The following is a 54,052-nucleotide window of genomic DNA, read 5'->3' as shown; positions in this document are numbered from 1 at the left end:
CAGCTGGTTCGGAGCGAAATGAGCGATCGCGGTATTCCGGGGCTCCAGTTGACGATCGTGCGGCAGAACAGGATTCTGCTCACCGGCGCATATGGCCAGGCCAATATCGAAACCTCCACGCCCGTCACGGAACGAACCACCTTCCCCATCAATTCGATCAGCAAGGCGGTTGCCGGTGTCGCGGCCATGCAACTCGTCGAGGCCGGAAAACTTGATCTCGATGCGCCGATAAAGGCCTATCTCGAAACCCTTCCGGAGGCATGGAGCGGCGTTACCGTTCGGCAGATTCTGACCCACATGTCGGGTCTGCCCGAAATTGCGGATGACAATGTCCGGCTGCTGGGCGGTGCCGAACCGGATGCCGCCTGGGCAAAGGTCCAGGAGCTCCCCCTCAAACTCCCGCCGGGGACGCGGTTCGATTACACCCAGACCAATTATGTCGTGATGGGGAAGATTATCGAGAAGATCACGGGGACATCCTACGCCGAGTTCGTCCACGATCGGCAGTTCGATGCCGCGGGGATGAAGCGAACGCGCTTCGCCGACGTCACGGGCGCCAAAGCCGAGCCTGATGCCGCGACGCTCTATACCTATCTGACGCTGCGCATCGAGGGGATGAAGACGGTCGGCGTCGAACGCAGCAACATTCCGTTCGCGCGCCATGAACCGTGGACAGAAATCGTGTTCCCGGCCGGTGGAGTCCGAACCACGTCGATCGATTTGGCAAAGTGGGTTATCGCGCTGCAAAAGCAGAAGTTTATAAAGGCGGACAGCCTGGAACAGCTCTGGAAACCGCAGCCGCAGCAAGACGGAACCTATCGCGGTTTCAGCTCCACCATAAATGGTTATGGACTGGGATGGCCATCGGCCCGGCGTATCGATCATCCTGCGATCACACCCGTCGGCGGCGCCCGCGCCGCTCTATTCATCTATCCCGGCGACGACCTCTCGATTGTCGTTCTGACGAACCTGATGGGCGCTTCGCCCGAGAAGTTCATCGACAAGATTGCGTCGCTATATATTCCCGGCTTCGCCGTCGAAAAGTGACGGCAGCATCTCGCAGCGAGGTTCGGTTCCATGCAGGCACCGACAGATATCAATCTGAACATGGAGAAGCGTTGATGTCCGCAAGGCCGCCGCTCCTGTCACGCCGCCAGGCCTTGATCGGCGGTTGCCTTTTGTCCGCCGCAAACACCTTCGCACAACCTGCGCGTGCGGCGGATGCGCTCGATAACCTCGTCATCGTGCAGATGGCGAAGTCCAGGGTTCCCGGCCTCGCCCTCGGCATCGCGCGGAACGGCAAGATACTGGGCACCCGAACCTATGGGTTTGCCGACACCGACAGCCGGCGCCGCGTAACCCGCGACAGCATGTTCCACATCGCATCCGTGACAAAGACGGTAACCGCGCTCGCCATCATGCGTCTCGTCGATCAGGGCCGCATCACGCTCGACGCTGCGGTTGCTCCTTACCTCGACTTCGCGATTCTCGGCGACGAAGCAGCTTCTATTACCTTCCGTCAGCTCTTGATGCATACCTCGGGTATCTCGGATGCGCGCTACTATGAAATCGACTTTCGCGAGCGCGGCCATGATGCCCGTCTTCCGATCGGCGAATTGCTCAAGTCGTATCTGGCGACAGACGGTCGCTATGTCGGCACGGGCAATTTCAACGCCCGACCGGGTACTGCGTGGGATTATTCCAACATCGGCTATGGACTGCTCGGCTATCTGGGTTCGCGCATCGCCGGACGCGATCTGCGCCTGCAGACCCGCGATGACATCTTTCGGCCGCTGGGGTTGCGTCATACCGCCTGGTCGATCGCAGAAACGCCGAGCCACCTGCGCGTCACACCCTACGATATCATGGATGGCAGGATCGCAGCCGTCGAACCAGTCGGCTTTCCTGATTGGTCCGCCGGTATGATGCGCGCGTCGATCTGTGACCTGACCCGGCTCGTCGCCATTGCCGCCAACAGCGGCATTGCCGAGGGGAAACGGATCGTCAGCGATGCCGCCGTGGCCGCGATGCTCGACATGCAGCGACCGGCGGGGCTGCCGTCGTGGCTCACCGGCCAGGGTTTGGCATGGCAGCAGTCGCCGCTGAACGGTGTCCCGCTCGCCAACCATTGGGGCGGCGACCCCGGCGTGTTCACGATGGCTTATGTCGATCCGGCGCGCCGAACGGGGATCGCGATATTGTGCAACCTTTCGGCAACGGCAGAGATCACCAGTGCGCTCAAAACCATAGCCACCGCAGCAATGCGCATCGGGGAATGACATTCGATCCCGAAGCAAAGGCACTGGCAGCCGTTGTTATTACCTCCATGGATACCCTGATCGAATTCCCCTGAAACTGCCTGTCAAACATGGAGAAGCCGAAGTGCGGCAGACGACACAATGCCGGGAATGAGGAAATTGCGCGATGCGAAATATCGGCCTTCGGCCCCAGTCTGCCGACCCGCGCTCCGGATCACCCGGCCGGAAACAGCTTCGTCCCGACCACCCCGATCACGATCAGCGCCATGAAGCCGACCTGCGCGACGCTCACTTTCTCGCCGAACAGGATAATCCCGCCGATGATCACCCCGACGGCGCCGAGGCCGGTCCAGATCGCATAGGCGGTGCCCGCCGAAATCTCGCGCATCGCCAGCGCGAGCAGCGCCATGTTGACGAAGCTCAGCGTGACGGGAACCGCCGAGGCCTGCCACGTCCCGAGCGTCGCCGCCCATTTGAGGCTGAGCGCCCAGCAGATTTCGGTAAAAACGGCGATAGCGAGGATGATCCATCCCACGGGCGAGTCCTTTCGGTCAGGCGGGCTCGTGGGGAAATGCATGCCGGAAACCCGAAAGAGGCACGCAAGGTGGCGCCCTTAAAGCATGATCGGTTGAAGTAAAGGATTGCTGCGCCCCTGCGAAGGCAGGGGGCCCATCTCCCGCCGGCTCAAGATGACACCGGCCGGAGATGGGCTCCCGCCTTCGCGGGAGCACGCAGCCCTTTCGCCAAAAGAAGATCAGCCCCCCAGCCACCCCGCGACATCGACCGCGACCTTGTTCGCGGCGCGGGTCAGCGCTTCGCCCACGGGCTTCGCCTCGATCGCGCCCGCGATCGGCTCGCGCACCTCGAACCGGCGCTGCGTAACGCTCTTGCCGCCGGCCGACACCAGCATCGCCTGATAGACGACGACCGCCTCGCTCGTCCGCGCATCGACGCCGAAATCCATGAGCTGCCCCGCGAGCTGCTCGCCCGGCGCGGTCAGGTACTGCCCCTCGTCGAGCACGACGCGCGAGGTGCGCGCCGCGACGGTTTCGGAGACGAGCCGCTGGAACAGCCGCTGCGGCGCCTCGACCCATTGCGCGTCCTTGACATAGGTCACGCTCGCCTCGTCCTGCTGCACCGGAATGCGCGTCGTGCGCAGCTTCTGCGGCGCGGTAGGGATCAGGATTGTCAAGGTCGCGGCATCGGCCGCAGTGCGCGCGGCCCCGGCCGCCGGCGCGGCATCGGCGTCGAGCGTCAGCAGGAAGGGCGGGGTCTTGCCGCCGAGCCCGATGCAGCCCGAGAGTGTCAGCGCCGCAGCCGCGACGAGCAGGGAAGGGCGGAGCGTTCGCATTGTCGGCATCCTCATTTCTTGTAATCGGGAAGCTTGCTGCCGCCCAGCACCGCTCCGGCGCCCTGCTGGTCGAGCTTGTCGGTCAGGCTGGACAGCGAGGCCGAGGTACGGCGCAGGTCGCGGATCAACGCATTGGCTTCGGGAACGGTGGTGTCGCTGAAGGTCTTGAGGCCCGGCCGCGCGTCGGCAATCGCCGATTCGAGCGTCTTCATCGACTCATTCGCGGATTGAAGCGTGTCGCGCAAATTCGCCATCGCCGGATCGACATTGCGGTCGATCGTGCCCTGTGCCGAGGCGGCGAGATTGCCGATCTGCTCGGCGGCGTTGCCGGTCTGCTGGATCGCGATGCGCGTGTCGGCGAGCGCCTTTTCGAGCGCGGGGCCGTTGCGGGCGAGGATCGCAGTCGATGCCTCGACATTGTTGAGGATGCCCTTCATGCTCGCCTGATTCTCGTCGTCGACCAGTTCGGCGAGCCGTTCCGACAAGGTCGACAGGCGCTGGAGCAGCTGCGGCGCGGTGTTCAGAAGCTCGCCGAGACCGCCGACGCGCGTCGGAATGACCGGCTTGCCCGCCGGCCCCTTGTCGGTGATCGCCGGCGCGCCCTTGACCGCGCCGTCCAGCGAGATTTGCGACACGCCGGTGAAACCGACGCCTTCCAGCGCCGCGGTCGTCCCCTGCAGGATCGGCACGCCCTCGTTCACCTCGATGCGGACGCGGACGAATTGCGGGTCGTCGGGCCACAGCGCGATCTCGCGCACCTGTCCGGCAGGGACGCCCGAGAATTGCACCTGCGCGCCCTTGTTGAGGCCGTCGACTGATTGCTTGAAGAAAATGTCATACTGGCGCTTCACGCCGCCGCTGTCGTTCGCCAGCCAGACGACGAAAAAGGCGAGCGCCGCGGTGAAGAAGAGGACAAAGGCCCCGACCAGGACATTGTTCGACCGAGTTTCCATCAGCTTTTCCTATCCCGCGGCTCGTGCGTCTGGTTGCCGTCCGCTGCCGCGCGCCCGCGCGGGCCGTTGAAATATTCCTGTATCCACGGATGCTCGGTGGCAAGCAGTTCCGGAATCGTGCCGACCGCAATCACCTTCTTTTCCGCGAGCACTGCGACGCGGTCGCAGGTCGCATACAGCGTGTCGAGGTCGTGGGTGATCAGAAAGACGGTCAGCCCCATCGTGTCGGCAAGCCCGCGGATCAGCTCGTCGAACTTCGCGGCGCCGATCGGGTCGAGGCCTGCCGTGGGCTCGTCGAGGAACAGCAAGGCCGGGTCGAGCGCCAGCGCGCGGGCCAGCCCGGCGCGCTTGACCATCCCCCCCGACAGTTCGGCAGGATATTTGGGGCCGGCGTCGGGCGGCAGGCCGACCATCGCGACCTTGTAGGCGGCGATCTCGTCGAGCAGTTGCTGGTCGAGCCGCGGATAATATTCGCGCAGGGGAACCTGGATATTCTCGGCGACGCTGAGGGTCGAGAAGAGCGCCCCGCCCTGGAACATCACCCCCCAACGGCGGCGGAGATCGCGCGATTCCTCCTCGTTGGTGATCGTGTCGAGCGTCTTGCCATAGACCTCGATCTCGCCCGCTTCGGGAATCTGCAGACCCACGATCGAGCGCAGCAGCACCGACTTGCCGGTGCCCGATCCCCCGACGACGCCCAAAATCTCGCCCGAGCGGACGTCGAGGTCGAGATGGTCGTGGATCACCGTGTCGCCGAAGCGGTTGACGAGTCCGCGGATGCGGATCGCATATTCGAAGCGTTCGGGCCGTACCGCGTCGGCGGCGGCCAGCTCCTCCCTGATCTCGATCTCGGTGTCCTCCGCCATCAGTTCCACCCCAGCGAGGAGAAGAAAACCGCGAAAAAGGCGTCGAGGACGATGACGAGGAAGATCGCCGCGACGACCGCCGAGGTCGTGCGCCGCCCGACTTCTTCGGCATTCTGGCGCACCTGCATCCCTTCATAGCAGCCGGTGACGCCGATCAGCAGCCCGAACACCGGCGCCTTGATCAGCATGATCCAGAAATCGTGCATCGGGATGATCTCGCGCAGCCGCTGCACATAGGTCAGCGGCGGAATCTCCAGCCCGACCCAGCAGAAGACGCCGCCGCCGACGATCGCGCAGATGCTGGCGTAGAAACCGAGCAGCGGCATGGTGATCGTCGATGCCGCGACTCGCGGCAGCACGATCGCCTCCATCGGCGACACGCCGATCGTGCGCATCGCATCGACCTCTTCGGTCAGCTTCATCGTCCCGATCTGCGCCGCGAAGGCCGATCCCGAGCGGCCGGCGACCATGATCGCGGTCATCAGCAACCCCAGTTCACGGATCGATGCGCGCCCGACGAGGTTGATCGTGAACACCTCGAGCCCGAATTGCTCGAGCTGGACCGATCCCTGCTGCGCGATGACGATGCCGATCAGGAAGCTCATCAGGCCGATGATGGGGAGGGCATCGACGCCGACCGCCTGAAAGCGCGTGACGACCGCATTCCAGCGCAGCCGGCGGCGCGCGCGGATCTGGATGAACAGCGCGATGATCATCGCGCCGAAGAAATCGACGATGCCGATCAGTTCGCGCCAGATCGCGATGCTCGCGTCGCCGATCTGTTCGAGCATCCGCTCGATCGCCGAGCGGCGGTCGCGGTGAACGCGATACTCGCTCTTGTCGTCCTTGAGCGCTTCCAGCAGCCGTTGCGCGTCTGGACTGGCGCCGGTGATCGTCGCGCCATGGTCGTTGGCGGTGCGGGTTACGATCCACGCCCCAACCGTATCGATCCGTTCGACCTCCGACAGGTCGAGCGATTCGATCGGGCCAAGCTCGCCAAGCCGTGCGGGAACGTCGCCGAGGCGGGCCAGCGTTAGCCGGCCAGTGAAGCGAACCGCGGCGCCATCGGTGCCGTCGCTAGTGTCGAAGTCCGCCTTGACCACCATCTCGCGGGGGACATTGTATTATTTACCGGGGCACGGCAAGCCATTCCGGTCCCCTTGGCGGCGACGGCGCGCGGCCTTATGAACGGCGGCATGGAAACGCCATCCGTCCCCCCGGCACCCGGCCACGCCCATCGCGTCGCGATGTACGACATGGACCGGACGATAACCCGATCAGGGACTTACAGCGGTTTCCTGATGCATGTTGCGAGGCGGCGCCAGCAATGGCGGCTGCTGCTGCTGCCGCTCGTCGGGCTCGCGGGTGCGGGCTATGCGCTGCGGCTGATCGACCGGTCGCGGCTGAAGGCGATCAACCTGCGGCTGCTCGTCGGCAAGCGCTTCCGCCGCAGCGAGATCGCGCCGCTTGCCGAAAGCTATGCCGACAAGGTCATCGCGCGCGGGCTGCACGCGGCGGCGCTCGATCAGATCGCGGCCGACCGCGCGGCGGGATACCGGCTGCTGCTCGCGACCGCTTCTTTCCACCTTTACGTCGATGCGATCGCGCGGCGGCTCGGCATCGACGACGTGCTCGCGACGCGGCTCGACGAGCCCGACGGCGCCGACCATATTCACGCCCGGCTGGCGGGCGACAATTGCTATGGCGAGGCCAAGTTCGCGCGCATTTCGGACTGGCTCGCGATCAATGAAATCACGCGGGATCAGGTGCATGTCCGCGCCTATTCGGACCATGTCTCCGATCATCCGATGCTGCATTTCGCCGACGAGGCGGTCGCGACGACGCCATCGCGGCGACTGAAGCGGCTCGCGCCGAAAATGGGCTGGCAGGTGGTCGATTGGCGGGGGAGGAAGTGAAAAGCCCCTCCCCTTCAGGGGAGGGGTTGGGGTGGAGGCCGAGGCGTTGCGCAAGGCTTCTGGCCCCCACCCGCTGCGACTAGGCAGCAAGCTGCCAAGTCTCGCTGCCCTCCCCTGAAGGGGAGGGTGTATTTTACACCGCGTCGAGCGCCTGCGCGAAGTCGGCGATCAGGTCGTCGGCATTTTCGATCCCGATCGACACGCGCACCAGATTGTCGGTGATGCCGAGCGCCTTCTTGCGCTCGTCGGGAACCGACAGGTGGGTCATCGCGGCGGGATGGCTCGCGAGCGTCTCGGTGCCGCCGAGGCTGACCGCGAGCTTCGCGATCTTGAGCGCGTCGAGGAAGCGGAAGCTTTCGGCCTCGCCGCCCTTGATGAACAGCGAGAAGGTCGACCCCGCACCGCTGCAATGGCGGTCGAAAATATCCTTCTGCCGCGGGTCGCTGATGAAGCCGAGATAGCCGAGACCCTCGACCTTCGGATGATCGCGCAGGAAGGTGCAGACCTTCAGCGCATTCTCGCCTGCGCGGCTCATGCGAAGCTCGAGCGTTTCGAGGCTGCGGAGCAGCATCCAGGCGGTGTTCGGGTCGCAGATCGTGCCGATCGTGTTGCGCATCGGGCGGATCGCGTTGATCAGCCGCTGGTCGCCCGAAACCCCGCCCGCGACGAGGTCCGAATGGCCGCCGGCATATTTGGTGAGGCTATAGACGACGAGTTCGGCGCCCTGCTTCAGCGGCTGCTGCCAGAGCGGGCCGAGGAAGGTGTTGTCGATCGCAATCGCGGGCTTCTGTTCGCCGGGAAAGGCAGCGTCGCGCGCGGCGCGCACCGCCTCGACATCGACGAGGGCGTTGGTCGGGTTGGCGGGGCTTTCGAGATAGACAAGCGCGACCTTGCCGCCCTTTTCGTCGGCGAGCGCCTGCGCGCGGGCCAGAATCGCATCGAGTTCGTCGCGCGACGCGCCGGCGGGGAAATCGACGAAACTGACGCCGAAGCGCGACAGGATGCGCGCGATCAGCGTTTCGGTTGCGGCATAGAGCGGGCCCGAATGGACGACGACGTCATTCTGGTTGACGAGCGCGAGGAGCATCGTCGCGATTGCCGACATGCCGCTCGAAAAGACGAGGCAGTCGTCGGCGCCGTCCCAGACCGCGAGGCGGTCCTCGACGATTTCCTGGTTCGGCCCGTTGAAGCGCGAATAGACAAGCCCGTCGGCAGGGCCTTCGCGCTTGCCGGTGATATGCTCGAAGAAACGCTTGCCTGCGGCCGCGCTTTCGAAAGCGAAGGTCGAGGTGAGGAAGATCGGCGGCTTCAGCGACCCTTCGGACAGCATCGGGTCGTAACCGAGCCCCATCATCAGCGTTGCGGGGCTCAGATCCTGGTCGCCGATCTTCTTGCTGTTCATCTTGGGGTTGCCGCGCACGGCCATGGGGATGCTCCTCGAAATGGTGGAGTCCCTCTTAGCAGCGCCGGTTTCGATTGTAACTAAATTGCGCGGTCAATCTTCGACGATCAGGCTGCGCTCTTTCGTTTCCGGCAGCAGCAGGGTCGCGATGCCCGCCAGTGCGATCACGGCGGCGACGTAGAAGTAGAAGAGCCATTCGACTCCCTGGCCCTTGAGCCAGAGCGCGACCATCTCGACCGTGCCGCCGAAGATCGCATTGCCGATCGCATAGGGCAGCGCGACGCCGAGCCCACGGATATGCGCGGGGAAGAGTTCGGCCTTCACCAGCGCGTTGTTGGCGGTATAGCCGCTTTGCAGCGTCAGGGGCACGAGGATGAGCAGGGTAGCCGCAACCGGCGAGGTCGTCCTTTCGAGCGCGAAGAGGGTCGGCGCGGCGACGATCGCGCCGCCGATGCCGAACAGCAGCAGCATCGGTTTTCGCCCGAAGCGGTCGGCGAGCGCCCCGAAAACGGGCTGCATCGCCGCGAACCAGAGCAGCGCGGCGGCGATGATCCACGTTGCGGTTTCCTTGTCAAACCCCGCGGTATTGAACAGGAATTTCTGCATATAGGTAATGTAGGTATAGGCGCCGAGCCCGCCGCCCGCGGACAGCATGCCGACAAGGATGCTCTCGCGCCGATGTTCCTTCCAAAGCAGACGGGCGGTCGACGCCGGGCGGTCGACGGCCTGATTGATGAAAGAAGGCGTTTCGGCGAGATTGCGGCGCAGCAGATAGACGCCGATCGCAAGCAATGCGCCAATCACGAACGGAATGCGCCAGCCCCAGGCGGTCAGTTCGGCCTCGGTCAGGAAAGCCTGCAGGATGAGCGCGACGAAGATCGCGCAAAGCTGGCCGCCGATCAGCGTCAGATATTGGAAGCTCGCCCAGAAGCCGCGATGCTCGCGCGGCGCCATTTCGGACAGATAGGTCGCGCTGGCGCCATATTCGCCGCCGAGCGACAGGCCTTGCAGCATCCGCGCAATCAGCAGCGTTGCGGGACCGAGCAGGCCCGCGGCGGCATAGGTCGGCGCGACCGCGATCAGCAGCGATCCGCCGAACATCAGCGCGACCGACAGCGTCAGCCCCGCCTTGCGCCCGCGCGCGTCGGCAAAGCGCCCCATGATCCACGCCCCGATAGGCCGCATGACGAAGCCGACGGCAAAGATCGTCGCGGTGCTGAGCAACTGCGCGGTCGGATCGGCCTTCGGAAAGAAGACCGGCGCGAAATAGATAGCGAAGGAGGCATAGGCGAACCAGTCATACCATTCGACGAGATTGCCCGCCGAGCCGCCGATGATCGAAATGAGGCGTTTGCGCGGTATGGAGAAAGCCTTCATTCGGTTTCCTGTCCCTCCGCTCACTTCGTCATACCGGGCCCGACCCGGCATCCCGCTTGCCTTCTTTCAGGAAGCGGGACCCCGGATCAAGTCCGGGGTGACGAAGAGTTTAGAATGTCCGTGCCAGGCCGATCACCGAAATCTGCCGTCCGTAGCTGTTTTCCTGCCGGTGGCAGGCGCGCCGATAGCTGAAATAATCCACTTCCTCGGCATAGGTGTCCTGTCCGCCGATGGCAATGCGCGTCACCCCCGCAGCGGCAAGGCGCGCGGCGACATAGGCGGCGATGTCGAACATCGCATGGCCGGGCTTGCCGGCGGCGAAGAAGCGCTCGTTCGCGGGATTATCGGCCACGAAACGGTCCACGAAAGCGGCATCGACTTCATAGGAGGCGCGGCCGATGCAGGGGCCGATGGCAGCGGCGATGTCGGCGCGGGTCGCACCGAGGCTTTCCATCGCGTCGAGCGTCGCATCGGTGACCCCGGCGATCGCACCCTTCCACCCCGCGTGCGCGGCGCCGACCACGCCTGCTTTCGCGTCGGCGAACAGGACGGGCACGCAGTCGGCGGTGAGGATACCGAGCAAAATCCGGGGAGTGCGCGTCGCGAGCGCATCGGCTTCGGGCCGCGCGGCGAGGTCGCTGTTTTCGTCGACGATCACACAGTGATTTCGATGCACCTGATAGAGGCCGGTCAGTGCCGCGCCCGGCAGCACCGCCTCGGCGGCGCGGCGGCGGTTCTCGGCGATCAGCGCGGGATCGTCGCCCGAGCCGAGACCGCAGTTGAGCGAGGCGAGGTCGCCGCTCGATACGCCGCCCTGGCGTCCGAAGAAGCCGTGCGGAACGTCGCCCAGCGTCGGTGCGGTGGTGAAGGATGCGGTCACAGATCGAGCCTCCAGATGCGGTCCTCGTCGATATGGTTGCCGACACGGAACGCATTGCGTCCGATATCGACGAAGCCATAGCGGCGGTAAAAGGCTTGCGCGCGGGGGTTTTCGGTGAAGACCGAAAGATAGAGGATCTTCGCGCGGTCCCGTGCCCAGGCGATCCCCCAGTCCATCAGCGCCGCCGCGACGCCGGTGCCCTTGGCTTCGGACGCGACGTAAAGCTGGTGGAGCTCGGTCGCATCGTCGGTCGGATGACCCTCGGGAATGTCGAAATCGATCGGGCCGAGCTTGGTGAAGCCCTGGATCGCACCGTCGCCGCCGCGGATCAGCGCGATCGTCCAGCCGGGATCGGCGATCTGCGCCGCGATGCGCGCGGGTGGATTCCAGCCGGCCAGAAAGGCGGCTAGATCGGCGGGGTCATAGATATGGCCGAAGGTGTGGGTGAAGGACGCCTCGGCAAAGCGCGACAACTCCTCCGCGTCGTCGGCGGTGGCGAGCTGGATGGCGGTCATGCGGCGTCTCCTGAAAAGCCCGCGGGCTCGGGCCACGTCGGGGCGGTGAGCGCGATCACCTTGAACAATTCGCCCATCGCATCGGCTTTTACGAGGCGGTCCCGCTGGCCTTCGAGTTCGCCCGCGCGCTCGGACGAAGCGGCCGCCAGCGCCTCCAGCCGCGCGTCGATGCCGAGCCGGCGCAGCCAGTCGCCCTGCGTCGCAAGACCGCTGACGGTCACGCCGGCGGGCCGCGACGCTTCGGCGAGCGCGGTGAAATCGACATGTGCGGTGAGGTCGGCCTCGCCCGGATCGGTGAAGACGTCGGCAAAGCGATGCGCGCGGATCGCCTGTAGCGTGTCGCCCGCCGCGGGGCCGGCATAGCCATAGTCGATCGCCAGCATCGCGCCGCCCTGCCGCGCGAGGCGGAAGGCGCAGCGCTGCATGATCGCTGCTGCGACCGGCGCGGTCTCGACGATCGTGCCCGAGGGCCCGGAACGCAGGGCAGGAGGGATGGCCTCGTCGGCGGGCAGGCCGCCGGCCTCAGGCGCGAGCAGGCCGTCGCGGCGCACGACCATCCGCTCGCGCCAGCCGTTGGCCGTGCGGACATATTGATGGATCGGCAGCGCGTCGAAAAACTCGTTCGCGACGATGATCAGCGGCATATCGCCGGGGAGAGCATCGACCTCGTCATGATGTTCGGCCTCCGGCAGTCGCGCTGCCTGCGCTGCGCGCAGCGTCGGGCTCGTCTCGACCAGATGAGTGCCGGCCGGGACGCAGCCGAAACGTGCCGCCACGCGCAGCGCATCGGCGGCGAGCGTCCCGCGGCCCGGCCCCAGCTCGACATAGCGGAAGGCGGGGCGGCCAGCGCGCGACCACAGGTCGGCAATCCAGATGCCGATAAGCTCGCCGAACATCTGGCTGATCTCGGGCGCGGTTGTGAAATCGCCCGCGGCGCCGAGCGGATCGCGCGTCGCATAATAATGCGCGTTCGCCGCCGCCATATAGTCGGCGACCGTCGTCGGCCGGGCGGCCGCGATATCCTTGATCAGCTGTCCGGGTGTCGGCGGGCCGTCACGCAACGCTGTCCGTCCCCGCGACCGGCTCGACACGCTGGCGGCGACCCTTCGCCGTCGCGACGAGCCAGACGCCGATCAGGACCATCGGCACCGTCAGCCACTGGCCCATCGACAGGCCGGTCGCATCGACGACCCACTGGCGCTGCACATCAGGCTCGCGGAAATATTCGACCGTGAAGCGGCTGAGGCCATAGACGATCGCCGCCATGCCGAACAGGAAGCCGGGCTTGTAGCGCGCGTCGGTGCGCCAGAAGAAGAAGGCGAGCACCGCCATCATCACGATCCCCTCGAGCCCCGCCTCGTAAAGCTGGCTCGGGTGGCGGGGCAGTTCGCCGGCGCGCGGAAAGACGATCGCCCATGGCACGGCCGTCACGCGGCCCCACAGCTCGCCGTTGACGAAATTGGCGAGGCGGCCGAGGAACAGCCCGATCGGGACGACGCAGGCGATATAGTCGCAGAAGCGGAAAAAGCTGAGCTTTTCCTTGCGGGTGACGTACCAGATCGCGATTAGCACCCCGATCACGCCGCCGTGCAGCGACATGCCGCCGTCCCACAGGCGGAAGATGTCGAGCGGCTTCCGGATATAGGATTCGAGGTTGTAGAAAAGGACGTAGCCGAGCCGCCCGCCGAGGATGATGCCGAGCATCGCGTAGAAGATCATATCGTCGGCATGGCGCCGCGCCATCGGGGCGCCGGGCTGCGCGATCAGCTTTAGGAGATACCAGTAGCCAAGGAAGATGCCCGCGAGATAGGCGAGCGCGTACCAGCGGATGGGGAGGCCGAAGATGCTGAACGCAATCTCGCTATGGTCTCCCATCAGCTCGTGGAAGTTAAGATATTGCGTCGCTTCGGCTAAGGTTGCAAAAGAAAACATAGTGTCGCGCTGTCCTTCCCCAGGAGAGGCCTTCCCCATAGGGGGTAAGGCAAGCGAGACCAAGAGGAGAGATGCCCCATGCCTTCCGCGCTCGATCTGCGCCTGGAAACCGCGTATAATCTGATCACCGGTCCGGGCGGCCCGATCCAGCTCGGGTCGGTCGAACGCTTCGGCCGGCAGCTTCCCTTCATCGCCAATGCGCCGACCAATCTCGCCGATTATGTCGCTTTCTTCGCGGCGCAGCACGGCGATGCGACCTTCCTCGTCGAGGGTGACGAACGGCTGAGCTTCAAGCAGGTCTATGCCGCGGCGCGCCGGGTCGCGGCGGCGCTGGTCGAGGGCCATGGCGTCCAGCGCGGCGACCGCGTCGGCCTCGCGATGCGCAACGCCAACGCCTGGTGCGTCGCCTATGTCGGCATTTTGCTCGCGGGCGGCTGCGCCACCTTGCTCAATGGCTGGTGGCAAGGCGGTGAGCTCGCCGCGGGGATCGAGGATGCCGAGGCGAAGCTCGTCATCGCCGACGTCCAGCGCGCGGCGCGGCTCGCCGAGCCCGGCGTCAGCCATGGCGCGAGGGTCATCGCGCTCGACATTGCGCAACCGATCGACCAGGCGCTCGCGCCGATCACCGGTGCGGGCGGCAGCGCCGACACGGTGCTTCCCACACTCACGGGACAGGACCTCGCAACCATCCTTTTCACCTCGGGCTCGACCGGCCAGTCGAAGGGCGCCTATTCGCGGCACGAGGCCGTCGTGCAGGCGATCTTCAACTATGTCACGCAGACCGCGAGCATCGTCCACCTGCTGACCGAGGACGGGCAGATGTCGGACCTGCAGCCCGCGACTTTGATCTGCACGCCGCTGTTCCATGTCACCGCTGAAATCCCGGTATTCCTGCAAAGCTTCGTGCTCGGCCGCAAGCTCGTCCTGATGCCCAAGTGGAGCGCCGACGAGGCGATGCGGCTGATCCAGGACGAGAAGGTCAATTATTTCGTCGGCGTGCCGCTGATGAGCTATGAGATTCTCGTCAGCCCGAACCGCAAGAATTACGACCTGTCGACGTGCAAGAGCTACGCCGGCGGTGGCGCGCCGCGTCCGCCCGAGCATGTCCGCCGCCTCGCGACCGAAATGGGCGAAGGCAAGCCCTTGCTCGGCTATGGCCTGACCGAGACCAATGCCGTCGGCTGCGGCAACCTCAACGAAAATTATCTCGCCAAGCCGCTGTCGACCGGCCCCGCGTCGAAGCCGCTGGTCGATCTCGCGATCCTCGACGACAATGGCGAGGAACTGCCACAGGGCGGCGTCGGCGAGGTGTGCATCCGCTCGGTCGCCAATTTCGAGGGTTATTGGAACAACCCCGAAGCGACGAAGGCGGCCTTCTTCGACAATGGCTACTTCCGCTCGGGCGACCTCGGCTATGTCGATGAGGACGGCTATCTGTTCATCGTCGACCGCAAGAAGGACATCATCATCCGCGGCGGCGAGAATATCAGCTGTCAGGAGGTCGAAGCCGCGATCTACGAGCACCCCGAAGCCAATGAATGCGCGGTCTTCGGCCTGCCCGACGAGCGGCTCGGCGAGGTCGTCGGCGCGGTGATCTGGATGAAGCCCGGCAGCAGCGTTACTGCCGAGGATATGCGCGCCTTCCTCGGCGAGCGCCTCGCACCTTATAAAGTGCCGCTGCGTATCTGGATGTCGAACGACGCGCTGCCGAAGCTCGGCAGCGAAAAGATCGACAAGGTTACGCTCCGCACCCGCTATCGCGAGGAATATAAGACGGAGGTGGCGGCGTAACCAAAGGCGGCGGAGGAGCGAAGGAGAGATATGGCCGCGCCCGCCTCTCCCGACAGTCCGCCGCCGGCGCCCGCATCGGCGGGCGGCGCGCGCATCTATCGCCACCGCCTGCCGACGCGCCTCTGGCACTGGGTCAACGCCGCCACCTTGCTCGTCATGCTGATGAGCGGGCTGATGATCTTCAACGCGCACCCCCGGCTCTATTGGGGGCAATATGGCGCGAACCCCGATCATGCATGGTTCGCGATCGGGGCGACTGCCGACAGCGGTTTCGTCCGCCTTGGCGATACGCGGATCGCGACCACGGGCGTGCTCGGGCGCTGGACCGACCGCGCGGGTGAGGAGCAGACGTGGGCCTTCCCCGGCTGGGCGACGATCCCGACCAGCTATGATCTCGCGGCGGGACGGCGCTGGCATCTCTTCTTCGCGTGGGTCCTGTCGGTCGGCCTGACGCTCTACATGGCGTGGAGCCTGATCGGCGGGCACATCAGGAAGGATCTGCATATCCGCCGCGCCGAATGGTCGCCGCGGCATATCTGGCACGACATCAAGGACCATGCCCGGCTGCGCTTCCCGCAGGGCGAGGCAGCGGCCCGCTATAATATCCTCCAGAAATTCAGTTACATCGGCGTGATCTTCCTCCTGCTGCCGCTGATGATCGCGACCGGGCTTACCATGTCGCCGGGAATGGATGCCGCCTGGCCGTGGCTCGTCGATCTGTTCGGCGGACGCCAGTCGGCGCGCTCGATCCATTTCATCATCGCTTGGCTGCTGGTCCTTTTCTTCCTCGTCCATATCGCGATGGTGCTGCTCGCGGGTCCGGTGAACGAGGTGCGGTCGATGATCACCGGCTGGTTCACCCTGCCGCGCGCGAAGGACGGCGACGCATGAGCGGGCTGATCGTACCGCGCCGCCAGCTGATCGCCCGCGCCGGCGGCCTCGTCGCGGCGGCGGGCGCGCTCCCGCTGCTGCCGGGCTGCGACGCGATCAGCGAAGCGCCGATGGTGCGGAAAATCCTGTCGATGGGCGAGGAGATGAACCGCGCGAGCCAGCGCGCGCTGATGAACCGCGACGCGCTCGCGCGCGAATTCACCCGCGCCGACCTGTCGCCGGTCTTCCGCTCGAACGGCACGAAGCTGCCCGAGGGACCCGACTATGCTGCCCATGCCGCGCGCGGTTTCGCCGACTGGCGCGTGACCGTCGGCGGCCTCGTCGCGCGGCCGTTGTCGCTGTCGATGGCGGACATAAGGGCAATGCCGCAACGCACCCAGATCACCCGCCACGACTGCGTCGAGGGCTGGAGCGCGATCGGCGGCTGGACCGGGCCGCAACTCCGCCGCATCCTCGCCGCCGCGGGCTTGAAGGACAGCGCGCGCTACATCGTCTTCCGCTGCGCCGACCGCATCGGCGACGCGCTCTATTATGAAAGCTGTGACAGGATCGATGCACTGCATCCCCAGACGATCCTCGCCTGGGCGCTCAACGGGGAAATCCTGCCGATCGCCAATGGTGCGCCGCTGCGCCTGCGGATCGAGCGCCAGCTCGGCTACAAGCACGCCAAATATCTGACCGGGATCGAGGCAGTGGCGAGTCTCGACGGTATCGGCGCGGGCAAGGGCGGCTTCTGGGAAGATCGCATTGATTATGAATGGTATGCGGGTATCTAGGAAAGGGCAGGGGGCCGAATGATGATAAAAATGAGGTCGCACCCATGTCGGTTCTTACCCCTTTCCTCTCGCGCGTCATTCGCCATGGCCGGCTGACCGTCGTCGATCCCGACGGCGCCGCCGAGCATTTCGGCGAGCCGGCGCCGGGCTTTCCGGAGGTGAGCGTCCGCTTCACGACCCGCCGCGCGATGCGGCGCGTGATCCTCGACCCGCGGCTCGGCGCCGCCGACGCCTTCATGGACGGCGAGATGGAACTGACCGACGGCGACATCATGGCGCTGATCGGCCTCATCCGGATGAACACGCCGTGGGACCGCGGCGCGAAGCTCAAGGACAAGACGTGGATCGGCCGGCGGGTCGAAGGCGTGAAGACGCGGCTCGGCTCGATCAACCGCCGCCGCCGGTCGCGCGCCAATGTCGCGCATCATTACGACATCGGCAACGATCTCTACCGCCTCTTCCTCGACGCCGACATGCAATACAGCTGCGCTTACTGGCCCCGCGAGGGCATGACCCTCGACGAGGCGCAGGCGGCAAAAAAGGCGCATATCGCGGCGAAGCTCGCACTGAAGCCGGGTCAGCGGGTGCTCGACATCGGCTGCGGCTGGGGCGGGATGGCGATCACGCTCGCGAAGCTCGAACAGGTCGAGGTGCTCGGCATCACCCTGTCGACCGAACAGCTCGACCTCGCGCGGCAGCGCGCCGAAGCGGCGGGGGTCGCGGGCCGCGTGCGCTTCGAACTGATCGACTATCGCGACCTCGCCGCGCGCGAGGCGGGGGGCTTCGACCGCATCGTGTCGGTCGGCATGTTCGAGCATGTCGGCGCGCCGAATTTCGATATCTTCTTCCGCGCCTGCGCGAACCTGCTGAAGGCCGACGGGGTGATGCTGCTCCACACGATCGGACGTTTCGGCAAGCCGGGCGCGACCGACGCCTTTACCCGCAAATATATTTTCCCCGGCGGCTATATCCCGGCGCTCAGTGAGACGCTGGCGGCGAGCGAGAAGAGCCGGCTGATCGTCACCGATGTCGAGACGCTGCGGCTGCATTATGCGCTGACGTTGCGCCAATGGTATGCGAACACGCTGGCGCGCGAGGATGAGATGGCCCAGATGATGGGCGCGCGCTTCTTCCGCATGTGGACCTTCTACCTCGCCGGCGCGACCGCGGCGTTCGAGAGCGGCGGGATGGGCAATTACCAGATCCAGTTCGCGCGCAGCCGTCACGCCCTGCCGCTGACGCGCGATTATATGGCGGAGGCGGAGGCGCGCTATACCGGATAGCGTTCGTTCATGACGTCCCAGCTCAGCGCGACAAGTTGTTCGAGCACATCCAGATCGACGTCGGCGAGCTTGTTCACATAAAGGCATGACTTGCCCGTCTTATATTTGCCCAGCTTCGCGAGCAGCGCGTCGGCCTCGGGCTGGCGGTCGAGGTAATGGCCGATCAGATAAAGCGTCATCGCGGCCTTGCGCGGGCTGAACCCCGCGCGGCACATCGTCCCCGAACGGCCGCTGTCATAGACATAATCATAGCTGCCATAGCCGATGATCGAGGGGCCCCACATTTTGGGTTCAAGTCCGGTCACGCGGCGGTGCATCGCATCGACCGCCGCCGCTTCTTCGCGCCGCCGCGCATCCGGGACGGCGGCGATGAAATCGGCGACGCCGGCCTCGGTTGCCCTGGTCTTGATTTCCGCCTTGCCCATGCTTCGTCTCCCGCGGCAGGATAGCCTGCCGAAAGCGCCGTGCCAACGGATCGGCGGCTGTCGGCGCGGCGGGCGGTTTCAGGTGGATACGGACCGTTCCCCGACGTCTGCACGCGGTCGAAACCCGTCACCGCGGCTGCCGAAACTCGATCAAATCCCATTTGTTGCCATAAAGATCGAGGAAGACCGCGACGGTGCCATAATCGGCCTCCATGGGCTCGCGCTCGATCCGCACGCCCTTGTCGAGCAGGCGTCGATAGTCGCGGTGGAAATCGTCGGTTGCAAGGAACAGGAAGACGCGGCCGCCGGACTGGTTGCCGATGAACTCCGCCTGTTCCGCATTCGCCGCGCGCGCGAGCAGGATCGTCGCGCCGCCCGGTGGATGGCCCGGCGGGGCGACGAGCACCCAGCGCTTGTCCTGTGCAGGCACATAATCGTCGGCGACGAGCGTGAAACCGAGCGTCCCGACATAGAAGTCGATCGCCTCGTCATAGTCGCGGACGACGAGCGCGACATGCGCGAGCGACTGGCGCGTCATTCGCGCAGCCCCCGCAGCGCCGCGCCCGCCGCAAATGGGCCGATCATCGTCAGGAGCAGGCTCGATGCCGCGAGCAGCTTGATCGCGCCGCGCCCCGAGGGGTCGAGCATCCCGGCACCGAAGATCAGCATCGGCACCGCGAGCGGCAGGACGAGCAGCCCGCCGATCGCGCTGCCGCCTTTCAGGTTCGCGGTCAGCGCGGCGCTCAATACCGCGAGCGAGGCGAGCGCGGGGATGGCGATGGCGAGCCCGGTCGCCAGCGACTGAACCCGTCCTGCGTCCTGCGCAAGCAGCGCGGCGGCGGGGAGCAGCGCGACGAGCAGCGGCAGGCCGAAACCGATCGCGTGCGCGGCGATCTTGATCGCGGCGATGATCTCGTCGGCGAAGCCGCGCACCGCGAGTTGATCGAGCACGCCCGCTTCGCGATCGGGACGGACCAGCCGGTCGATCGGCAACAGCGCGGCGAGCAGCGCCGCGACCCACATCATCCCGCCGCCGGTGCGCGCGAGCAGCGGCGCGTCGGGGCCGACCGCGAACGGAAAGGCGGTCGCGACGAGCAGGAAGAAGACGACCGGCAGCCACAGCGCGCCGCTCCCCCAGGCGCGGCGCAGGTCGCGCCAGAAGAGGGCGATGAGGGCGGTCATGCGAGTGCCCCCATGCCGAGCTCGGCGAGGTCCGGGATACCGAGTGCGAAATGCGACGCCAGCAGCACCGCGCCGCCGTTCGCGCGATGCTTTGCGATGGCGGAAACCAGCCGGGCCTGCGCCGCATCGTCCATGCCGTTCGCGGGTTCGTCGAGCAGCCAGATCGGCGCGCCGCTGGCGATCACGCGGACCATCGCGGCGCGCTTGCGCTGGCCGGTCGAGAGCATCGACACCGGCACTTCGGCAAGGTTGCCGAGCGCCATTTCGTCCATCGCGCGGTTCACCGCATGGCCGTCGACCGTATCGACCCGCGCCCAGAAATCGAGCGCGCGGCGCAAGGGGAGTTCGGCGTCGAGTGCCGCCGCCTCGTCGATCAGCGCGGTGCGCTCGCGGCGCTCCACCGTGCCCGCGGCCGGGCGCAGCAGCCCGGCGGCGAGGCGGATCAGGCTCGACTTGCCGGCGCCGTTGGGGCCGCGCAGCCACAGTGCGTCGCCGCGGCGCAGGGTCAGCGACAGCCCCTCGAACAGCAATCGGTCGCCGCGGATGCACGCCACCTGGTCGAGTTGCAACAACTCGCTCACGCCATATCCTCGAGCGCGTGCATATCGTCGTCGGAGAAACCGAAATGATGACCGATCTCGTGGATCAGCACATGGCGCACCAGCCAGTCGAGCCGCTCGCCGCCCTCGATCCATTCGACGAGAATCGGGATGCGATAGAGGGTCACGCGGTCGGGCATGCCGCCGCTCTGGTCGATGCTGCGCTCGGTGAGCGGGCGGCCTTCATAGAGACCGGTCAGGTCATAGGGATGCTCGATGTCGAGCGAGGCGAGCGTCTCGTCGTCGGCAAATTCCTCGATTCCGATCACGACGCCTTCGATATGCGGCCGGAAAACCGCGGGCAGCGTTTCGAGCGCCGTCTCGGCCATCGCGAACAGCGCGTCGGCATCGGGGGCGGCGCCGGCCCATCCGGCGGGAAGCGCTGAAAGTTTCGAGGTCTTGTCGCTCATCGCGCCCTTCCTTATGGCGGGCAGGCCAACTTGGCCAGCGGGAGAAAAGAGATGGTCCGGAAACTCGACGAGGCCGAGCGTGCCGCGCTCTTCGCCCGCTTTCCCGGCTGGACGCACGAACCGCAACGCGACGCCATGACGCGCCGGTTTCAGTTCGGCGATTTCGCGCAGGCCTTCGGCTTCATGACCAGCGTCGCGATCATCGCCGAAAAGATGGACCATCATCCCGAATGGTCGAACGTCTACAACCGCGTCGATATCCTGCTGACGACGCACGACGCCGATGGCTTGTCGGAACGCGACGCGAAGCTTGCCGAGGCGATCGACGCGCTGCTTTGACGGCAAGCGACGGCTGGATTGGACGGGCGCGCAATTTTTGCGCGGGTCTTGTTGTTATCTTGCGCTGACGCGTCACTCCCTTACAAGCGACGCAAAGCCAAATAGGGGAGCCACCGCATGAGCGATAGCCTGCTGCGCCGCAAGGCGATCGTTCCGGAACAGCCTGAAGGTCACGGCCTTGCGCGGACCTTGAGCTGGCCGCACCTCGTCGCGCTCGGCGTCGGCGCGATCGTCGGAACCGGCATTTTGACACTGATCGGCGTTGGCGCCGACAAGGCGGGACCGGCGGTGATCCTGTCCTTCGTTGTCGCGGGCGTGATCTGCGCCTGCGCGGCGCTCGCCTACGCCGAGATGGCGACGATGATTCCCGCATCGGGCAGTGCCTATACCTACAGCTATGTCGTGATCGGCGAGCTGATCGCGTGGGTCGTCGGGTGGAGCCTCATCCTCGAATATTCGCTGGTGGTCAGCGCGGTGGCGGTGGGCTGGTCGGGTTATGCCGCGCCCCTGCTGCACGCCTGGGCCGACGTACCGATGGCGCTGATGCAGGGGCCGGAACTGGGCGGCATCGTCAATCTGCCGGCGATCGCCATCATCGCCTTGGTCGCGGGCATGCTGCTGTTCGGCACCCGCGAGAGCGCGACGGTGAACGCGATCCTCGTGCTCGTGAAGATCGCGGCGCTGGTCGTCTTCGTCGCGGTCGCGCTCCCCGCGTTCAATGCCGCCAATCTCGAACCGTTCAGCCCCTATGGTTTTGCGAAGCATGTCGGATCCGACGGGGTCGAGCGCGGGGTGATGGCGGCGGCGGCGATCATCTTTTTCGCCTTCTATGGCTTCGATGCGATCGCGACGGCGGCCGAGGAAGCAAAGAATCCCGATCGCGATCTCAAGATCGGGATCGTCGGATCGATGATCGCCTGCGTCGCTATCTATGTCGCGGTGGCCATCGCGGCGGTCGGCGCAATCTCGTTCAGCCGCTTTGCGAACAGTCCCGAGCCGCTGGCGCTGATTCTGCGCGAACTTGGACAGCCGCGAGCGGCACAATATCTCGGCATTTCGGCGGTCATCGCGCTGCCGACGGTTATTCTTGCCTTCTTCTTCGGGCAGAGCCGCATCTTCTTCACCATGGCGCGCGACGGCTTGCTGCCGGCCAGCCTGGCAAAGGTGTCGTCGCGCGGCACGCCGGTGCGGATCACGATCTTCACCGCGATGATCGTCGCCATCCTCGCGGGCTTTATTCCGCTCGACGAACTGGCGGCGCTCGCCAACGCAGGGACGCTGGCAGCCTTCACGGCGGTTTCGGTCTGCATGCTGATCATGCGCCGGCGCGCGCCCGATGCTCCGCGCACCTTTCGCGTGCCGATGCCGTGGGCGATCGGCCCGATCGCCGTTCTCGGCTGCTTCTATCTCTTCCTGAGCCTGCCCGCGAAGACCCAGATCTGGTTCGGCGTCTGGAATGTCGCGGGGCTGGCCGTCTATTTCCTCTATGCCCGGCGGAATGCCGTGGCTGCGTGACGAGAAGCGCCCCGGCAAGGAAAAGCGGTTGCATCGGGCGGTTCCCCCATGCAGTCAGCGCGAAGGGCGAATGGAATAGACAGGGGATTGGGGCATGACCCGATGGGGGCGGTGGGTGCTGGCGGCGGCGATGCTGGTCGCACCGGAAGGGGCGGCGATGGCGGGCGAGCAGCCGCTGTATCAGCCCGCGCCCGCCTGGGTAACTCCCGCGAAACTCGCCGACCCGCAAAGCGTTACCGGCGGGATCGCGATCCTCGACATCCAGCAGCGCATCGACGGCGCGACGGTGTGGAACTATGCCGACACCGCAATGAAGCTCAGCACCCCCGAGGAGTTGTCGCAATATAGCAATATCACCGTCGCCTGGGCCCCCGACAAGGGCGACCTCATCATCCATCAGCTCGTGATCGTCCGTGACGGGGCGGAGATCGACGCGCTCGCCGGCGGGCAGAAATTCACGGTGCTGCGCCGCGAGCAGTCGCTCGAACAGCTTGAGCTCACCGGCATGTTGTCGGCGACGCTGCCCGTCGAGGGGCTGCGCGCGGGCGACATATTGCGGCTCCGCATGTCGACGACGGTCAAGGACGGCGCGCTCGGCGGGCGGGCACAGTCGCTCTCGCCGCTGGTCGTCGAACCGGCGCGCGTCGCGCAGGCGGGATACAGGCTGTCGTGGCGGACCGGCGAGGCGACGCAGTGGAAGATTTTCGCGAAGGGCGCCGAGCCCAAGGCGCGGCGCAGCGGCGACTTCATGGAACTGCCGGTCGCGATGCCGCTGCCGAAGCCCGCCGAACTGCCCGACGATGCCCCGGTCCGCTACCAGCGCCTGCCGATCATCGAGGCCTCGACCTTCGCCGACTGGGCCGATGTGTCGAAGGTGATGGCACCGCTCTATGCAACCGATGGTACGATCGCCGACGGCAGCCCGCTCGCGGGCGAGGTCAGGACGATCATGGCGGCGACCGACGATCCGCTGAAGCGCGCCGCGATGGCGTTGCAACTGGTGCAGGACAAGATCCGCTATCTCGCGGTCGGCATGGACGGCGGCAATTATGTGCCGCAGGCCCCGGCGAAAACCTGGGAACTGCGCTACGGCGACTGCAAGGCGAAGACGCTGCTGCTGCTCTCGATCCTCCGCGCGATGAACATCGATGCCGAGCCGGTGCTGGCGCATGCGCAGCTCGGCGACATGGTGCCCTTGCGCGTGCCGAGCGCGCTCGCGTTCAACCATGTGCTGGTGCGCGCGACGATCGGCGGGGAAAGCCTGTGGCTCGACGGCACGATGCTCGGCACGCGGCTCGCCGACATCCGCGACACGCCTGCGCTCGGCTATGTGCTGCCGGTTCGCGCCGATGGCGCCGCGCCGGTCAGGATTGACCTGCGCGCGCCGACGCGGCCGACTGTCGATCTTCAGGTCGATGCGGACGAAAGCACCAGCATCGACCTGCCGTCGGTCATCAATCTCGACATGGTGGTGCGCGGCCAGATCGCCAATCTTCTGACGCTCGCCGAATCGCGGCTCGGGCCCAAGGAAGTGCGCGACGTCTATGAGCAATTCCTCCAGTCCTATGTCGGCGAAGCGCAATATGATTCGGTGACGGCGACCACCGATGCCGCCGACGGCAGCGTGACGATCAAGGCACGCGGCGCTTTCGGGACGGGCTGGAAGCGCCAGGATTTGCGGACGGAGCGCTGGATGTCGCGAGTGCCCAATGTCATCGCGTTCGAGCCCGATCGCGCTCGCCCTGCGTGGGCCGATATCCCGGTCGCGACCGCGGCACCCGACCGCGCGCGCTACCGGCTGCGGATCAGGCTTCCCGATGGAGGGAAGGGGTACACGATCGATGGCGAGGCGCCGCTCGATGAGCGGTTCGCGGGCTTCGACGTTCATCGGTCGGCCGCCTTGGCCGACGGTATCGTCACGGTCGACGAGACGATCACGAGCGCCGGAGTCGAAATTCCGGCGTCGGCCGTCGCGGGAGAGCGCGATCGCGTCGCGACGATCCTGGCGCGGACGCCGCGCCTGATTGCGCCCGAGGCGGCGACGCGGCGCTGGAACCTCGCGCAGGCGGCGTCGCGCACGCAGATCGATGCGATCAACGCGATCTACAAGAAGCAGGCCGCCGAAGCCGATGAGGAAAATATCACCGCACTGACGAGCAGCGCCTCGTTCCAGATCGGGATCGGCGATTATAAGGGCGCGGCGGCGACGCTGACGCGGCAGATCGAGCTGCTGCCGTCGGCCGAGGCCTATCTCGACCGGGCGGGAGCGCGGCGCGAGATGGGTGACGTCGCGGGGGCGCTCACCGATGCCGAGGAAGCGCGCAAGCTCGACCCGTCGTCGGTCGCGGCAATCTCGACCGTCGCGAACCTGACTGCCGCGCGCGGCGACATCGCGAAAGCGACGACGATCTATGACGAGCGGATCGCGCTCGGCGGCAAGACGCGCGACGATTATCGCGTCGAAAAGGCCGCGATGGTCGGCGAGTTCGGCGATGCCGAAGCGGCGATCGGCGAACTCGATGCGCTGATCGCGACCAAGCCCGGCAACCCGGCGATGCTGAACCAGCGATGCTGGATCAAGGCGACGCGCAACGTCCATCTCGATACCGCGCTCAAGGATTGCACGTCGGCGATGGAGCTCAGCGACAGCACGGCGCAGATTCTCGACAGCCGCGCGCTCGTCTGGATGCGCATGGGCCGCGACGAGGACGCTTTGCGCGACCTCGACGCGGCGCTGCTGCAGGTGCCCGGCATGGGGTCGAGCCGTTTCCTGCGCGCGATCGTCTACAAGCGGGTCGGCCGTGCGGCCGACGCCGCCGCGGATCTGGCGATCGTGCGCCAGATGACGCCCTCGGTCGAACGCGACTATGCGCGCTTCGGTCTGAAGCCCTGAACGGGCTCAGGCTGCTTGCCAGTCGAACGCCAGCGGCGCTTCGCGAAAGGCGAAGCGGTCGAGGTGGCGCGCAACCACGCCCTGCATCGCTTCCAGATGCGCGTCGCTGCTCGCGTCGATGCGGACCGACAGGCTGTCGGGTCCGGCATCGAAGGTGACCAGCGCATCGGCCGCCCATTCGGCGCCGCGCGCATCCCTGGGGAAGATCACGGTGCCGTGCTCGGGGGTGAATTCGACCGCCAGATTATGCTGCCAATGCTTGCACAGCTGCTGCAGATATTTGCTCGCATGGCCCGTGGCCACCTTGGCGACCGCGCGGCTCATCCGAGCCGCTCGATCTTCTGCGCGGCCTCGTCGATCAGCGCGACGATGTCGTGCAGCGCCGCCTCGTCGAGGTCGCGGTCGCCGAGCCGGTTCATCAGCACCGCGCGCAGATTGCCCATCGCGCGGCGGACCGAGGCACTGTCGGTGCGCTGCCGTTCCTCCCCGACCGCGGTCAGGCGGGCGATCAGCTCATCGACGGCGCTTTCGTTCGCTTCGATTTCGGCGCGGCCCGCGTCGGTGATCGCGAACAGCTTTTTCGCGCCGTCGCGGTCGGCTGCCTCGATCAGGCCCATGTCGTCGAGCAGGGTGAGGGTGGGGTAGATGACCCCCGGGCTGGGCGCATAGGCGCCGCGGGTCCATTCCTCGATCTGGCGAATCAGGTCGTAGCCGTGGCGCGGCTCGTCGGCGATCAGCTTGAGCAGTACGAGCCTGAGCTCGCCGCTGTCGAACATGCGCCGGCGCCGGCCGCGGCCTTCGTCGTCATGGCCGTGGCGGCCGCCGGAACCTCTGCCTCCGAAACCATGGCCCCCGAAACCGCGCCCGCGTCCGCCGCGGTGCATCGCGTGGCGGTGGCCGCAGCCGCGTCCGCCCATATATCCATAAAACATCATCCAAAATTCCTTAGAGTGATTCGTGATAGCTCTAAGATATATCTTAAAGTCGAACACGCAAGAGGCAACGTCGATTTTTTTGCACCTCGCGAGCGTTCGGGCTTGGGGTCGGCCATTATGCAGAATGATTTCGCGCCGCGCAAAGCGGAGGCACGCGGAGATGCGCAGAGTGGAACGGCCACGGCGGAGCGGCGATCGGCCGCCAATTGCCATTCCCCGGCTTGACCCGGCGTCCGCCCTGTCTTCTAGACGGGCGATCCCGGCCGGAACCGGCGACACAGGAATGCGATCTCGATGCCCAACCCCGACGCCCCCTATCACGCCCATATCTATTATGATCCGGGCGAGCGCTCCGCCGCCGCGGGGTTGCGCGACGATTTCGGGCGCAATCCCGCGATCCTGTTCGTCGGCGCGATGACCGACGCCCCGGCAGGGCCACATCCTGTCGCGCAATATGAGGTGCATTTCCTTGCCCGTCATCGCGCTGCGGTCGTCGCGGCGATCGAGGCGACCGGCCTGCGCGCGCTCGTCCATCCGCTGACCGACGACGATCTTGCCGACCATACCAGCCTTGCGCACTGGATCGGCACGCCGGTCGAACTCGACGTGACCGTGCTCGACCCGCCCGGCGTCAATCAGGGCCTTCCGCGCTTCGGCCTTTCGGACTTTTAACGGCGAGCGACCGGCGGGTTCAGGGCAGGAACTCCTTGCGCTTGACCCGCCATGCATCGGCGCTTTGCGTCCAGGCATCGACCGGCGCGTCCTCGAAGGGGGCGGGCAGGCGGGTCGGCCTGCTGTTCGTCGCGCCCAACCGTTTCGCAAGCGCCTGCGAGCGGGTGTTGGCGGGGTCGATGCTGTGCATCAGTTCGGGCCATTTCAGAAATTCGACCGCGAAATCGCACGCCGCGACCGTGCCCTCGAAGGCATAGCCCTTGCCGGCGAATTTTGCGCGGACGCCATAGCCGATCTCGGGCGCGGGCCAGCCGTCGGGTTCCCACGGGCCGAGTCGCCCGACCCATTCGCCGCTTTCGCGCTCGATCACCGAAAACATCGAAAAGCCGCGGATATGCCATGCGCCCGCGAGGGTGCACCATTGGCGCCATGCCGCCGAACGCGGAGCGATGCCGCCGATGAAGCGCATCGTCTCTTCCTCGGCGCACATTTCGGCGAAGGCGTCGAAATCCTCGGCTGCGGGCGGCCGCAGGATAAGCCGTTCGGTGACGAGCAGGGGACCGTTCAGCATATTTCTCTCCCGCCGCGGTTTGGCCGACGCTTGTGGGCCACGCGAAGCGCTCGGGCAAGGGCGAAAAAAAAATTGAGGACGCCGGCGCGGGGCCGACGTCCTCTCCATCACGTGGTGCGGGCGGAGGGGTCTCGGACCCACACCCGCGACGGGTTAGTGTCGCTTAGCGGCAGCGATATTTATCCTTGTCGATCTCGCGGCCGAGCAGTGCGCCGCCCGCGGCGCCGAGGACGGTGCCGAGCAGCTTGTCGCCGTTGCCCGCGATCTCGTGACCCGCAAGGCCGCCGACCGCGCCGCCGATCAGCAGGCCGGTCGTGCCATTGTCCTTCTTGCAGCGATAACGGCCGTCATTGCCGCGCCAGATGCGGGTGTTGCCGTTGATCCGCTCGTCGCGCGAGGCGTAATAGTTGCGCTTGTGCTTGCGCCGGTAATAGTCCGCCGAAGCTTCGGCCTTGTGATAGCCGGGCGCGGGGACCGCCCCCAGGCTCGCATAGGCCGGGGCAGTGCCGACGACGCTCGCCGCGACGAAGATGCCCATCAGGCCCTTGGTGATACGCATGGTAAATCCTTTCCTGGTCTCGGCGCCTCGTTCCCGTCCGGAACCGGGCGCTTCGCAGAACAGAACGAGCCGTGTCCCGGCCCCGTTGCATGAACCTGCGGCAACAAGACGAAGCGAGTGTATCCATCGATGAACCGAAAGGGCCTTGAAGGGCCTTGAAGGTCGGCCACCGCCATGCGACATGAGGGGCATGCTGAACATCGCCTCGATCGTCATCGGCGTCATCGCGCTGATATTGGCCATTCCCGCCTTCATCCCGCTGCTTGGCTGGGCGAACTGGGTCGTGGTGCCGATCGCGGTCGTCGGGCTGGCGCTCGGCGCGATGTCGGACCGGACCAGCGGGCGCAATCTCAATATCGTCGTCATCGTCATCGGCGTCGTCCGCCTGATGCTCGGCGGCGGAATCATCTGATCGGGCGTCATGGCACAAACATCGGCCCCCGCGGGGAGCGAGCAGGGCGGCCTGCCCTATGCGCTGGCCGCCTATGGCATCTGGGGCTTCGTCCCGCTCTTCTTCAAACTGGTGTCGAGCGTGCCGCCGGTCGAGGTGCTCGCGCAGCGCATCATCTGGTCGCTGCCGCTTTGCTTCCTCATCATGGTTTTCCGGCGGCAGATCGGCGACTATCTCGCCGCGTTGCGCGATCCGCGCGTGCTTCGGATGCTGCTCGCGAGTTCCTTGCTGATCGCGGTCAACTGGCTCGTCTACATCTTTTCGATCTTCACCGACCATGTGCTCGCGGCGAGCCTCGGCTATTATCTCAATCCGCTGGTCAATGTGATGCTCGGGATGCTCTTCCTCGGCGAGCGGCTCAGCCGGCTGCAGTTCGTCGCGGTCGTCATCGCGGGGATCGGGGTCGCGATCCTGCTTGCCGGTGCGCTCGACACGCTGTGGATCAGCCTGACGCTCGCGCTCAGTTTCGGCCTTTACGGGTTGATCCGGAAAATCGTCCCCGTCGGCTCGCTTCCCGGTCTTGCGATCGAAACGACGCTGCTGCTGCCTTTGGCGCTGGCAGTGTCCATCTATTACCTCTGGATCGGCGACGGGCGGGGTTTCGGGTCGGACGGTTCGATCAGCCTGCTCTTGATGGCGGGCGGGATCGTGACCGCAGTGCCGCTGCTCCTCTTCGCGACCGCGGCGCGGCGGATGAGCTATGCCGCGCTCGGTTTCGTGCAATATCTGGCGCCGACGCTCCAGTTCCTGCTCAGCCTGCTCGTCTTTCACGAACCGCTGAAGCCGGTGCAGCTCGTCTGCTTCCTGCTGATCTGGGTCAGCATCGCGGTGTTCAGTTTCGACATGTGGCGCAAGATGCGCGCCGACCGGCTTGCCGTTTAGACCAGCCGCCAGCCGAGCGTTTCGCCGGCGTGGAAGGGCACAACCTCGCCGATCCGGTCGGGAACGGCCGTTGCGCCACGTTCGAGCGTGATCGTGCCGCCGTTGAGCGGCAAGCCGTAGAATTTGGGGCCGTGCTCGCTCGCAAACCCCTCAAATCTGTCGAGCGCGCCCTCCTCGTCGAACACCGTTACATAGGATTCCAGCGCATAAGGTGCATTGAAGATGCCCGCGCAGCCGCACGCGGCCTCTTTGGTATGGACCGCGTGCGGGGCGCTGTCGGTGCCGAGGAAGAATTTGGGCGAGCCCGACACCGCCGCCGCGCGCACCGCGAGCCGGTGCTGCTCGCGCTTGGCGACCGGCAGGCAATAAGCGTGCGGCCGGATGCCGCCGACGAGCATCGCGTTGCGGTTGATGTGGAGATGCTGCGGCGTGATCGTCGCGCCGATGGTTGCGGGCGCGTCCTTGACGAAATCGACCGCTTCGGCGGTCGTGATATGCTCGAACACGATCTTGAGCTGCGGCAGCGCCTTCACCAGCGGCGCGAGCGTGCGGTCGATGAACACCGCCTCGCGGTCGAAGATATCGACGTCATGGTCGGTCACCTCGCCATGGATCAGCAGCGGCATGCCGATCTCCGCCATGCGTTCGAGCACAGGCATGATGTTGGCAATGTCGGTGACGCCATGCGCGCTGCCCGTGGTCGCATGCGCCGGATAGAGCTTCGCCGCGGTGAACACGCCCTCGGCATGGCCGCGCGCCATTTCTCCGGCGTCGCTGTGATCGGTGAGATAGGCGACGATCAGCGGAGTGAAGTCGAGCTCCTTGGGCACTGCGGCGCGGATGCGGCCGCGATAGGCGGCGCCTTCCTTCGCGGTCGCCACCGGCGGCGACAGGTTCGGCATGATGATCGCGCGCGCGAACTGGCGTGCGGTATGGCGCGCGACCTGCTCGAGCATCGCGCCGTCGCGCAGATGGACGTGCCAGTCGTCGGGGCGGCGGATCGTCAGGCGGTCGGTCATCGAAATACTCGCTAGCGGGCTTGGCTTTGGCTGGGGCGTCCCTAGATTATCGCCATGCCCAATACCACCCTCAACGACCGCGCTCTCATCCGTCTCTCCGGCGAGGATGTGCGCGGCTTCCTGCAAGGCCTCGTCACCAACGACGTATCGGGTAATCTGCCCGTATGGGCGGCGCTGCTGACCCCGCAGGGAAAGGTCCTTTTCGATTTCCTGATCTGGGGCGACGCGGCGGACGTGCTGATCGACTGCGAGCGCGATGCCGCAGCCGAGCTGATGAAACGCCTGACGCTTTACCGCCTCCGCCGCGCAATCACGATCGCGCGCGAGGAGGGACTCGGCGTCCATTGGGCGACGGGGGGCGATCTCGGCGCCGTCGATCCGCGCCTGTCCGGCCTCGGCCAGCGCTGGCTCGCGCCCGCGGATGACGGGGAGGGCGCCGACGCCGCGTGGCGCGCGCACCGCCTGTCGCTCGGCGTCACCGAGGGGCGCGCCGAGCTTGGCGACGGCACGACGCTGTGGCTCGAATGCAACGCCGCCGAACTGAACGGCGTCAGCTTCACCAAGGGCTGCTACGTCGGGCAGGAGAATACGGCGCGGATGAACTGGCGGCAGAAGGTCAACCGCCGCCTTCTCGTCGTGCCGATCGCCGAGGCCGACGAAAAGCGGCAGGTCGTCGCCTGGGCCGAACTCGGCTGGTCGGTCGAGCACCGCCGGGTCGAAAATATCGACCCCGCCGCCGCGCCGGGATGGATGCGCGAAGCCCTCACCGCCGACCGCAGTTCCTGACTTATCCTCCCTCGTCACCCCGGATCGAGTCTGGGATGACGAAGAAAATTGCGCGCCTCCTTCTTCCAAAGGCGGTTCATGACAGGTGCAGGCGGGCGTGATAGATTTCCCGCCATGCGCGTCCTTCTGATCGTTTCGGCGCTCGCCGCCGTCTTCGCCGCAACATCCGCCGCGGCCGAACAGCCGCTGATCCCCGTCGAGCCCGAACCGGCCTCCGAACCCTCGGCGCTGGTGCCGCTCGCGCCCGATTCGCCGTGGACCGCGCGCTTCGCGGCGGCCGCCGACGAACTGCTCCCCGCCTTGCGCTCGCTCGACGAAAGCCGCTGGGCGCCGCTGCTCGGCGGCCAATGGCTCGCGGCGCCCGATCGTGCGCGCGTTGCGGCGCTGCTCGCCGACCGCGACGGCCCGTTCCGCCATGCGCTGTTCGCCGAGGGCTTCGCCCATCGCGTCATCCTGGGCTGGCAGCCGCCCGCGACGCTGACCGCCGAGGACCGGGCCGCGATCTCCGCGCGGTCCGAGGCCGAGGCGATCATATGCTGGGCGTCGGGGGGCACGGGCCATTCGTGGCCGCGCACCGCGGCCGAGGCCGACAATGCGCCCGGCCGGCCCTATGCCTGCGCGCGGATCGCTTACAGCATCCGCGGCGAAACGCCGAACTGGCGGGCCTTCATCGAGCGCGGCTGACTTAACCATTCCCCAATCATGATCTGCGACAAGTGCGCCATGCTGGGGCGTTTCATAATGTTAGCCGCGATGATCGCGGCAGGATCGGTCGGTGTGGCGAGTATCGCTGGCCGGCAGGTCGCGGACGCGCCGAAAGCGCCCGCAGATCTTTATGCCGGCGAAAGCAACTGGACGACCAGGGGCCGGGACGCGGCCGCCGCCGTGGCCAACGATGCCGCGTCCCGGCCGAGCGAAGTGCGCATCCGGCGGGCGTCCGATTCGCATTTCTATGCCGACACGCAGGTCCAGGGCAGGCAGATTCGCATGCTCGTCGATAGCGGCGCATCGCTCGTAGCGCTGACGCGGAGCGACGCCGAAGCGATCGGACTCGATGTCGACGCCCTGCCGATCGGCGGCACGGCGCAGACGGCAGGCGGGCAGGTTCCGATGCGGATCGTCGTTCTCGACAGTGTCGAGGTCGATGGAATCACGGTCCGCAATGTCGAGGCGGCGGTGGTCGATGCCGACATGGGCGTGTCGCTGCTCGGCCAGAGCTACCTTGCCAAGCTCGCTGCGGTGAATGTCGAAGGCGATACGATGACCCTGCGTTAGCGGCGATTTTGGGGTGGATTCCAGACCGTCCTCTATTTCCGTTCGTGTCGAGCGAAATCGAGACACGCTTGGGAAGCGCCAGCATTCGCGTGTCTCGACTTCGCTCGACACGAACGGGAGCTGAGGTTTTGTCTTCCCCTCCCGGTCGATACCCGCCCTTGACCGTCCGTCAAACGTCCCGCCCTTGCCAAATCCCGCCGATTTCCCCACATCGGCCGCCATGAACGCTCCCAATCCTCCGCTGAAGGCCGCGATCGTGCCGGTCACCGCTTTCCAGCAGAATTGCACCCTCCTCTGGTGCACCGAAACCAACAAGGCGGCCTTCGTCGATCCCGGCGGCGACCTGGACAAGCTGAAGGAGGCGGTGCGGCAGACCGGGGTCGAGGTCGAGAAGATTCTCGTCACCCACGGCCATATGGATCATTGCGGGCAGGCCGGCGTGCTCGCGAAGGAGCTTGGCGTGCCGATCGAGGGCCCGCACGAGGACGACCGCTTCTGGATCGAAAAGCTCGGCGAGGATGGGGCGCGCTTCGGCATGGAGGGCGAGCCGTTCGAGCCCGACCGCTGGCTTGTCGATGGCGACAAGGTGACGGTCGGCAATCTCGAGATCGATGTCATCCATTGTCCGGGCCACACCCCCGGCCATGTCGTCTTCCACCACGCCCCCTCGAAGCTCGCGATCGTCGGCGACGTGCTGTTCCAGGGCTCGATCGGCCGCACCGATTTTCCGCGCGGCAACCACCAGCAGCTGCTCGATTCGATCACGCAGAAGCTCTGGCCGCTCGGCGGCGACACGATCTTCCTGCCCGGCCACGGCCCGCACAGCAGCTTCGCGCAGGAGCGGCGAACCAACCCCTATGTCGCCGACGGCGTGGTCGGCGGCTGATTATCGCGGCGCGACGACCACGGTCTTGACGGTATCGGCCGAGGTGAAGGTGACGGGCGTCGCATAGACGGTGTAGATCGCGAATCCGGCAAGCCCGAGCTGCGTCAGCATCGTGATGATCGTGCCGGCCATGCGGCCCCACATCATACCGTCCATGCCGAGCGCATGGAGGATACGGCCGACGAGATAGAGCGCGCCGACGGCCCACAGTCCCATCGACGATCCGACGCCGAGTTCGAGCAGCGCGAGCAGGATCAGCACGAAGGCGGTATTCTCGACGAAATTGCTGTGCGCGCGCATCCGGCGGGTGAGGGCATCGTTGCCGCCGTCCCCGATGAACACCTTCTCCTTCGTCCGCACACGGCCGACGCGGACGCTGAGCCAGAGGTTGAGCAGCGCCGCGCCGGCGGCGATCGTCAGGCTGATCGGCAGGATGATCATATATTTCCCCCATGTCGTTGACCGGCGTTCCGGCGACAGGGAGATGTGGCATTGGCGGCGGGGCGGGGCAAGGGTTGCTTTTGCCCCTTCGTCACCCCGGACTTGATCCGGGGTCCCGCTTTTCAGGCGTCGCTTGGCGGGGCCCCGGATCAAGTCCGGGGTGACGGGAAGGACCGGCGATCCGCCATTTGCCTCGGGGCTTGCCTTTGCGGGCAAAAACGCTATAGCCGCGCCCGATCCGGCACCCGACACCAACAGGCGTTGAGGCACCCACCGGCGGAAGATTTCCGATCGTTTTTCAAACGATAACCGATCTTCGGCATAGGTGGGCGGGCCAGTCATTTCCGGCAACGGAAGCGACACGTTCGGGTTCGCCGATTCGAGTAAACATTTAGGAATGCAGGAAATAACATGGCCGTCCCCAAGCGAAAAACCTCGCCCTCGAAGCGCGGCATGCGTCGCAGCCACGACAGCCTGAAGGTCGAGGCCTTTCAGGAATGCCCGAACTGTGGCGAGCTGAAGCGCCCGCACAATCTCTGCAACGCCTGCGGCCATTATAACGGCCGCGAAGTGGTTTCGGCCGGCGCCTGAGCCTAGCCGGAGGGCGCCAGAATGAGCCTTACACCGCGAATCGCGATCGATGCGATGGGCGGTGACGTCGGCGTGCGCATGATGCTCGCCGGCGCCGCGATGGCGCGCCACAAGCATGACGGTCTGCGCTTTCTCCTCGTCGGCGACGAGGCGCAGATCAAGGCCGCGCTCGAAAATCACCCGAATCTGCGCGCCGCGTCGGACATCATCCACACCGATGGCGTCGTCACCGGCGAGGACAAGCCCAGCCAGGCGCTCCGCAAGGCGAAAAGCACCTCGATGGGGCTCGCGATCGACGCGGTGAAGCGCGGCGATGCCGGCGGCGCCGTGTCGGCGGGCAATACCGGCGCGCTGATGGCGATGGCGAAGCTCGCGCTCCGCACGATGCCGGGAATCGACCGGCCCGCGCTCGCGGCGCTGCTGCCGTCGCTCGGCGACAATGACGTGGTGATGCTCGACCTTGGTGCCAATACCGAGTGCGACGCGAACAATCTCGTCCAGTTCGCGGTGATGGGCGCCGCCTATGCGCGCACCGCGATGGGCCTCGAAAGGCCGCGCGTCGCTTTGCTCAACATCGGCACCGAGGAACTCAAGGGCACTGACGAGATTCGCGACGCCGCGGCGCTGCTCCGCGAAACGCAGGGCCTGCCAATGCAATTCACCGGCTTCATCGAGGGCGACAAATTGTCGCGCGGCGATGTCGACGTCATCGTCCATGACGGTTTTTCCGGCAATATTGCGCTCAAGACGATCGAGGGGACGGCGCGCTTCGTCACCGATCTGCTGCGCCGCGCCTTCACCTCGTCGGTGCGCTCGAAGATCGGCTTCCTGATCTCGCGCCCCGCGACCGAATTGCTGCGCCATCATCTCGATCCGAACAACCATAATGGCGCGGTGTTCCTCGGCCTCAACGGCGTCGTGCTGAAAAGCCACGGCAGCGCGGACGCGAAAGGGGTCGCGAATTGCGTTCACCTCTGCGCCGAGCTTATCGAGAAGGATATCACGCGTCAGGTGACCGAAGACCTCGCCAATTTCCGCGGGAGCGCCGCGGCATGACGCTTCGCGCGATCCTCGCCGGCACCGGCTCCGCCCTCCCGCGCACGCGCGTTTCCAACGCCGAACTGGCCGAGCGTGTCGATACCAGCGACGAATGGATCGTCGAACGCACCGGCATCCGCTTTCGCCATATCGCCGAACCCGACGAGACGACCGGGACGCTCGGCGCCGACGCGGCGCGCGAGGCGCTGAAGGCGGCGGGGCTCGAAGCCGCCGACATCGGCCTGATCATTGTGGCGACCGCGACCCCCGACAATACCTTCCCTGCGACCGCGACGAAGGTCCAGGCGCTGCTCGGCGCGCCCGACTGCATCGCCTTCGACGTCGCGGCGGTCTGCTCGGGCTTCCTCTATGCCGTTTCGGTCGCCGACTCGATGCTCCGCACCGGCGCCGCGAAACATGCGCTGGTGATCGGCAGCGAGACGTTCAGCCGCATCCTCGATTGGGAAGATCGCACGACCTGCGTCCTGTTCGGCGACGGCGCCGGGGCGGTCGTGCTGTCGGCCGAGGAAGTGACCGACGATCGCGGAATCCTCGCGACACGGCTCCATGCCGAGGGCCAATATTGCGACATGCTCTATGTCGATGGCGGCCCGTCGACCACGGGCACGGTCGGTCAGGTCCGCATGCAGGGACGCGAAGTGTTCCGCCATGCCGTCACCAATCTCGCCTCGGTGCTTGGCGAAGTGATGGAGGAAGTCGGCCTCGCCGCCAGCGACATCGATTGGGTCGTGCCGCATCAGGCGAACAAGCGGATCATCGATGCGACCGCGAAGAAGCTGGGCTTGCCCGCCGAGCGCGTCGTCCTCACCGTCGACCAGCACGCCAATACCTCGGCGGCATCGGTGCCGCTCGCACTCGATCTCGCGGTGCGCGACGGCCGGATCAAGCGCGGCGACCTGGTGGTGCTCGAGGCGATGGGCGGCGGCTTTACCTGGGGGGCGGCGGTCCTGCGCGTCTGACCGTCCGGCCGGGTCGGTCGCCGGACCTGTCCCGAAATCCATCGCATCAACTCTTCACTCCATCCAATTCAGTTTGGCGGATTAATTCGCATTTGTTACATAGGTAGCCGGGACTCGTGATGGTGGGGGCCTTCCGGGAACCTTTGGCCGGGAACCTTCGGGTTTCATCCGCTTCAGGAGGGGAAGGGAACAAGATGACCACAGGAACGCTCACGCGCGCGGACATCGCCGCGAAGATCAACCAGCAGATCGGTCTGTCGCGCAATGAATCGGCGGCGATTGTCGAATCGATTCTCGATCATATGTCCGATGCGCTCGCGGGCGGGCAGAATGTGAAGATTTCGGGCTTCGGCACCTTCGTGCTGCGCGACAAGGCGCAGCGGATCGGCCGCAATCCCAAGACCGGGATCGAGGTGCCGATCCTGCCGCGGCGGGTGATGACCTTCCGCGCCAGCCAGACGATGCGTGCTCGCGTCGCGGGCAAATAGGCCGGGCATGGCCCATGGCTGATTTCGACACCGGGGCGGACGGCGGCAAGGCGGCGGGCGCGATGCTCGCGATCGGCGAACTGGCGGACCGCATCGGCGTGCCGACGCATGTGCTGCGCTATTGGGAAACCCGTTTCCCGCAGCTCCGCCCGCTCCAGCGCTCGGGCCGCCGCCGCTATTACCGCGCCGAGGATGTCGCGCTCGCCGAGCGCATCCATCATCTGCTCCATGTGAAGGGCTATACGGTCGAGGGCGCGCGCAAGGCGCTGTCGGAGCCGAATGGCGCGGCACGAATCGAACCGGCGGTTTCCGCGGCGACTATGCCGGCTGTTACGGTTCCGTCGCATGGTATTCCGGTGGAAGCGCTCGTCGCGCTGCGTCAGCGGTTGGCGGCGGCGTTGCGTTAAGCGTGCCGGCTTGCGTCCAATTGCGGACGCCCGCTTTCCTTCGTCATTCCCGCGAAAGCGGGAACCCAGGGATGGGTAAGCTTACGGACGCCCTGGGTCCCCGCGTTCGCGGGGATGACAAAGTAAAGTATAGGCAGCGCCCGCTCCCCACCTCTAAGCCGCCAGCCGCCCTCAATCGTCATCCATCGCCGGGCCGAGCGCCGGGTCGAGGTCGCGCGGGCGGATGAAGGCGGTGATTCGCGCCATGTTGACGTCGAGCTCCCGCCAGTCGGCGATATCGAGTTCGAGCCGCACGAGCGCCGAGGTCGGCAGCTTTTCCTCGACCGCCGCGCGCAGTTCGCCGCCGCCCTCTTCGGGGGCGAGCATCAGCGCCAGATCCTCAAGCCCCGGATTGTGGCCTGAGATCAGCAGATGGGCGGCGTCCTTCCCCGTATCGTGGATCACGTCGATCAGCGTCGCTGCCGAGGCGAGATAGATGCGCCGGTCCCAGACCGGCTCGATCGCATCGAGATTCGCCGCAGGCTGGAAGATATCGAGGGTCTCGGTCACGCGCACCGCGGGCGAAGCGACGATGCGGTCGACCGGCATCGCGTGCCGCTTCACATATTGGCCGATCAGTTCGGCGCCGCGGCGCCCGCGGGCGTTGATCGGACGGTCGAAATCGCGCTCTACAGCCACGTCCCACCCCGATTTCGCATGCCGCAATATGGTCAAAGTCTTCAAGATCGCTCCCCGCGACATCCCCTCGTTCGGGCCTTCTGCCGCAAACTCAGGACGGTGAAAAGGCAGGAAAGGCGGTTTTTCTTTGTTCGACATTCGCCGCGGCGACATGGTTGACCGCTTCGTCGAGCGGCAGGCGGCGGATCGGCGTGCCTTCGGGAAAGGCGCCGAGCAGCCGGGACGGAAAGCTTGGCGACAGCATCACGAACTGCCCGAAATCGTCGGCGCGGCGGATCAGCCGCCCGAAGGCCTGCCCGATCCGCGCGCGGATGACGCTGTCGTCATAGCCGCTGCCGCCCTGCGCCGCGCGCCGCGCGGCGTGAAGGATCGTCGGGCGCGGCCAGGGCACCCCCTCCATCACGACGAGCCGCAGCGAATCGCCGGGCACATCGACCCCGTCGCGCAAGGCATCGGTGCCGAGCAGCGAGGCGTGCGGGTCGGCCCGGAAAATATCGACGAGCGTCCCGGTGTCGAGCGGATCGACATGCTGGGCATAGAGCGGCAGCCCGGCGCGCGCGATGCGGTCCGCGATCCGCGCATGGACGATGCGCAGCCGCCGGATCGCGCTGAACAGCCCGAGGGCCCCGCCGCCCGACGCCTCGATCAGCCGGCTGTAGGCGCCGGCGAGCGCGGGCAGGTCGCCGCGCGGGATGTCGGTGACGATCAGCACCTCGGACTGGCGCGCATAGTCGAACGGGCTCGGCACGGCGAAATGCTGGACCCCGCCGTCCATGTGCCGTGCGCCGGTGCGGATGTCGGCATCGGTCCATCCGCTTCCGCTACGCAAGGTCGCCGAGGTCACGAGCACCCCCTGCGCGGGCCGATAGACGATCTCGGCGACCGGCCGCGCCGGGTCGAGCCAGTGGCGATGAAGCCCCATATCGAATTCGCGCCCGTCGAAGCGATCGACGGCGAGCCAGTCGACGAAATCGGGATCGGCGGGACCGCCGACGCGCCCGAGCAAGGAGAGCCACCCGCCGAGCGTGTCGATGCGCGTGCCGAGGCTGTTGCGCGCGCCGTCGACGCGCGCGCGCGCCTGTCCGTCGAGCCAGTCGGGCGGATCCTCGACCAGCGCGTCGAGCCGTTTGCCGAGCGCCATCAGCGGGCGCAGCAGGGCCTCGATCGCGTCGCTCGCATTCGCGGCGGCGGCGACCAGCTCGGGATCGGGATCGGCGAGTTCGGTTTCGAGGCCGTAACCGCTGTCGCCGGTGCGCGCGTCGACGCTGCGCGCATAGGTCATTGCGCGCACCGCGACGAGCAGCCGCTCGATCGCGCCCCATGGTTCGCTCTCGGAAATGCGCCCTAGCCAGCCTTCGCCGGGCAGTTCGCCTGCTGCCTGGATCGCGGCCTGGATCGCCTTGTCGCCAGCCTCGTCATAGCTCGCGACGTCGGCGAGGCGCGCCGCGAGCCCGCGCCGCCGTCCGCGCGACTTGCCTTCGGGTCCGAGCACCCAGCGGCGGATTTCGACCGCTTCCTGTCCGGTCAGCGCCGCCGCGAACATGCTGTCGGCGGCATCCCACAGATGATGGCCTTCGTCGAAGATCAGCCGCGTTGCAGGCGCACCGCCGTCCCGCGGGCGCGCCGCCTGCACCATCGTCAGCGCATGGTTGGCGATGACGATATCCGCCTGGCCTGCGGCGCGCGCCGAGCGCTCGATGAAGCATTTGCGGAAATGCGGGCAGCCCGCATAGATGCATTCGCCGCGCCGGTCGCTGAGCGCGGTCGTCCCGTTGCGGCGGAACAGCGCGGGGAGCCAGCCAGGAAGGTCGCCGCCGACCATGTCGCCGTCGCGCGTATAGGCTGCCCAGCGCGCGACGAGCTGCGCCAGGATCGCGGCGCGGCCCGAAAAGCCGCCCTGCAAGGCATCCTCGAGGTTGAGCAGGCAGAGGTAATTTTCGCGGCCCTTGCGCACCACCACCTTCTCGCGGTGCGTCGCGGCATCGGGATAGAGTTTCTCGGTCTCGCGCGCGAGCTGGCGTTGCAGCGCCTTGGTGAAGGTCGAGATGCAGACCGCGCCCGCCGACTGGTCGATCCATTGCTTGGCGGGGGCGAGGTAGCCCAATGTCTTGCCGATCCCCGTGCCAGCCTCGGCAACGAGCATCTGCGGCATGTCCTTGCGCTCGCGCGGCGCGAAGATCGCGGCGGCCGCGCGCGCATAATCCTGCTGCCCCGCGCGCCGTTCGGCGCCGTCGCCGGTCAGCCGGTCGAGCCGCGCGCGGACGTCGTCGGGATTGACCGTCACCTGACGCGGTTGCGGGCGCGGCGGCGCTTCTTCCCATTCGGGCAGCCGCGCGAAGAGCCAGCGGTCGGCCTTGTCGGGCGGGCCGAGGCGCGATTGCATGAGCGACGCCCACGGCCAGCGCTGGCGCCCGAGCGCTTGCAGCCCGTGCCAGGCGCCTTCGCGCTCGGGCCAGTCGGGCTCATCTAGGCTGGCGAGCATCGCAGCGGCGGCGAGGCGGAGGAAGGGCGCGATGTCCTCTTCGGCCTTCGGCGCTTCGAGGCCGATCGATGCGGCGATCCCGGCGGGCGTCGGCACCGCGAAGCGCGCCGGGTACAGGAACGCGAAAAGCTCGAGCAGGTCGAGCCCCGACAATTCGGGGTAACCGAGCCGGTCGCCGGTCAGCGTCGCATTGAGGAGCAGGTGCGGCGTCGCAGCGACGGCGGCAATGGCTTCGCCGCGCCCGACGCGCTGCACGCGCCCTGCGGGATCGGCGATCCAGATGCCGACATGGCTCGCGTGCAGCGCGGGCAGGGCAAGGGGATCGACGCGGGGGAGCATCGGCATACGCTAGGGACAAAAGGCGAACGCGGCAAGGCGGCATACCAATCCTCCCTGTCGCAAGGCGATGGGGAGGGGGACCGCCGAAGGCGGTGGAGGGGCGAGAGGCACCGGCCCTTCCGTCAGCGCTTCGCGCTGCTACCTCGCCATGCTTTCGGCACAAGGAGGATGGAAGGACTAGCTGAGCCCGCGGCGTCCGAAGCCCGCGGTGCGCTGGCTCAGGAAGGCCGGCGGCACGTCGGTGGGTTTGACCCTGCGTGCGTTCCGGAGCGCGTTGTAGAGTGCGCCATGCGTCAACTCGTAAGGGAAGCGCACGCCCATACGGTCGAATTCCGACCACATCACGATCGCGTAGGTGACCTCGCCGGCATAATGGATTTCGCAGCGCGATCGCGCGGGCATGCTCGCGCCGTCGATGCGCGCGCCGCCTTCGGACAGGTCGACGATGCGCCCCTCGACGAAATTGAGGACGCCATTGACCATGACCTCGATCGAAACCGGCGTCCGGTTGTGGCTGCGCGCCGTGGGGGAACGAAAATTCGTCATGGGCGGAGGCTAAGCCCGACATGGTAAATTTTCCGGTAACGATAACCCGCCTGACGGTGCCATATTGCAAGCAATCGCCGACGATGATCTATCACGGCTCATGGCGCGGTCGATCATCCTCTATGGCATTGCGCTGGCCGCGGCCGCGTTCCTGCTCGAATGGCTGAATTATCGCCATGTCGTGCATCGCTGGTCGGCCGAATTCTATATCGTCTGCATCGCGGCCGTCTGCGTTGCGCTCGGCATCTGGGTCGGCAACCGGCTGACCGCGCGGCCGCGGCAGACCTTTGTGCGCAACGATGCGGCGATCGCAGCGCTCGGACTCAGCGCGCGCGAGTGCGAAGTGCTCGAAATGCTCGCGGCTGGGCACGCCAACAAGGTCATCGCGCGCCAGCTCGATATTTCGCCGAACACGGTGAAGACGCATGTCGCGCGGGTTTATGAAAAGCTGGAGGTCGCCAGCCGGACGCAGGCGGTGCAAAAGGCGCGGACGCTCGACATCCTGCCGTAGTTTCGGACCAAAGGCCCAAAATCACCCGTTTGGGCGATGGATTTCGGCCGTTGTGCCGGCGCATCTCGCATGGCATTCATCCATCGGGGAGATATATCATGGGCAGGATCATCGCAGTTTACGGCGTCATTGCGGGCGTCATCGTCGTCGCGGGGATGTTCATCAACATCGGCTTCCTCGCCGACCATGGCGCGATGGGGATGGTCGCCGGCTATCTGTCGATGCTGGTCGCGCTCATTTTCGTCTTTGTCGGCGTGAAGCGCTATCGCGACGTCGATCTGGGCGGGGTGATCGGCTTCTGGAAAGCCTTTGGCGTCGGGATTGGGATCGGGCTCGTCGCGGGGCTGTTCTATGTCCTCGGCTGGGAACTTTATATGTGGCGGACCGGCGGGACCTTCATGGCCGAATATATCGCCTCGAGCATCGAGGATATGCGCGCGGCCGGCAAATCGGCGGCGGAGATCGCGAAATTCTCGTCGGAAATGGGCGCGATGGCCGAGCAGTACAAGAATCCGCTGTTCCGCATGGCGCTGACGCTGACCGAGATATTGCCGGTCGCGCTCATCGTGTCGCTGGTGTCGGCGGCGCTGCTGCGCCGGAGCAGCTTCATGCCGGCGGTCCAGCCGCGCGGCTGAACCGGGCGGGAAGGGGACTGGCGCGTCCGGTCTTCTTCCCATCCGCGCATCTTGCCGCTATGGCGCGCGGCATGACTGACTTGCACCTTCATCCGTCGCTGCGCGAGCCCGCGCAAACGTCCAAGGCCTGGCCGTTCGAGGAAGCGCGCAAGCTGGTGAAACGCTATCCGCAGGGCAAGCCGGGCGGCGAGGCGGTGCTGTTCGAGACCGGCTATGGTCCCTCGGGCCTGCCGCATATCGGCACCTTCAACGAAGTGCTGCGCACGACGATGGTCCGCCGCGCCTATGAGGCGCTGACCGGCGGCGCGGCGACGCGCCTCGTTGCGTTCAGCGACGATATGGACGGCCTGCGCAAGGTTCCGGACAATGTGCCGCAAAAGGAAATGCTCGCCGCGCATCTCGGCAAGCCACTGACCGACATCCCCGACCCGTTCGGCAAGTATGAGAGTTTCGCGCATCATAACAATGCGATGCTGCGCGAGTTTCTCGACCGCTTTGGTTTCGATTACGAGTTCGTCAGTTCGACCGAGCGTTACAAGTCGGGCGCGTTCGACGAGGCGCTGAAGAATGTCCTCCGCCATAACCAGGACATTCTCGACATCATGCTGCCAACGCTGCGCGCCGAGCGCGCCGCGACCTATTCGCCGATCCTGCCGGTCAGCCCCAAGTCGGGGATCGTGCTGCAGGTGCCGGTGACCGTCGTTGACGCCGACACGGGCCTCGTGTCGTTCGAGGATGAGGGCGAGACGATCACGCAAAGCATCCTTGGCGGCGGCGCGAAGCTGCAGTGGAAGGTGGACTGGGCGATGCGCTGGGTCGCGCTCGGCGTCGATTACGAAATGTACGGCAAGGATCTGACCGACAGCGGCATCCAGTCGGGCAAAATCGCGCGCGCGCTCGGCGGGCAGAAGCCCGAGGGGCTGATCTACGAAATGTTCCTCGACGAAAAGGGCGAGAAGATTTCGAAGTCGAAGGGCAATGGCCTCAGCCTCGAGCAGTGGCTGAGCTATGGTAGCGAGGAGAGCCTCGCCTTCTTCGCATACCGCGAGCCCAAGGCGGCGAAGCAGCTCCACATCGGCGTGATCCCGAAGGCGGTCGACGAGTATCTGCAGATGCGCGGCAACTATGCGGCGCAGGAGCCCGACAAGAAGCTCGGCAACCCGGTGCATCACGTCCATGTCGCGCGCGGCGAGGATATGCCGTCGGCCGAGCTGCCGGTGACGTTCGGGCTGCTGCTCAACCTCGTCGGGGTGATGGGCGCCGATGCGTCGAAGGAGCAGATCTGGCGCTACCTCGGCCAATATGTCGACGGCGCGAATGCCGAGACCTATCCCGAACTCGACCGACTGATCGACAATGCGATGGCGTATAACCGCGACTATGTCGCGCCGACGCTGAACCGTCGCAAGCCGCAGGGCGGCGAAGGCGCGGCGCTTGCCGAACTCGACGCGAAGCTCGCGGCGCTGCCTGCCGATGCCTCGGCCGACGATATCCAGAATATCGTGTACGAGATCGGCAAGAACGAAGCCTATGGCTTTGAAAACCTGCGCGACTGGTTCAAGGCGCTTTACGAGACGCTGCTCGGTTCCAGCGCGGGTCCGCGCATGGGCAGCTTCATCGCGCTGTTCGGGATCGACAACACGCGGCGGTTGATCGCCGAAGCGCTGGCTTAAACGCAAGCCGACGTTAAATTCCGTTCGTGTCGAGCGAAGTCGAGACACGTTGCGGCGGAGTGCCAAGCCAAGGCATCTCGACTTCGCTCGATGCGAACGGACGTTTATTGGGAGGATAACATGGCGGACTATGAACTCGCGCAGATCAATATCGCGCGCTTCCGCCTGCCCGCCGACCATGTCGCGAACCGCGACTTCATGGCGGCGCTCGACGGCGTCAACGCGATCGCCGAGGCGAGCGACGGCTTCGTCTGGCGGCTGACCGGCGAGGGCAATGACGCGACCGATGTGGCCGTCACCGACGATCCGCTGGTCATCCCGAACATGTCGGTGTGGCGCGACCTCGATGCGCTCGCGGCGTTCGTCTATCGCCAGCCCGAGCATCTTTCGATCATGCGGCGGCGCAAGGAATGGTTCGACCATATCGCCGTCTATCAGGTGCTGTGGTGGGTGCCCGCGGGCCACCGTCCGACGGTGGCGGAGGGGATGGCGCGGCTTGCGATGCTCGAAGCGATCGGGCCGGGTCCCGAAGCCTTCACCTTCAAGCAGCCGTTCGCGGCTCCCGACGGCACGCCGGCCCTGCCGGTCCAGGACGAATGCGCGTGATCGACATTTTCACGACCGGCGGGACGATCGACAAGGTCTATTTCGATGCCTTGTCGGAATTCCAGATCGGCCCCGCGGCGATCCCCGACATGCTGCGCGAGAACAACGTCCTTGTTCCGCACCGCGTCACCCAGTTGATGCGCAAAGACAGCCTCGAGCTGACCGACGCCGACCGCGAGACGATCCGCGCTGCGGTCGCCGCGAGCGATGCAGGCCGCATTCTCGTGACGCACGGGACGGACACGATGGTCGTTACGGGTCGCGTTCTCGCAGGGATCCCAGGCAAAACGATCGTCATGACCGGGGCGATGCAACCCGCATCGGTGCGCGCAAGCGATGCCGAATTCAATGTGGGTTTCGCGCTTGCCGCCGCGCAAACGCTGCCTCCGGGCGTCTATATCGCGATGAATGGCATGATCTTCGACCCCGAAACGACGGTGAAGGACCGCGCGGGCGCGCGCTTTGTGTCGAGCGCCGGATAAACGCGGCGGCGCTGTAACCTTCTTTCGGCGCATCCGAATATCCCTCCGTGGACCGGTATCGTGCCGCGCCATCGTGTCTTCGGAGGAAATCATCATGACCAGCAACAAATTCGCCGCCGCCATCGCCGCTTCGGCCACCGCCCTCGCGCTCGCCGGCGCCGCCATGGCTGCGCCCGCTCCCGCGGGCAGCTCGGGCGCCGCGGTCGGCGCCAAGGACACCGTCCACTGCTACGGCGTCAACAGCTGCAAGGGCACCGCCGACTGCAAGACGGCGTCCAACGAATGCAAGGGCCAGAACGAATGCAAGGGCCACGGCTTCAAGGCGATGGCCGCGGCCAAGTGCCTGTCGGACGGCGGCGTGATCGGCGACCTCGGCTGATCCTGCGCTGATCGTCCAATCTTTCCCGTGCGGCGAACCGTCCCGCCGCACGGGAAATCCCTTCGCCTGTGATCCAGATCATGCCACAAGGCCCTCGGGTCGTGTGACAAAAGCACGGGGGCGACGAGTCGCTCCACCTTTATCTGGACAACCAAGGGAAGGGACGATCACATGAACAGCAACAAACTCGCAGGACTCATCGCTGCCTCCGCCACCGCGCTGGCGCTTTCGGGTGCGGCCATCGCGGCCGACAAGCCGTTGCCGAAGCAGATCGGCGCCAACGACACGGTGAAATGCTATGGCGTCAACAGCTGCAAGGGCTCGTCCGATTGCAAGACCGAAGCGGCCTCGTGCAGCGGCGATTCGGGCTGCAGCACCGCGGGCAACAGCTGCGCCGGCGCCAACAGCTGCAAAGGCAAGGGCTTCAAGAAGATTGCGGCGGGCAAATGCCTGACGGACGGCGGCAAAATCGGCGTCTGACGCGAAGACGGGCGGGTCCGGCTACGCGCCGGACCGCTTCGTTCGCCATGGAGACGACGCGTGACTGAACCCGATCGCAAGACCGCGCCTTCGCCGGGTTTTGGCCTGGGGTTGCGCCCCGATCATTACCCCGATTTCCTGCGCGAGCCCCAGCCGGTCGACTGGCTGGAGATCATTTCCGAAAACTACATGGTGTCGGGCGGCAAGCCGCTTGCGATGCTCGATGCGATCCGCGCCGATTATCCGATGGTCATGCATGGCGTGTCGCTGTCGATCGGGTCCGACGAGCCGTTCGACATGGACTATCTCGCTGCGTTGAAGGCGCTCGAAAGACGCGTTGAACCGCTTTGGATTTCGGATCATCTTTGCTGGACCGGGATCAATGCGCATAACACGCACGACCTGCTGCCGCTCCCCTATGATGCGCCCGCGCTCGACTGCGTCGTCGAGAATATCGGCCGTGTGCAGGATTATCTCGGCCGCCGCATTCTGATCGAAAATCCGTCGAGCTATGTGACCTTTCGCTCGTCCGACCGCAGCGAATGGGAGTTCCTCGCCGAAATGGCCGGGCGCGCCGACTGTCTGCTGCTGCTCGACGTCAACAATATCTATGTCAGCGCGCGCAATCACGGCTTCGATCCCGAGGACTATCTGGCGGGGCTGCCGACGGACCGCATCCAGCAGATTCACCTCGCCGGGCACAGCGACATGGGCGATTATGTCATCGACACCCACGATGCCGACGTCTGCGACGCGGTATGGGACCTTTATGCGAGCGCGATCAGGCGGTTCGGATCCGTCGCAACGATGATCGAGCGCGACGACGCCATTCCGCCGCTTGCCGACGTGCTCGCCGAACTCGATTGCGCCCGGGCGCTTGCGGCGCGCGCGCTGGAGCCCGAGCATGCCTGAGACGCTGCGGGAGATGCAGCGGCGCTTCCTTGCCGGCATCGTCGGCGACGATGGGGAGGCGGAGGAGCTGATCGTCGACGACGACCGCGTCGGCGCCCGCCGACGGCTCGACATCTATCGCAACAATTACCGCGCCAGCCTGACCGGCGTCCTCGCCGATCATTATGAGCGGCTCCACGCCTATCTGGGCGATGAGCAGTTCGACAACGTCGCGCAAGCCTATGTGACTGCGCACCCGTCAACGACGCGGAACCTGCGCTATTATGGCGAGGCGTTGCCGGCCTTCCTCGCCAAACATTTTCCCGATGACGGCGAGCTTGCCGAGCTTGCCGCGCTCGACTGGGCGCTCCGCCATGCTTTCGATGCGCGCGACACCGCGATGCTAGATGCCGCGGCGGTCGGCGCGCTTGGCGACGCATGGATCGAGCAGCGCCTCTTGCTGCATCCCTCTGTGCGGTTGCTTCGGGTGCGCTTCAACGTCGCAGCGTTGTGGAGCGCGCTCGATGCCGAACAGGAGCCGCCCGAACCGGTAGCCTTTGCGTCGCCTGCCGCGTTGCTCGTCTGGCGGAGCGGCCAGCAGCCGAGTTTCCGTAGCCTGCCGGACGCGGAGGCCGACGCGCTGGCGCGGTTCGAAGCCGGTTCCAGCTTCACCGAGCTCAGCGCACATGTCATCGCCGCGATGGGGGAGGCGGGGGCGATGGAATCGCTCGCGGCCTGGCTCGGCCGCTGGCTCGCCGACGGCGTGCTGATCCTGGCCGACTAGGCCTTTGCCGTAACCTGCCGTAGCACCGCGCGGTAGTTCGGCGCGATCGTCATCGCCCGATGCTTGTCCTGCGATCCCAGCATCGCGTGGACGGCCGGCAGGCGATAGCAGGGCACACCCATGAACAGATGATGCTCGGCGTGATAATTCACCCAATATGGAGCGACCGTCGCGCGCGCGATCCAGCCGGCATAGGTCGTGCGCGCATGGGTGAAGGGATCCTGACTGCCGGCGGTCGTGCAGGCATGTTCGGCGATGTTGCGAATGCGAAGGTAAAGCTGAAAGGTCGTCGCCAGCCCGGCGAGCCACAGCAGATAGGGCGTCCAGCCATAGAGCGCGAGCGAGGCCGTCAGCAGCACCACTTGCACGGCGAGGAAACGCCCCACCGCACGCGTCACCGCCATCGCGCCCGCGACGTCGATCGTCGGTGACGTCATGCCGTCGTCCGACTGCTTGTTGAACGGCGTGCCCGCCTTGGTACTCGCACGGCCGTTTTCAATCGTTTCGCCGCGCAGCATCGCCTTCAGGCCTTTGAAGGCGAATCCGAACTGCGCCATGCGCTGCTTGAAAAAGGTCTGGCCGGTCAGGTCGCGCAGCACCTTGCGTCCGAGGCTGGCCCGCGTGGTGGGGAAAGGCTTTGACAGCGACAGGTCGGGGTCTTCGGGTTGCTGCGTGAATTTGTGATGTTGAAGATGATAGGTGCGATAAGCGATCAGGTCCGACCCGATCGCGGCGCCCGTAAGCCACTGGCCAAGGAAGTTATTCACCTTGCGATTGGGGTGCAGCAAGCCGTGCGCCGCCTCATGCATCAGGATCGCGAGGCCGAGCTGGCGCCCTCCGACGAGGATCACGGCGAGCAGCCAGGCAAGCGGATTGCCGCTCCATGCGGCGAGGCCGACCGCGGCGATGCTGACGATCCATGCGTGGGCAACGAGCCAGGGCCCGCGCCAGCGCGACGGCGCGGTGATCGCGGTCCATTCGGCGCGGTCGAAAAAACGGTCGGGCGGCAGCAGGCGGACGGCAGGCATGCGACCAGTCTAACCCGTTGCGATCCGAAACCCAACCCCTTCCGTTTTGGTACAGGATCGGGGGAAACGGGGGCGGTGGCGGTAAGGATTTGGAAACCCCTTTCCCGACAGAGACGGGAGGGGGCAGTTGAGCGGATTGGGGCGTTTTTTTGGGGGTTAAGCATCATATCCTGCGGCCAGCCGAACGCGATATGCCCGGTGGGGGCGCGTCGCCGTTCGCGACACCCGAATTCGCGATGCGCCTGCTGCGCGTCGCGCAGCTTTGGCATTATGTCTTTTTCGCGCGCACGCTCGCCTTCCTCTCCTTCGCCTTTTTCCCCGGTGTCGAGGGTTTTCTCCGCCATCCTTCGCAATGGTTCGTCATGGGGACGGGCCTGGTCTGCGACTTGGCGCTGACGATCATCGGCCAGATGTCGCGCGGTTGGCGCAAGCTGCCCGTGAACCGCATCCAGGCCATTCTTGCCGTTAGTTTCTCGCTGGTGACATTGGGAACGATGCTAGGTTCGGCGGCGACTTTCTCCGCAGTCGCCGTCCACGACGGACGCCCCTATTTCGACGCATTCTCGGCGGTCCAGCTCGGCGTGATCCTCGTCGCGGCGGCGGCATCGGCGATCCAGCGCCCCGCCTTTTTCGCCTTCGCCGGCGCGACCGCGGTCGGCGGCGCGATCGGGATCGCGTCCTGGCCCTTCGGTGTCGCCGGGCTCGTCTTCCTCGGCCTGCTCATCGTGATGCTTCGCCACGATGTCCGCCGGCAAATGCGCGCGACGCGCGCCAGCAGGACGACGATCAGTGAACAGCAACGCGCGCTCGGCCTGATGCGCGATTTCGAGCGCGCGGGGCGTGGCTGGTTCTGGGAGACCGACCGCAATGGTCACCTCGTCTATATTTCCCCGACGGTCGTTGCGAAACTCGGCCTCTCGCTGTCCGACGTCCTCGGCCGTCCGTTCACCGAGATCATCCGCAAGCGGCTGGGCAATGACGAGAGCGAGGAGCGGACGCTGGGCTTCAGCCTGTCGTCGCGCACGCCCTTCAACGAACTCACGGTGCTGGCGGCGGTGCCGGGCGAGGAGCGCTGGTGGTCGATATCGGGGCATCCGATCAGCAACGAGCTTGGCAATTTTCAGGGCTTTCGCGGTTCGGGAACCGACCTCACCGACAAGAAGAAATCCGAACGCGAGATCAAGCAGCTCGCGCGCTACGACACGCTGACGGGCCTCGCCAACCGGCTGCATATCACCGAATTGCTCGAACGCGCGCTGCGCAACCATATGGGACAGGTGCAGCCCTGCGCGCTGCTTTTGATGGATCTCGACCGCTTCAAGGCGGTCAACGATACGATGGGGCACCCCGCGGGCGACCAGTTGCTGCAGCAGGTCGCGGGCCGGCTCACCCAGATCATCGGCGACAAGGGGCAGGTCGGCCGTCTCGGCGGCGACGAGTTCCAGATCGTGCTGCCGCAGATCGTCGAGCCCGAGAAGCTGGCCGGAATCGCCAACGCCATCATCCTCAGCCTCGCCAAGCCCTTCGCGATCGAGAATGAGCAGGTGCGGATCGGGTCGTCGATCGGCATTGCGATGTCGGAAGGCGGCGGCGTGACCGCGTCGGCCCTGGTCCGCAATGCCGACCTCGCGCTCTATGCCGCGAAGGACGCCGGGCGCGGCGTCCACCGTTTCTATGCCGACGCGATGCACAATCAGGCGAGCGAGCGGAAGGCGATCGAGGATTCGCTGCGCGACGCGCTGGCGAACGACGAGTTGCAGTTGCTCTATCAACCGATCGTCGATGTGAAGAGCGAGCGGATTTCGGGCTTCGAGGCGCTGATCCGCTGGCGCCGCGAGTCGGCGGAGATCGTCAGTCCGTCGAAGTTCATCCCCATCGCCGAGGAATCGAACCTGATCATCCCGATCGGCGAGTGGATCATCCGGACCGCCTGCGCGACGATCGCGCGGCTGGGGCCCGACTATCGCGTCGCGGTCAATGTCTCGCCGCGCCAGTTCGCGAACGAGAAGCTGCCCTTGACGATCCTGAACGCTGTTGCGGCAGCGGGGATCGAGCCCGGCCAGCTCGAGCTTGAGATTACCGAGGGCGTCTTCCTCGACGAAAGCCCCGCGAATCTGGGGATGTTCCAGAAGTTGAAACGCACTGGCGTCCGCCTCGCGCTCGACGATTTCGGGACAGGCTATTCGGCGCTCGGCTATCTGAAGAAGGCGCCGTTCGACAAGATCAAGATCGACCAGAGCTTCGTGCTCGGCGCGGCCGACAGGAACAGCATGAACGCCGCGATCATCTCGTCGATTGTCGGACTTGCCGACGCGCTGGGGATGGAAACCACGGCGGAAGGGGTCGAGACGCACGACGACCTCGCGCTGATCCGCGGGCTCGGGTGCAGCCACGTTCAAGGCTATATCTACGGCAAGCCGATGGATCTCGATGAGGTGGAGGCGCTGCTGGCCGAGCAGGGCGGCCTTGTAATCGCGCGCGGGTTCAAGAGCGCACGTGAGCCGCGCGTCCGCACCTTCCGCACGATACAGGTCGAAAGCGGCGGACATCGCTACGAAGCGATCGTGCGCAACCTGTCGTCGCGCGGCGCGCTGCTCGAAGGCCTGTGGCATGTGCCCGAGGGAACGTTATTGTCGCTCGAATTCACGCCAGAGGTGCGAGTCGACGGTCAGGCCCGCTGGTCGACCGAAAGCCGCGTCGGAGTGCAGTTTGCCGAGGCGGTGGATACGGGAGCGCTCGTCCGCCCCGTCAAGGCGAAGGCGGTTCGTCCGCGCGTCCACCGCGCCGCGTGAGCGACGGTCAGTCGGCCGCGCGGCCGCGCACCATCACCCAGTCGACCTTCTCCAGCACTGCAACATCGCTCAGCGGATCGCCCGCGACGGCGATCATGTCAGCCGACAGGCCGGGCGCGATCCGTCCGATCTGATCCTCCAGCGACAGCAATTTCGCGGCGACCGTCGTTGCGCTCGCCAGCGCCTCGCGCGGGGTCAGGCCATATTTCACCAGCAGGGCGAATTCGCCTGCATTACGGCCATGCTCGAACACGCCAGCGTCGGTGCCGAAGGCGATCGGGACGCCCAGCGCCTTGGCGCGCCCCACCGCCTTGCCGACATCGTTCATCGTCATCCGCACCTTGGCCTCGACTGTCGGCGTATAGATGCCCTTGCCGAGGCGCTCCTTGATGCCCTCGAACGCCATCAGCGTGGGGACCAGATAGCTTCCCTTCGCCTTCATGACCTTGAGCGCTGCGTCGTCGGCAAAGGTGCCGTGCTCGATGCTGTCGATCCCAGCTGCTGCGGCCGACTCGATGCCGCGCGCGCCGTGTGCGTGCGCCATCACCCTCAGCCCCAGCGAATGCGCGGTGTCGGCGATGCTGACGAGTTCGGCGTTCGAGAAATGGCCTTCGAGCCCGCGCCCCTGCTGCGACAGCACGCCGCCGGTGGCGGTGATCTTGATGACGTCGGCGCCCGCGCGCGACGCCTTGCGCACCTTCTCGGCGCATTCGACCGCGCCGGTGCAGGTATAGCCCTGATCGAGCACGGCGTGGACGTCCTCGCGAAAGCCGGTGACGTCGCCATGCCCGCCGATGATCGACAGCGGGGGGCCGGCCGCGACGATCCGCGGACCTTCGATCATCCCCTCGGCAGTGCCGCGCCGCAACGCGAAGGCGGTATATTGCGCCGATCCCGCCTCGCGGACGGTGGTGAAGCCTGCGCGCAAGGTGAGGCGCGCATTCTTGGCACCGACGACGACGCCCCATTCGTCGGGATCCACTGCTTCGCTGCGATAGTCGCCGCCTGGATCGCCGGTCAGGTGGACGTGGAGGTCGATCAGGCCGGGGAGCAGCGTCTTGTCACCAAGATCGACGATCTCGGCGCCCGCGGGCGCCTCGCCGCGACCGGGCACGATCGAGGTGATGCGATCGTCGGTGACGACGACAGTCGAGGGCCCCAGCGCCGGCTTGCTCGCGTCGGTGATGACGCGTCCTGCATAGACGACGGTGGTTTTGGCTATCGCGGTGCCGCTCAGCAGCGCGAGCGTCGCTGCCGCGACCAGTCGGATTGAGCGCATGATATCTCCCCTCATGTTGTCACGCGATCGTGGCGCGACGGGCGGGGGAGGGCAAGCGGGTAAACGTGGGTCGATAAAAAGAGGGGCCGGAAGGCCGGCCCCTCAGTTTGCCTCTGATAACCGAAAGGATGTTACCAGAAGAAGTCGTAGATCACGTCGACCACGCGGCCGCTATAGACGTCGACAAGCAGCGCATCGTCATAATAGCGGACCCAGCGATAGTCGCCGTAGGCCGGCGGCAGGCGATAATACCAGGGATCGTTGATCCAGTAGCGCTGGCCGTAGAAGAGCGACCCGAGCGTAAAGCCGATGCTGAAGCGCGTGTAGCCATAACCGCGATAGGGGTTGTAGTAGCGCGGCATACGATAATAGCTGCGGTTCCGGTCGCGGTAGCTTCGCCAGTCGTAGCGCCGATCGTCGCGCCAGCCGCGGTTCCAATTGTTGCCCGGACGGCCATCGCGATAGCGCCGGTCGACATAGCCGTTGCGGTTGTTGTCCCAGCGCCGGTCGACGCGATTGTCGTTGTTGCGATCCCAGCGGCGGTCGAGATCGCCGTTGCGATTGCGGTCGTAGCGGCGATCGACGCGGTTGTTGTCGTTGCGGTCCCACTGACGATCGATCTGGCCGTCGCGATTGCGATCCCATTGACGGTCGGTGCGGCCGTTGTTGTTGCGGTCATAGGTGCCGCGCTGGCCCTGCACGCGCTGCTGCTGCGCGACCGGGCGCTGCGCATCGCCGCGCTGGCCCTGCCATTGCTGGCTCGGACGCTGGCCGTCGCCGCGCTGACCCTGACCCTGCCACTGTCGCTGCCCTTCGCTGCGCTGGCGCTGGCCGTTCCAGCCGTTGCCGCCGCGGTCGCCGCGCGGTGCCTGCTGCACCTGCTGCGTCTGCGGTGCGTTTTGGCTCCGCTGAGGCTCGACGCGCTGGCCGCC

General features: G+C 66.1%; 60 protein-coding genes (1 of these 60 cut by a window edge). 32 read left to right on the top strand and 28 right to left on the bottom strand.

Features of this window, described 5'->3' with window-relative positions; translation table 11 throughout:
• Together ACE3SL_RS08330 and ACE3SL_RS08325 are read left to right on the top strand one after the other, a co-directional pair.
• On the top strand, nucleotides 1-1,047 hold the 3' portion of the coding sequence (locus tag ACE3SL_RS08330; RefSeq protein ID WP_374525276.1) for a serine hydrolase domain-containing protein. It extends 120 nt beyond the left edge of the window; 1,047 of the gene's 1,167 nt are visible here — the last part of the coding sequence; its start codon lies beyond the left edge, outside the window; the stop codon is at nucleotides 1,045-1,047.
• Nucleotides 1,048-1,121: 74 nt separating this feature from the next.
• Complete coding sequence (locus ACE3SL_RS08325) at nucleotides 1,122-2,279, top strand: serine hydrolase domain-containing protein (protein WP_374525275.1); 1,158 nt, start codon at nucleotides 1,122-1,124, stop codon at nucleotides 2,277-2,279.
• A 193-nt stretch (nucleotides 2,280-2,472) separates the two neighbouring features.
• On the opposite strand, the gene ACE3SL_RS08320 is transcribed toward ACE3SL_RS08325, so the two are convergent.
• From ACE3SL_RS08320 to ACE3SL_RS08300, 5 genes are all read right to left on the bottom strand, one after another.
• Nucleotides 2,473-2,793, bottom strand: a complete 321-nt coding sequence (locus tag ACE3SL_RS08320) for a multidrug efflux SMR transporter (protein ID WP_374525274.1) — start codon at nucleotides 2,791-2,793, stop codon at nucleotides 2,473-2,475.
• Between the two features lie 219 nt (nucleotides 2,794-3,012).
• The gene (locus ACE3SL_RS08315; RefSeq protein WP_374525273.1) at nucleotides 3,013-3,609 is read right to left on the bottom strand and encodes an ABC-type transport auxiliary lipoprotein family protein; all 597 of its coding nucleotides are present in this window, start codon (nucleotides 3,607-3,609) and stop codon (nucleotides 3,013-3,015) included.
• An 11-nt stretch (nucleotides 3,610-3,620) separates the two neighbouring features.
• A complete protein-coding gene (locus ACE3SL_RS08310; RefSeq protein ID WP_374525272.1) occupies nucleotides 3,621-4,562 on the bottom strand; it encodes an MlaD family protein in 942 nt (313 codons plus the stop codon).
• Entirely contained in the window at nucleotides 4,562-5,428 is an 867-nt protein-coding gene (locus tag ACE3SL_RS08305; RefSeq protein WP_374525271.1) for an ABC transporter ATP-binding protein, read from the bottom strand. The genes ACE3SL_RS08310 and ACE3SL_RS08305 overlap by 1 nt, the downstream gene beginning before the upstream one ends.
• A complete protein-coding gene (locus tag ACE3SL_RS08300; protein ID WP_374525270.1) occupies nucleotides 5,428-6,534 on the bottom strand; it encodes an MlaE family lipid ABC transporter permease subunit in 1,107 nt (368 codons plus the stop codon). Before ACE3SL_RS08300 ends, ACE3SL_RS08305 begins: the two co-directional genes overlap by 1 nt.
• A gap of 90 nt (nucleotides 6,535-6,624) precedes the next feature.
• On the opposite strand from ACE3SL_RS08300, the gene ACE3SL_RS08295 reads away from it, so the two are divergent.
• Nucleotides 6,625-7,344, top strand: coding sequence for an HAD family hydrolase (locus ACE3SL_RS08295; protein ID WP_374525269.1), 720 nt, complete (start codon nucleotides 6,625-6,627; stop codon nucleotides 7,342-7,344).
• A gap of 133 nt (nucleotides 7,345-7,477) precedes the next feature.
• On the opposite strand, the gene ACE3SL_RS08290 is transcribed toward ACE3SL_RS08295, so the two are convergent.
• The 6 genes from ACE3SL_RS08290 to lgt form a co-directional block, all read right to left on the bottom strand.
• Nucleotides 7,478-8,770, bottom strand: a complete 1,293-nt coding sequence (locus ACE3SL_RS08290) for a cystathionine gamma-synthase family protein (RefSeq protein WP_374525268.1) — start codon at nucleotides 8,768-8,770, stop codon at nucleotides 7,478-7,480.
• 69 nt (nucleotides 8,771-8,839) lie between these two features.
• Entirely contained in the window at nucleotides 8,840-10,123 is a 1,284-nt protein-coding gene (locus ACE3SL_RS08285; RefSeq protein ID WP_374525267.1) for an MFS transporter, read from the bottom strand.
• Between the two features lie 109 nt (nucleotides 10,124-10,232).
• A complete protein-coding gene (pgeF, locus tag ACE3SL_RS08280) occupies nucleotides 10,233-11,003 on the bottom strand; it encodes a peptidoglycan editing factor PgeF (protein ID WP_374525266.1) in 771 nt (256 codons plus the stop codon).
• On the bottom strand, nucleotides 11,000-11,518 hold the full coding sequence (locus ACE3SL_RS08275; protein WP_374525265.1) for a GNAT family N-acetyltransferase: 519 nt from the start codon (nucleotides 11,516-11,518) through the stop codon (nucleotides 11,000-11,002). The genes pgeF and ACE3SL_RS08275 overlap by 4 nt, the downstream gene beginning before the upstream one ends.
• Entirely contained in the window at nucleotides 11,515-12,579 is a 1,065-nt protein-coding gene (locus ACE3SL_RS08270) for a class I SAM-dependent methyltransferase (protein WP_374525264.1), read from the bottom strand. Before ACE3SL_RS08270 ends, ACE3SL_RS08275 begins: the two co-directional genes overlap by 4 nt.
• A complete protein-coding gene (gene lgt / locus ACE3SL_RS08265; RefSeq protein ID WP_374525300.1) occupies nucleotides 12,572-13,393 on the bottom strand; it encodes a prolipoprotein diacylglyceryl transferase in 822 nt (273 codons plus the stop codon). Before lgt ends, ACE3SL_RS08270 begins: the two co-directional genes overlap by 8 nt.
• A gap of 135 nt (nucleotides 13,394-13,528) precedes the next feature.
• On the opposite strand from lgt, the gene ACE3SL_RS08260 reads away from it, so the two are divergent.
• The 4 genes from ACE3SL_RS08260 to ACE3SL_RS08245 are packed head-to-tail and all read left to right on the top strand — an operon-like array spanning nucleotide 13,529 to nucleotide 18,191.
• On the top strand, nucleotides 13,529-15,241 hold the full coding sequence (locus tag ACE3SL_RS08260) for a class I adenylate-forming enzyme family protein (RefSeq protein WP_374525263.1): 1,713 nt from the start codon (nucleotides 13,529-13,531) through the stop codon (nucleotides 15,239-15,241).
• Between the two features lie 30 nt (nucleotides 15,242-15,271).
• Nucleotides 15,272-16,132: a cytochrome b/b6 domain-containing protein gene (locus tag ACE3SL_RS08255; RefSeq protein WP_374525262.1), complete on the top strand. Its 861-nt coding sequence runs from the start codon at nucleotides 15,272-15,274 to the stop codon at nucleotides 16,130-16,132.
• Entirely contained in the window at nucleotides 16,129-16,908 is a 780-nt protein-coding gene (locus tag ACE3SL_RS08250; RefSeq protein WP_374525261.1) for a molybdopterin-dependent oxidoreductase, read from the top strand. The genes ACE3SL_RS08255 and ACE3SL_RS08250 overlap by 4 nt, the downstream gene beginning before the upstream one ends.
• A gap of 44 nt (nucleotides 16,909-16,952) precedes the next feature.
• Nucleotides 16,953-18,191 (top strand): class I SAM-dependent methyltransferase, encoded by a 1,239-nt coding sequence (locus ACE3SL_RS08245; protein ID WP_374525260.1) that lies wholly within the window; start codon nucleotides 16,953-16,955, stop codon nucleotides 18,189-18,191.
• Here ACE3SL_RS08245 and ACE3SL_RS08240 read toward each other — a convergent pair.
• The 5 genes from ACE3SL_RS08240 to ACE3SL_RS08220 all read right to left on the bottom strand — a co-directional run bounded on the left by ACE3SL_RS08240 (nucleotide 18,179) and on the right by ACE3SL_RS08220 (nucleotide 20,807).
• On the bottom strand, nucleotides 18,179-18,616 hold the full coding sequence (locus tag ACE3SL_RS08240) for a DUF1801 domain-containing protein (protein ID WP_374525259.1): 438 nt from the start codon (nucleotides 18,614-18,616) through the stop codon (nucleotides 18,179-18,181). The genes ACE3SL_RS08245 and ACE3SL_RS08240 overlap by 13 nt on opposite strands.
• Nucleotides 18,617-18,743: 127 nt before the next feature.
• Nucleotides 18,744-19,154, bottom strand: a complete 411-nt coding sequence (locus ACE3SL_RS08235; protein ID WP_374525258.1) for a VOC family protein — start codon at nucleotides 19,152-19,154, stop codon at nucleotides 18,744-18,746.
• Nucleotides 19,151-19,798, bottom strand: a complete 648-nt coding sequence (locus ACE3SL_RS08230; RefSeq protein WP_374525257.1) for a heme exporter protein CcmB — start codon at nucleotides 19,796-19,798, stop codon at nucleotides 19,151-19,153. The genes ACE3SL_RS08235 and ACE3SL_RS08230 overlap by 4 nt, the downstream gene beginning before the upstream one ends.
• On the bottom strand, nucleotides 19,795-20,379 hold the full coding sequence (gene ccmA / locus ACE3SL_RS08225; RefSeq protein ID WP_374525256.1) for a heme ABC exporter ATP-binding protein CcmA: 585 nt from the start codon (nucleotides 20,377-20,379) through the stop codon (nucleotides 19,795-19,797). Before ccmA ends, ACE3SL_RS08230 begins: the two co-directional genes overlap by 4 nt.
• A complete protein-coding gene (locus ACE3SL_RS08220; protein ID WP_374525255.1) occupies nucleotides 20,376-20,807 on the bottom strand; it encodes a metallopeptidase family protein in 432 nt (143 codons plus the stop codon). Before ACE3SL_RS08220 ends, ccmA begins: the two co-directional genes overlap by 4 nt.
• 30 nt (nucleotides 20,808-20,837) lie before the next feature.
• Between ACE3SL_RS08220 and ACE3SL_RS08215 the strand changes: the two genes are divergently transcribed.
• The 3 genes from ACE3SL_RS08215 (at nucleotide 20,838) to ACE3SL_RS08205 (ending at nucleotide 25,554) form a co-directional block, all read left to right on the top strand.
• Nucleotides 20,838-21,146 (top strand): 4a-hydroxytetrahydrobiopterin dehydratase, encoded by a 309-nt coding sequence (locus ACE3SL_RS08215; RefSeq protein WP_374525254.1) that lies wholly within the window; start codon nucleotides 20,838-20,840, stop codon nucleotides 21,144-21,146.
• A 117-nt stretch (nucleotides 21,147-21,263) separates the two neighbouring features.
• Nucleotides 21,264-22,661, top strand: coding sequence for an amino acid permease (locus ACE3SL_RS08210; protein WP_374525253.1), 1,398 nt, complete (start codon nucleotides 21,264-21,266; stop codon nucleotides 22,659-22,661).
• A gap of 94 nt (nucleotides 22,662-22,755) precedes the next feature.
• Entirely contained in the window at nucleotides 22,756-25,554 is a 2,799-nt protein-coding gene (locus tag ACE3SL_RS08205; protein ID WP_374525252.1) for a DUF3857 domain-containing protein, read from the top strand.
• Nucleotides 25,555-25,560: 6 nt separating this feature from the next.
• On the opposite strand, the gene ACE3SL_RS08200 is transcribed toward ACE3SL_RS08205, so the two are convergent.
• Nucleotides 25,561-25,878 (bottom strand): DUF2218 domain-containing protein, encoded by a 318-nt coding sequence (locus ACE3SL_RS08200; protein WP_374525251.1) that lies wholly within the window; start codon nucleotides 25,876-25,878, stop codon nucleotides 25,561-25,563.
• The gene (locus ACE3SL_RS08195; protein WP_374525250.1) at nucleotides 25,875-26,489 is read right to left on the bottom strand and encodes a PadR family transcriptional regulator; all 615 of its coding nucleotides are present in this window, start codon (nucleotides 26,487-26,489) and stop codon (nucleotides 25,875-25,877) included. Before ACE3SL_RS08195 ends, ACE3SL_RS08200 begins: the two co-directional genes overlap by 4 nt.
• Nucleotides 26,490-26,783: 294 nt before the next feature.
• On the opposite strand from ACE3SL_RS08195, the gene ACE3SL_RS08190 reads away from it, so the two are divergent.
• On the top strand, nucleotides 26,784-27,161 hold the full coding sequence (locus ACE3SL_RS08190; RefSeq protein WP_374525249.1) for a DOPA 4,5-dioxygenase family protein: 378 nt from the start codon (nucleotides 26,784-26,786) through the stop codon (nucleotides 27,159-27,161).
• A gap of 19 nt (nucleotides 27,162-27,180) precedes the next feature.
• On the opposite strand, the gene ACE3SL_RS08185 is transcribed toward ACE3SL_RS08190, so the two are convergent.
• The gene (locus ACE3SL_RS08185; RefSeq protein WP_374525248.1) at nucleotides 27,181-27,732 is read right to left on the bottom strand and encodes a GNAT family N-acetyltransferase; all 552 of its coding nucleotides are present in this window, start codon (nucleotides 27,730-27,732) and stop codon (nucleotides 27,181-27,183) included.
• A 163-nt stretch (nucleotides 27,733-27,895) separates the two neighbouring features.
• The gene (locus ACE3SL_RS08180) at nucleotides 27,896-28,291 is read right to left on the bottom strand and encodes a glycine zipper 2TM domain-containing protein (RefSeq protein ID WP_374525247.1); all 396 of its coding nucleotides are present in this window, start codon (nucleotides 28,289-28,291) and stop codon (nucleotides 27,896-27,898) included.
• Nucleotides 28,292-28,481: 190 nt separating this feature from the next.
• Between ACE3SL_RS08180 and ACE3SL_RS08175 the strand changes: the two genes are divergently transcribed.
• Together ACE3SL_RS08175 and rarD are read left to right on the top strand one after the other, a co-directional pair.
• On the top strand, nucleotides 28,482-28,703 hold the full coding sequence (locus ACE3SL_RS08175) for a hypothetical protein (RefSeq protein ID WP_374525246.1): 222 nt from the start codon (nucleotides 28,482-28,484) through the stop codon (nucleotides 28,701-28,703).
• A gap of 9 nt (nucleotides 28,704-28,712) precedes the next feature.
• Nucleotides 28,713-29,624, top strand: a complete 912-nt coding sequence (gene rarD / locus ACE3SL_RS08170; RefSeq protein WP_374525245.1) for an EamA family transporter RarD — start codon at nucleotides 28,713-28,715, stop codon at nucleotides 29,622-29,624.
• On the opposite strand, the gene pyrC is transcribed toward rarD, so the two are convergent.
• Nucleotides 29,621-30,643 (bottom strand): dihydroorotase, encoded by a 1,023-nt coding sequence (pyrC, locus tag ACE3SL_RS08165; protein WP_374525244.1) that lies wholly within the window; start codon nucleotides 30,641-30,643, stop codon nucleotides 29,621-29,623. The genes rarD and pyrC overlap by 4 nt on opposite strands.
• Before the next feature lie 54 nt (nucleotides 30,644-30,697).
• On the opposite strand from pyrC, the gene ACE3SL_RS08160 reads away from it, so the two are divergent.
• The 4 genes from ACE3SL_RS08160 (at nucleotide 30,698) to ACE3SL_RS08145 (ending at nucleotide 33,590) form a co-directional block, all read left to right on the top strand.
• Nucleotides 30,698-31,429, top strand: a complete 732-nt coding sequence (locus tag ACE3SL_RS08160) for a folate-binding protein YgfZ (RefSeq protein ID WP_374525243.1) — start codon at nucleotides 30,698-30,700, stop codon at nucleotides 31,427-31,429.
• 114 nt (nucleotides 31,430-31,543) lie between these two features.
• A complete protein-coding gene (locus ACE3SL_RS08155; protein WP_374525242.1) occupies nucleotides 31,544-32,113 on the top strand; it encodes a hypothetical protein in 570 nt (189 codons plus the stop codon).
• A 57-nt stretch (nucleotides 32,114-32,170) separates the two neighbouring features.
• A complete protein-coding gene (locus ACE3SL_RS08150; protein ID WP_374525241.1) occupies nucleotides 32,171-32,704 on the top strand; it encodes a TIGR02281 family clan AA aspartic protease in 534 nt (177 codons plus the stop codon).
• A gap of 220 nt (nucleotides 32,705-32,924) precedes the next feature.
• On the top strand, nucleotides 32,925-33,590 hold the full coding sequence (locus ACE3SL_RS08145) for an MBL fold metallo-hydrolase (RefSeq protein ID WP_374525240.1): 666 nt from the start codon (nucleotides 32,925-32,927) through the stop codon (nucleotides 33,588-33,590).
• Here the strand turns inward: ACE3SL_RS08145 and ACE3SL_RS08140 are convergent, their stop codons facing one another.
• Nucleotides 33,591-34,031 carry an MAPEG family protein gene (locus tag ACE3SL_RS08140; protein WP_374525239.1) on the bottom strand — a complete coding sequence of 147 codons (441 nt, stop codon included), beginning with the start codon at nucleotides 34,029-34,031 and terminating at the stop codon, nucleotides 33,591-33,593.
• Between the two features lie 411 nt (nucleotides 34,032-34,442).
• Between ACE3SL_RS08140 and rpmF the strand changes: the two genes are divergently transcribed.
• From rpmF to ACE3SL_RS08115, 5 genes are all read left to right on the top strand, one after another.
• The gene (gene rpmF / locus ACE3SL_RS08135; RefSeq protein ID WP_201926249.1) at nucleotides 34,443-34,622 is read left to right on the top strand and encodes a 50S ribosomal protein L32; all 180 of its coding nucleotides are present in this window, start codon (nucleotides 34,443-34,445) and stop codon (nucleotides 34,620-34,622) included.
• A gap of 21 nt (nucleotides 34,623-34,643) precedes the next feature.
• The gene (gene plsX / locus ACE3SL_RS08130; RefSeq protein ID WP_374525238.1) at nucleotides 34,644-35,678 is read left to right on the top strand and encodes a phosphate acyltransferase PlsX; all 1,035 of its coding nucleotides are present in this window, start codon (nucleotides 34,644-34,646) and stop codon (nucleotides 35,676-35,678) included.
• Entirely contained in the window at nucleotides 35,675-36,640 is a 966-nt protein-coding gene (locus ACE3SL_RS08125) for a beta-ketoacyl-ACP synthase III (protein ID WP_374525237.1), read from the top strand. Before plsX ends, ACE3SL_RS08125 begins: the two co-directional genes overlap by 4 nt.
• 194 nt (nucleotides 36,641-36,834) lie before the next feature.
• Nucleotides 36,835-37,128, top strand: coding sequence for an integration host factor subunit alpha (locus tag ACE3SL_RS08120; protein WP_374525236.1), 294 nt, complete (start codon nucleotides 36,835-36,837; stop codon nucleotides 37,126-37,128).
• Nucleotides 37,129-37,142: 14 nt separating this feature from the next.
• A complete protein-coding gene (locus ACE3SL_RS08115; protein WP_374525235.1) occupies nucleotides 37,143-37,535 on the top strand; it encodes a MerR family transcriptional regulator in 393 nt (130 codons plus the stop codon).
• Nucleotides 37,536-37,706: 171 nt separating this feature from the next.
• On the opposite strand, the gene ACE3SL_RS08110 is transcribed toward ACE3SL_RS08115, so the two are convergent.
• The 3 genes from ACE3SL_RS08110 to ACE3SL_RS08100 form a co-directional block, all read right to left on the bottom strand.
• Complete coding sequence (locus tag ACE3SL_RS08110; RefSeq protein WP_374525234.1) at nucleotides 37,707-38,258, bottom strand: histidine phosphatase family protein; 552 nt, start codon at nucleotides 38,256-38,258, stop codon at nucleotides 37,707-37,709.
• A 46-nt stretch (nucleotides 38,259-38,304) separates the two neighbouring features.
• Nucleotides 38,305-41,034 carry an ATP-dependent DNA helicase gene (locus ACE3SL_RS08105; protein WP_374525299.1) on the bottom strand — a complete coding sequence of 910 codons (2,730 nt, stop codon included), beginning with the start codon at nucleotides 41,032-41,034 and terminating at the stop codon, nucleotides 38,305-38,307.
• Between the two features lie 177 nt (nucleotides 41,035-41,211).
• A complete protein-coding gene (locus ACE3SL_RS08100) occupies nucleotides 41,212-41,580 on the bottom strand; it encodes a PilZ domain-containing protein (RefSeq protein WP_283418539.1) in 369 nt (122 codons plus the stop codon).
• 100 nt (nucleotides 41,581-41,680) lie between these two features.
• On the opposite strand from ACE3SL_RS08100, the gene ACE3SL_RS08095 reads away from it, so the two are divergent.
• The 9 genes from ACE3SL_RS08095 (at nucleotide 41,681) to ACE3SL_RS08055 (ending at nucleotide 48,021) form a co-directional block, all read left to right on the top strand.
• Nucleotides 41,681-42,091, top strand: a complete 411-nt coding sequence (locus ACE3SL_RS08095; RefSeq protein WP_374394695.1) for a response regulator transcription factor — start codon at nucleotides 41,681-41,683, stop codon at nucleotides 42,089-42,091.
• Between the two features lie 98 nt (nucleotides 42,092-42,189).
• A complete protein-coding gene (locus tag ACE3SL_RS08090) occupies nucleotides 42,190-42,726 on the top strand; it encodes a DUF4199 domain-containing protein (RefSeq protein ID WP_374394693.1) in 537 nt (178 codons plus the stop codon).
• 71 nt (nucleotides 42,727-42,797) lie between these two features.
• Nucleotides 42,798-44,399: a lysine--tRNA ligase gene (locus ACE3SL_RS08085; RefSeq protein ID WP_374394691.1), complete on the top strand. Its 1,602-nt coding sequence runs from the start codon at nucleotides 42,798-42,800 to the stop codon at nucleotides 44,397-44,399.
• Between the two features lie 120 nt (nucleotides 44,400-44,519).
• Complete coding sequence (locus ACE3SL_RS08080) at nucleotides 44,520-45,005, top strand: DUF3291 domain-containing protein (RefSeq protein ID WP_374394689.1); 486 nt, start codon at nucleotides 44,520-44,522, stop codon at nucleotides 45,003-45,005.
• Complete coding sequence (locus tag ACE3SL_RS08075) at nucleotides 45,002-45,487, top strand: asparaginase domain-containing protein (protein WP_374394687.1); 486 nt, start codon at nucleotides 45,002-45,004, stop codon at nucleotides 45,485-45,487. The genes ACE3SL_RS08080 and ACE3SL_RS08075 overlap by 4 nt, the downstream gene beginning before the upstream one ends.
• Nucleotides 45,488-45,581: 94 nt before the next feature.
• Nucleotides 45,582-45,866 (top strand): hypothetical protein, encoded by a 285-nt coding sequence (locus ACE3SL_RS08070; RefSeq protein WP_058454510.1) that lies wholly within the window; start codon nucleotides 45,582-45,584, stop codon nucleotides 45,864-45,866.
• Between the two features lie 171 nt (nucleotides 45,867-46,037).
• The gene (locus ACE3SL_RS08065; RefSeq protein ID WP_374394684.1) at nucleotides 46,038-46,346 is read left to right on the top strand and encodes a hypothetical protein; all 309 of its coding nucleotides are present in this window, start codon (nucleotides 46,038-46,040) and stop codon (nucleotides 46,344-46,346) included.
• Between the two features lie 60 nt (nucleotides 46,347-46,406).
• Nucleotides 46,407-47,258, top strand: a complete 852-nt coding sequence (locus ACE3SL_RS08060) for a DUF692 domain-containing protein (protein ID WP_374394681.1) — start codon at nucleotides 46,407-46,409, stop codon at nucleotides 47,256-47,258.
• Nucleotides 47,251-48,021, top strand: coding sequence for a DUF2063 domain-containing protein (locus ACE3SL_RS08055; RefSeq protein WP_374394679.1), 771 nt, complete (start codon nucleotides 47,251-47,253; stop codon nucleotides 48,019-48,021). Before ACE3SL_RS08060 ends, ACE3SL_RS08055 begins: the two co-directional genes overlap by 8 nt.
• Here the strand turns inward: ACE3SL_RS08055 and ACE3SL_RS08050 are convergent.
• Nucleotides 48,018-49,049: a fatty acid desaturase family protein gene (locus tag ACE3SL_RS08050; protein ID WP_374525233.1), complete on the bottom strand. Its 1,032-nt coding sequence runs from the start codon at nucleotides 49,047-49,049 to the stop codon at nucleotides 48,018-48,020. The two genes, ACE3SL_RS08055 and ACE3SL_RS08050, sit on opposite strands and share 4 nt — an antisense overlap.
• Before the next feature lie 191 nt (nucleotides 49,050-49,240).
• Here ACE3SL_RS08050 and ACE3SL_RS08045 point away from each other — a divergent pair, with 191 nt between their 5' ends.
• The gene (locus tag ACE3SL_RS08045; protein ID WP_374525232.1) at nucleotides 49,241-51,841 is read left to right on the top strand and encodes an EAL domain-containing protein; all 2,601 of its coding nucleotides are present in this window, start codon (nucleotides 49,241-49,243) and stop codon (nucleotides 51,839-51,841) included.
• A gap of 7 nt (nucleotides 51,842-51,848) precedes the next feature.
• Here ACE3SL_RS08045 and ACE3SL_RS08040 read toward each other — a convergent pair whose 3' ends face one another.
• Nucleotides 51,849-53,120 (bottom strand): amidohydrolase family protein, encoded by a 1,272-nt coding sequence (locus ACE3SL_RS08040; RefSeq protein ID WP_374394670.1) that lies wholly within the window; start codon nucleotides 53,118-53,120, stop codon nucleotides 51,849-51,851.
• Nucleotides 53,121-53,251: 131 nt separating this feature from the next.
• Nucleotides 53,252-54,052, bottom strand: an 801-nt coding sequence (locus tag ACE3SL_RS08035) for an RcnB family protein (protein WP_374525231.1), incomplete at its 5' end; no start/stop codon positions are given.

It is taken from the genome of Sphingopyxis sp., from assembly GCF_041916015.1.
In the GTDB taxonomy this organism is placed as follows: Bacteria; Pseudomonadota; Alphaproteobacteria; order Sphingomonadales; family Sphingomonadaceae; genus Sphingopyxis.
Note: the sequence above shows the minus strand (reverse complement) of the source record. Positions and strands in the feature narration are given on the sequence as shown.

Bases quoted from the DNA above. Each gene is read 5' to 3' on its own strand.
- ACE3SL_RS08325 (WP_374525275.1), top strand. From the start codon at position 1,122: ATGTCCGCAAGGCCGCCGCTCCTGTCACGCCGCCAGGCCTTGATCGGC.
- ACE3SL_RS08315 (WP_374525273.1), bottom strand. From the start codon at position 3,609: ATGCGAACGCTCCGCCCTTCCCTGCTCGTCGCGGCTGCGGCGCTGACA.
- ACE3SL_RS08310 (WP_374525272.1), bottom strand. From the start codon at position 4,562: ATGGAAACTCGGTCGAACAATGTCCTGGTCGGGGCCTTTGTCCTCTTC.
- ACE3SL_RS08305 (WP_374525271.1), bottom strand. From the start codon at position 5,428: ATGGCGGAGGACACCGAGATCGAGATCAGGGAGGAGCTGGCCGCCGCC.
- ACE3SL_RS08300 (WP_374525270.1), bottom strand. From the start codon at position 6,534: ATGGTGGTCAAGGCGGACTTCGACACTAGCGACGGCACCGATGGCGCC.
- ACE3SL_RS08295 (WP_374525269.1), top strand. From the start codon at position 6,625: ATGGAAACGCCATCCGTCCCCCCGGCACCCGGCCACGCCCATCGCGTC.
- ACE3SL_RS08290 (WP_374525268.1), bottom strand. From the start codon at position 8,770: ATGGCCGTGCGCGGCAACCCCAAGATGAACAGCAAGAAGATCGGCGAC.
- ACE3SL_RS08285 (WP_374525267.1), bottom strand. From the start codon at position 10,123: ATGAAGGCTTTCTCCATACCGCGCAAACGCCTCATTTCGATCATCGGC.
- ACE3SL_RS08275 (WP_374525265.1), bottom strand. From the start codon at position 11,518: ATGACCGCCATCCAGCTCGCCACCGCCGACGACGCGGAGGAGTTGTCG.
- lgt (WP_374525300.1), bottom strand. From the start codon at position 13,393: ATGGGAGACCATAGCGAGATTGCGTTCAGCATCTTCGGCCTCCCCATC.
- ACE3SL_RS08260 (WP_374525263.1), top strand. From the start codon at position 13,529: ATGCCTTCCGCGCTCGATCTGCGCCTGGAAACCGCGTATAATCTGATC.
- ACE3SL_RS08255 (WP_374525262.1), top strand. From the start codon at position 15,272: ATGGCCGCGCCCGCCTCTCCCGACAGTCCGCCGCCGGCGCCCGCATCG.
- ACE3SL_RS08250 (WP_374525261.1), top strand. From the start codon at position 16,129: ATGAGCGGGCTGATCGTACCGCGCCGCCAGCTGATCGCCCGCGCCGGC.
- ACE3SL_RS08245 (WP_374525260.1), top strand. From the start codon at position 16,953: ATGTCGGTTCTTACCCCTTTCCTCTCGCGCGTCATTCGCCATGGCCGG.
- ACE3SL_RS08240 (WP_374525259.1), bottom strand. From the start codon at position 18,616: ATGGGCAAGGCGGAAATCAAGACCAGGGCAACCGAGGCCGGCGTCGCC.
- ACE3SL_RS08235 (WP_374525258.1), bottom strand. From the start codon at position 19,154: ATGACGCGCCAGTCGCTCGCGCATGTCGCGCTCGTCGTCCGCGACTAT.
- ACE3SL_RS08230 (WP_374525257.1), bottom strand. From the start codon at position 19,798: ATGACCGCCCTCATCGCCCTCTTCTGGCGCGACCTGCGCCGCGCCTGG.
- ACE3SL_RS08220 (WP_374525255.1), bottom strand. From the start codon at position 20,807: ATGAGCGACAAGACCTCGAAACTTTCAGCGCTTCCCGCCGGATGGGCC.
- ACE3SL_RS08210 (WP_374525253.1), top strand. From the start codon at position 21,264: ATGAGCGATAGCCTGCTGCGCCGCAAGGCGATCGTTCCGGAACAGCCT.
- ACE3SL_RS08205 (WP_374525252.1), top strand. From the start codon at position 22,756: ATGACCCGATGGGGGCGGTGGGTGCTGGCGGCGGCGATGCTGGTCGCA.
- ACE3SL_RS08200 (WP_374525251.1), bottom strand. From the start codon at position 25,878: ATGAGCCGCGCGGTCGCCAAGGTGGCCACGGGCCATGCGAGCAAATAT.
- ACE3SL_RS08195 (WP_374525250.1), bottom strand. From the start codon at position 26,489: ATGATGTTTTATGGATATATGGGCGGACGCGGCTGCGGCCACCGCCAC.
- ACE3SL_RS08190 (WP_374525249.1), top strand. From the start codon at position 26,784: ATGCCCAACCCCGACGCCCCCTATCACGCCCATATCTATTATGATCCG.
- ACE3SL_RS08185 (WP_374525248.1), bottom strand. From the start codon at position 27,732: ATGCTGAACGGTCCCCTGCTCGTCACCGAACGGCTTATCCTGCGGCCG.
- ACE3SL_RS08180 (WP_374525247.1), bottom strand. From the start codon at position 28,291: ATGCGTATCACCAAGGGCCTGATGGGCATCTTCGTCGCGGCGAGCGTC.
- ACE3SL_RS08175 (WP_374525246.1), top strand. From the start codon at position 28,482: ATGCTGAACATCGCCTCGATCGTCATCGGCGTCATCGCGCTGATATTG.
- rarD (WP_374525245.1), top strand. From the start codon at position 28,713: ATGGCACAAACATCGGCCCCCGCGGGGAGCGAGCAGGGCGGCCTGCCC.
- pyrC (WP_374525244.1), bottom strand. From the start codon at position 30,643: ATGACCGACCGCCTGACGATCCGCCGCCCCGACGACTGGCACGTCCAT.
- ACE3SL_RS08160 (WP_374525243.1), top strand. From the start codon at position 30,698: ATGCCCAATACCACCCTCAACGACCGCGCTCTCATCCGTCTCTCCGGC.
- ACE3SL_RS08155 (WP_374525242.1), top strand. From the start codon at position 31,544: ATGCGCGTCCTTCTGATCGTTTCGGCGCTCGCCGCCGTCTTCGCCGCA.
- ACE3SL_RS08150 (WP_374525241.1), top strand. From the start codon at position 32,171: ATGTTAGCCGCGATGATCGCGGCAGGATCGGTCGGTGTGGCGAGTATC.
- ACE3SL_RS08145 (WP_374525240.1), top strand. From the start codon at position 32,925: ATGAACGCTCCCAATCCTCCGCTGAAGGCCGCGATCGTGCCGGTCACC.
- ACE3SL_RS08140 (WP_374525239.1), bottom strand. From the start codon at position 34,031: ATGATCATCCTGCCGATCAGCCTGACGATCGCCGCCGGCGCGGCGCTG.
- rpmF (WP_201926249.1), top strand. From the start codon at position 34,443: ATGGCCGTCCCCAAGCGAAAAACCTCGCCCTCGAAGCGCGGCATGCGT.
- plsX (WP_374525238.1), top strand. From the start codon at position 34,644: ATGAGCCTTACACCGCGAATCGCGATCGATGCGATGGGCGGTGACGTC.
- ACE3SL_RS08125 (WP_374525237.1), top strand. From the start codon at position 35,675: ATGACGCTTCGCGCGATCCTCGCCGGCACCGGCTCCGCCCTCCCGCGC.
- ACE3SL_RS08120 (WP_374525236.1), top strand. From the start codon at position 36,835: ATGACCACAGGAACGCTCACGCGCGCGGACATCGCCGCGAAGATCAAC.
- ACE3SL_RS08115 (WP_374525235.1), top strand. From the start codon at position 37,143: ATGGCTGATTTCGACACCGGGGCGGACGGCGGCAAGGCGGCGGGCGCG.
- ACE3SL_RS08105 (WP_374525299.1), bottom strand. From the start codon at position 41,034: ATGCTCCCCCGCGTCGATCCCCTTGCCCTGCCCGCGCTGCACGCGAGC.
- ACE3SL_RS08100 (WP_283418539.1), bottom strand. From the start codon at position 41,580: ATGACGAATTTTCGTTCCCCCACGGCGCGCAGCCACAACCGGACGCCG.
- ACE3SL_RS08095 (WP_374394695.1), top strand. From the start codon at position 41,681: ATGGCGCGGTCGATCATCCTCTATGGCATTGCGCTGGCCGCGGCCGCG.
- ACE3SL_RS08090 (WP_374394693.1), top strand. From the start codon at position 42,190: ATGGGCAGGATCATCGCAGTTTACGGCGTCATTGCGGGCGTCATCGTC.
- ACE3SL_RS08085 (WP_374394691.1), top strand. From the start codon at position 42,798: ATGACTGACTTGCACCTTCATCCGTCGCTGCGCGAGCCCGCGCAAACG.
- ACE3SL_RS08080 (WP_374394689.1), top strand. From the start codon at position 44,520: ATGGCGGACTATGAACTCGCGCAGATCAATATCGCGCGCTTCCGCCTG.
- ACE3SL_RS08070 (WP_058454510.1), top strand. From the start codon at position 45,582: ATGACCAGCAACAAATTCGCCGCCGCCATCGCCGCTTCGGCCACCGCC.
- ACE3SL_RS08065 (WP_374394684.1), top strand. From the start codon at position 46,038: ATGAACAGCAACAAACTCGCAGGACTCATCGCTGCCTCCGCCACCGCG.
- ACE3SL_RS08055 (WP_374394679.1), top strand. From the start codon at position 47,251: ATGCCTGAGACGCTGCGGGAGATGCAGCGGCGCTTCCTTGCCGGCATC.
- ACE3SL_RS08050 (WP_374525233.1), bottom strand. From the start codon at position 49,049: ATGCCTGCCGTCCGCCTGCTGCCGCCCGACCGTTTTTTCGACCGCGCC.
- ACE3SL_RS08045 (WP_374525232.1), top strand. From the start codon at position 49,241: ATGCCCGGTGGGGGCGCGTCGCCGTTCGCGACACCCGAATTCGCGATG.
- ACE3SL_RS08040 (WP_374394670.1), bottom strand. From the start codon at position 53,120: ATGCGCTCAATCCGACTGGTCGCGGCAGCGACGCTCGCGCTGCTGAGC.